The sequence below is a fragment of the Ruminiclostridium papyrosolvens DSM 2782 genome (genome assembly GCF_029318685.1).
In the GTDB taxonomy this organism is placed as follows: Bacteria; Bacillota; Clostridia; order Acetivibrionales; family DSM-1351; genus Ruminiclostridium; species Ruminiclostridium papyrosolvens.
In genome coordinates, this window is the sequence record NZ_CP119677.1 from 4,130,487 (window position 1) to 4,188,157 (window position 57,671).

Here is a 57,671-nt window from a genome sequence, read left to right on the forward strand (position 1 = left end):
TTTATTTTATTAACCATACCTTCATTTATCATTTTCTTTATCATATAGTCTGATGGAATGGCAACATCATAATCGCTTCCACCTGCTTTAAGCTTTACATACATTTCTTCATTCGTAGGAAATGTATCATAAACAACGTTTATGTTGAATTTATCTTCAAATTTCTTAATTACATCTTCTCCGATGTAATCTCCCCAATTGTATACCTTTAGTGTTGTTTTATCGCTTGAAGCTCCTCCGCAGCCTGTTAAAGCTGCACTGCCAGCAATCACAGCTGCTGCCAAAATACCTGCTAATATTCTCTTCATATTAAACCTCCATGCCACCAGTTTTAATTGACTTCCTTTTCTTTGTCTCTCTGTCTGAACGTATATTTATTATAAAAAGAAGAAGCAATACGCCGCCAAACATAAGAGTGGATAATGCGTTAATTGTTGGTTTTACCCCTGTTCTTGCCATCGAATATATGGTGATGGACAAGTTTGAAACTCCCGAACCGGTAGTAAAGTAGCTTATAACAAAATCATCTATTGAAAGAGTTATTGCCATAAGAAATCCTGAAATAATACCAGGCATTATTTCAGGTATTATTACTTTTCTAAGTGCATACGACGAACCTGCACCTAAATCCAAAGCCGCCTCATATAAATTTGTATTCATTTGTTTTAGCTTTGGCAAAACAGATAAAATAACGTATGGTATATTAAATGTCACATGAGCAAGAAGCATTGTAAAAAAGCCCATTTGCATTTTGACAAAAGTACCTATGAATACAAACATCAGCATAAGGGAAACCCCCGTAACTATGTCTGGATTCAGAACAGGCAGATAAGTCAGATTCATTACAGCGGTCCTTTTTGCTTTCTTCATGCTATGTATTCCTATTGCTGCCAATGTACCTATTACAACAGCAATTACAGAAGAAAGCAGAGCTATTATAATAGTGTTGTAAAAAGCATCCTTAATCTGGGAATTTCTGAACAATTCCTCATACCATTTGAAGGTAAACCCCGTCCAGTTACCACGGGACTTGGACTTGTTAAACGAGAAGGCAATCAGAACTACTATGGGTAGATACATAAAAAGCAGTATCAGCCCAAGATATGTCTTCATAATAATCTTTTTTACCATAGTGCTGCCCCTCCTCCCTTATCTTCGTCAAATCTGGACATAATTGCTATACTAATTAATATGAATATCATCATTATGATAGATATCGCTGCGCCAAAGTTCCAATCGTACACCGTCAGGAACTGTCTCTCGATGAGATTTCCTATCAGGGTATATTGTGCCCCTCCCAGTAGCTTTGATATTACAAAAGTAGTAACTGCAGGCATAAATACCATGGTAAGCCCTGACATAACTCCGGGCAGACTCAAAGGCAAAATTACTTTTTTGAACACAGTAACCCAGTTCCCCCCCAAATCCTGTGCAGCCTCTACCAACTTGTTATCCACTTTCATTAATACTGAATATATGGGAAGTATCATAAATGGAAGGAAGTTATACACCATTCCTAAAACAACAGCCCCATTTGTGTACAAAATATTAATTGTCGGGAGATGAAAAAATGATAGTATGGAGTTTATTATCCCATGTTTTTCCAGCAGTGTCAGCCAAGCATATGTACGAAGCAGGAAGTTCATCCACATGGGTATAATAAAAAGCATTGACATAGTAGTCTTCTTACTATACTCCTTACTGGCAAGTATAAGTGCAACCGGATAACCTATAATAAGACACACAAAGGTACTTAAAAGAGCCAGCCAGAGTGACTTGAACAAAACACTAAAAAATATGGGGTCGCAAAATCTGTAAAAATTTTGCAGTGAAAATCTGAAACCTTGCTCATCCTTTATGGTGAAAGCATAGAAAAGGATGAGCAAGGAAGGTATAATTATAAAAATAGCCATCCATACAAGGTATGGATAAGACAACCACTTCTTTTTCATTATCAGCCCATCCTTTTCATAATATGAATATCATTAGGGTTCATTACCATACCTACTCTTGAGCCGTTCTCTACCATCTGAGTACTGTGGATTGTCCAGACATAATCCTGTGCTTCCACCAGCATTTCATAATGAACTCCTTTAAAGGTAACTGACTTTACCTCCCCCGATATCATACCTTTGTCTTCACTTACAATCCCAATATCTTCAGGCCGTACCACAGCATCTATTTCTTCATTCTCTGAAAAGCCTTTGTCAAGACATTCAAAGACCCTGTTTGCAAATTCAACTGTAAAATCCTTTATCATCTTGCCTTTAATAATATTGCTCTCACCTATAAAATCAGCTACAAATGCATTCTTAGGCTCGTTGTAAATCATTTGAGGCGTGCCTATCTGCTGTATACTGCCTGCATTCATAACTACTATGGTATCAGACATTGTAAGGGCTTCTTCCTGATCATGAGTAACATATACAAAGGTTATACCTGTTTGCTTATGTATATTTTTCAGCTCTATCTGCATCTCTTTGCGAAGTTTTAAATCCAGCGCTCCAAGAGGTTCGTCAAGTAATAAAACCTCCGGTTGGTTAACAAGAGCTCTTGCAATTGCAACTCTCTGCTGCTGTCCTCCTGACAAAGAATCCACCGACCTCTTATGAAAGCCTTTAAGATTTACAAGTTCCAGCATCTCGTCTACTTTTTTACTTATAGTCGCTTTGTCCATTTTTTTAATTTTCAGTCCAAATGCTATATTCTCATATACATTCATGTGAGGAAAAAGCGCATACTTCTGAAAAACAGTATTGACCTTCCTTTGATATGGAGGTAAGTCATTTATCCTTTTGCCTTCAAAAAAAACATCTCCGCTGTCAGGCTTTTCAAAACCGCCTATTATTCTAAGAGTAGTTGTCTTTCCACAGCCGCTAGGTCCTAAAAAGGTAATGAACTCATTTTTTAGTATGTATAAATTTATATTGTTTAGTACGTGACTATCATCGAAACTTTTATTAACATCCTTTAGTAATATAATTGGTTGATTTTCGCTCATTCTTTTCCTCCAACAATTGTTCCTCATTAACTTACTTTTAAAAACTAGGCGGTGATGATACCCATAAAACAACGGACTGGCTCTTGGCTGAATTAACTATTTTATGGGTTGTGACAGGTTTAAAGTAGAAACATTCTCCTTTTTTTACCTTGTACTTCTGTGTACCCAGATAAACAGTCACACCTCCGCTGACAACATATCCGAATTCCTCACCATCGTGGGGGTTATCAAGCTCTGAACTCCCTCCCGGGTCCAACTTTATAAGAATAGGCTCCATGGCATTCTTCTGAGCATTTGAAACAAGCCAGTGTATCACGTAACCAGAATCCTTGTCTTCTTTAGTAAAAACATCATCTTTTTTAAAAACAACCTTTTCATTTACAGACTCGTTGAAGAAGTCCTTTATGTTGGTTCCCAGTGATTCCAGAATATCAATCAGGGTTGCAATCGACGGAGAAGTCAAATCCCTCTCTAGCTGGGATATAAAGCCTTTTGACAATTCACACCTTCCGGCAAGTTCTTCTTGCGTAAGACCATTTTTTACTCTTAGCTGTTTTATTTTTTCACCGATATTCATTGACATTCCTCATTTAGCATAAGTAAACTTTTTGTTTACTTCAATTAAACAACAAATAAATGTATATCACATTCTATTAACAGTGTCAATAAAATCTAACATTTTTTTGCATAAATATACACTCTACACTAAAATGATAGCTTTTTAACCGCTAAAAAAGCAGTTACACGTATTTTAAACGCGCAACTGCTTTACATAAATTTACATTTACTACCCGATGAAACCTCTTATAAATGCCCTTGTTCTTTCCTTCTTAGGATTAGTAAATATGTCCTCCGGCTTACCTTCTTCTACAATAATGCCACCATCCATAAAAATAACTCTGTCTGCAACTTCCCTTGCAAAATTCATTTCATGGGTTACAACCACCATTGTCATATGTTCTTCAGCAAGCTGTCTGATAACTTTAAGCACCTCGTTTGTAAGCTGTGGGTCAAGCGCAGATGTTGGCTCATCAAAAAACAGAACATCAGGTTTGAGTGCAAGTGCCCTTGCTATAGCAACTCTCTGGCACTGACCTCCTGACAGATTACATGGATATGCATTTGCTTTGTCTTCAAGACCCATCTTTACAAGGAGCTCCATGGCTGTTTTTTGGGCTTCTTCCTTGCTCACCCCTGCAACGCTTACAGGTGCCGCCATAATGTTGTCCAAAACGCTATAATGAGGAAAAAGATTGAAGCTCTGAAATACAAGACCTAATTTCAAGCGTATGTTTCTTAGCTTCTTTTTATCTGCATAGACTGCTCTGCCTTGTGCATTGGTAGAAACCATTACGTCATCCTCTACGGTAATTAAACCCATATCTACTTTTTCCAAAAGATTAATACATCTGAGCAGTGTACTCTTCCCGGAACCTGACGGGCCTATTACTGCAACGACCTCACCTTTATTAACCTCAAATGAGATTCCTGAAAGCACCACATTTCCATCGAAGCTTTTATATATATCTGTTGCTTTTATCATTTCCATATATTACCTCCGGATAAATCCCTTTTTACCTATCTATAATAATTAAGCTTTTTCTCTGCAAATGAAAACGCCTGAGCCACAATAAGATTCATAATAAAATAGAAGACTCCTGCAACAAACAAGGGCTGTACCGAGGACACCCTGCTGGAAGCGTTTTGGGCAACTCTGAACATTTCTTCCACAGCGATTGCTGAAACAAGTGCAGTATCCTTAACAAGGGTGATTACTTCGTTGCTGATAGGCGGCAATACTCTCTTGATGACCTGAGGTAAAACAATCTTAAAAAACACCTGCAGTTTAGTAAAGCCAAGAACTTCTCCAGCTTCATACTGCCCTTTAGGAATAGACTCGATTCCGCCTCTGAATATCTCAGCAAAGTAAGCCGCATAATTAAGTACAAATGCAATAACGGCAGCAGTAAATCTTCCCACTTTAGCATCAAAAAGATAGGACGGTGCAAAATAAACCACCAGTAGCTGCAGTATTAATGGCGTTCCTCTCATTATTGAGATATAAATACTTGTAATCCATCTAATAAATATATTTTTTGTTCTTCTACCAAAGGATATAATAAGTCCTAAAGGTATTGAAAAAATAAGTGTTAATGCAAATATTTGTAAAGAAACTACCATTCCATCCAATAACAATAATACCAGCTTCACTGATAAATCCCCTCTCCGTCATTAACTAAGCCGGGTTTTACACCCATGCCTATCTATTTTATATTACAATAGAGTAATTTTCTACATTTATATTGCATTATTTACTGCCATATCACAATTTATCACCTAAAAACAGGGCCGATATATATTATATCAGCCCTTTTTTGAAGTCTACGAATATGATCAATTTTCTTATAAGCATTTAAATTACTTTCCTATAATGGATATATCCTTACCAAACCATACGTTTGATATTTCAGCTATTTTGCCCTCTTTTGCCATTGTCTTTAAGGTATCATTTACTTTTGTCATCAATTGAACGTCAGCTTTTCTGAAACCAACTCCATACTCCTCGGCAGCCAGTGATTCATCCAATATTCTGTATTTTTCACTATTCATCTTAATCTGATATCTCGCTACTATCTCATCCATAACAACACCATCGGTATTGCCGGTTTTAAGATCCATAAGACATAGTGTGTTGTCCTTGAGTTCTACTACATCTTTTAGTGATTTTTTGAAATCTGTATTTTTATCTATTGCATCAGCAGCACTTGATTGTGCCTGAAGGGAAACTGACTTTCCTTTCAGATCCGCCAGAGTTTTGAACTTTGAATCTGCTGCTACAACAACTACCTGATTGTTTTTCATGTAAGGGTCTGAAAACAGTATATTTGCCTTTCTTTCTTCGTTAATGGAAAAACCGTTCCATATGCAATCGATGTTTCCGGTATTCAATTCCTGATCCTTTGAATCCCAATTAATTGGCTGAATTTTAAGCTTAACACCTAAACGTGCTGCAACTTCCTTTGCAAGGTCTATATCATATCCTACTATATTATTATTTCCGTCTCTGAATCCCATTGGAGGAAAATTCTCGTCCAAACCCAGTACAAGTTCGCCCTTGTCCTTTACCTTATCCCATGACTTCTCCCCAGTGGAAGTGTTTGAAACAGCTGTATTTTCAGCAACTTTACTTTCACTGGCTGTACTTGAACTGCTTGAAGAATCTCCGGGAGTCCCGCAACCTGCAATTAAAAACGTCAACGCCATGGCGCTGGCTAAAACCTTGATTAATTTACCTTTTTTCACAAATACCAATCCCTTCAAATAAAATAATGTTTTTCTTTTTTTCTCTATCTCTCTATTTTCGTCTTTCTTCTACACATTATTTTACTTCATAACTTTATTAAAGTAAAGTAATAAGTTAATAAATTTACTGGGATTTATTAACTTAAAACAATTTGCTAGGATATGTTGAGTTTGTACTGCATAGATTTAATTAGTAGATACTTGTCTTTGATTAAACGGTTAAGAGGTGACTTTATTTGGCTAAAACCAAGTTCTTTAAAATAATAATGTGTTTCGGTTTAATAGTTTGTATCCTTGCCGGATCAACTGCAATACTATTAAGGGATAATACAGGTCAGGTGTTATCAGTAAATAAAGAGGGCTATATTAAATGGGTGGAATATAATGTCCCCTATGAAGCAATGGAAAGGGCACTAAGTATAGATGTAAAATCCCATGAGAAGCCTATTCAACTTCATTGGGTTGAAATGCTGGCATATATCGCTACTAAATACGGCGGTAACTTTAAGAAATATAAAGCAAAGGATTTGGATGAGCTTGCCGATAAGCTGAATCAGGGTCAGACCATGGAGCAACTTACTGCAAATATGAAGCATTATAACTATTTTTATCAGGCTTATGACGCCATCCTTGGTAACTTCGTAGGTGAATACGACATTCAGGTAAAAGACCCCGATAATAATGAAAAGACAATCTGGCAAAAAAAATATGGTCTGAAAGTCTTTTCTCCTATAGCCAGAGGCTACAGCTTCAGTCATTATGATGATTTTGGCAGCAGCCGTTCTTTCGGCTTCTCCAGAAAGCACTTGGGGAACGACCTAATGGGCTCTATCGGAACTCCTATTATGGCAGTAGAATCCGGTGTTGTGGAGGTTATGGGCTGGAATATGTATGGTGGCTGGAGAATAGGCATACGCAGCTTTGACAAGAAAAGATACTACTATTACGCTCATTTAAGAAAAGACAGACCCTTCCATGCAGACCTTTATGAAGGAAAGACCGTAAAAGCCGGAGATGTTATAGGTTACCTTGGAATGACAGGCTACAGCACGCGTGAAAATGTTAACAATATTACCACACCCCATCTTCACTTTGGTATGCAGCTTATTTTCGATGAATCACAAAAGGAAAGCAATAATGAAATCTGGATTGATGTATATAATATTGTAAACCTTCTTCAAAAGAATCGTTCAGCAGTTACAAAGGACGAAGAAACCCGTGATTTTTACCGCACTTATGACATTATGGAATCAAATGTAAAATAACACTTTTAAAAAGTTTTATATAAAATGGAGGTATTTTTATGTATGAATTGTTTAATAAAAAAATCATTAAATACATTTTAATTGTTTTTGCCGTTTTTTTAATCCTGATACTGCCTTTGGCTCTTATCCTGTCCTCTACAACCAGCGTTTTTGAGGACGCACTTGAAAGCTTGGGTAAAGATAATGGAATTAAAGTACCAATAGTAATGTATCATGGCACGATCCCCAAATCCAAGGATTTAGGCAAATTTGTTATTACTCCCGCAGAACTGGAAAGTGATATTAAGTATCTGAAGAATCACGGGTATACCTCAATTACAATGACGGACCTTATAAACTATGTGCATAATGACGGTGAACTACCGACTAAGCCTGTTATGCTTACCTTTGATGACGGATATTACAATAACTACATATATGCAACACCTATTCTCAAAAACTACGATATGAAAGGAGTTATATCCGTTGTTGGGGAATTTACCGAAGCCTCTACAAGAATACCTGAAAACAATGTACAGTATTCCTATGTAACCTGGGAACAAATAAAAAATATGAATGACTCAGGTATATATGAAATACAAAATCATACATTTAATCTTCACAAATACGGAAAAAACAGATCTGGAGCAAAAAAGAACAAGGGTGAATCCATTGAAGCCTACAAAAACCTTTTGAACTCTGACGTTGGACTACTTCAGCAAAGGCTAAAGGAAACTATGGGTATTGAGCCAAATACCTTTACATACCCCTTTGGTTATATGTGCAGTGATTCAGTACCTATTTTAAAGGATATGGGCTTTAAGGCAACTTTGTCCTGCTCTGAAGGTGTTAATATCATCAATAAAAATAAAAAAGATGTTCTTTACGGCTTAAAGAGAAAAAACCGTCCTCACGGAGTTTCGACAGAAAGTTTCTTTAAAAAATTCTGTCCATAGATACCCATTTTTCTTCCAGTGGTGTATAATTATCAAGGCAGAAGACACATTTTTTAGAGAATCAGGAGAATAATCACATATGAGTATTTTTGAAGCACTAATGCTCTTAAGTTTCGGTGCGGCATGGCCTGCGCAGATTTATAGGTCTTATAAATCCAGAAAGACAGCAGGAAAAAGCATTGCCTTCCTTTACATTCTGATATTCGGCTACCTGTGCGGTATAACAAACAAAATTTTGTATCAGAGAGATATTGTTTTGGCACTTTACATAATCAACCTTTTTATGGTGTCTACAGATATTTGTCTATACTATAGGAATAAAAAAATTGAAAAAACAGAAAATCAATAGAGATTTTCTGTTTTTTTAGGCATATTTCACTCCTAATTATGTAACCTTTTGTAGTTTTTCTTAATATTATATATTATAAATGATTATGTAAATCACAAAATATTTAAAGGAGTGAATTTTATGCCACATGGTGACAACTATTTCCATTCTAGTGGGTCAGCAGGAACTGATAGTTCGTCCGGCTCCTGGTCGAGAAATAATGTCGTATTAAGTTCAAATACAGGAGGACTTGGCCCTCTACCCGTAATCACCACCCTTTTTGCCGATCCGATTAATGTAGTATCTACTACCATTGACACAAACGGCCTGAGAAGAACTACTAATTTACTTCATTTTACAAGTATTATAAACCTTCCCTTGGGGGTTTCAGTAACCTTCAACTTTGAGATTTTGCGTTCATCTGAAGATGGTTCAGCTGTTAAAGTCGGCCCTACCTATACGTTCTCAACTATTGTTGACGTATTGGAGGCAGAATCCTTCAGTTTCCAATTTGTTGATACAATGTTGACTCCCGGCAATTACACTTATTCTGTACAACTCTCTACTAATTCCATAATTGATATAACTCCCGGAGCCTCAATTATGAATGCAACGTTAAGTGTATTAGCAGTCGAGAGCTAACCACCATCCACTTCTCCTTCTGGCTGCTGCAAAATAAATTGCAGCGGCCTCTTTTTAATGCACATATATAACAAAAATTATTAAAATTTACTTGTTATAATTTGCCATTTGTGATATTAATAGTAAAAGCGGTTAAAGCGTGACCAGTAAAAAAACTCAATTTGCTACAAACTAACAACTACATACATTTAAGGAGAATACAATTAATGAAAATAGTATGCCCTATATGTAAGCAAAAACAGGAATTTAATTTTAAGCTATTATTTAGAGAGAGATGTAATTCCTGTAATGAAAAATATTATCTCCATTATAGCAAACCAATTAAATTATTCCGTTTTTTAATGCAATCTTTTATTATCTCTATTGGAATTTATATTTCTACTACTAATTACCAAAAACTACTACTCATCCCTCTTTTTTTTATTTCTTTTATGTTAATCGAAATTTTATGCCTATTATCTTTAAAAGAACAATGTAAATAAAGCCTTTGGTGTACCTAAATTACATGGTGTAGACAACACCATGCTCCAGTCTATTTGTTATACCCATGCCTACCAGCGTTAACTGTCCACTATTACACATACAGTAACACCACTTTCGTTAATATCTGCAAACCAGTTATGGCTTTTTGTTAAAAAAGTCTTCATGGTATTCATCCGAATAATCTCTTTCATTGCTTTAATTACATAATTCTTTAACCATTTCTGTATTATGTCAATATACTGTATTAAGAGTTTGTATATAAATTTATACAAATGACGGGAGGTGTCTAAATGTCATACATAGTTGAAATAAAAAATATTGGAATGAATTATCAATCACCAAATGGCGAAATCCCTGCCATAGCTGACATCAGTATGAATATATCCAAAGGCGAATTTATTTGTATTGTAGGTCCCAGCGGCTGCGGTAAGTCAACGCTGTTATCTATTATCGCAGGGCTGGTCAAACCTTCTTGCGGCAGTATTTTCATAAATGGCGGTGGTAACGATGAATGCTTGCAGAAGGTGGGTTATATGCTTCAAAAGGATTTTCTCTTTGAGTGGAGTACCATACTGGAGAATGTCATGCTGGGGCTTGATATAAAGAAAGCTCTTACCCCTGAAAACAAGGATTATGTTTATAATCTTCTTGATACATATGGACTCAGTGAATTTAAAGATAAATATCCTTCCCAGTTGTCAGGGGGAATGAGGCAGCGTGCCGCTCTGATTCGAACACTGGCTTTAAGACCTGAAATACTTCTTTTGGATGAAGCATTTTCTGCCTTGGATTACCAGACCAGACTGGCAGTTACAGAGGATATATATTATATTATCAAAAAAGAAAACAAAACTGCAATTATGGTTACTCATGACATAGCTGAAAGCATAAGTATGGCTGACAGAATTATTGTTCTCACAGGCAGGCCATCCTCTATCAAAAGTGAGCATAACATTTTGTTATCCTGCAATGACGTAAGAACTCCATTCAACAGCCGTGAAGCTCCCGAATTCAGACAATACTTTAATTTGATTTGGAAGGAGCTGGATGTACATGTTTAAGCATAAACAAGCAACAATTTTGTCTAAAGAAAGGTTTGAGTATCTTAAAGCAAAAAAGCGACGGAAAGTATCAGTACTTGTAACACAACTAGTTATTCTTGTGGTTTTTTTTGCACAGTGGGAGCTTCTTGCAAGGCTGAATATTGTAGACTCCTTTATTACAAGTCAGCCTTCCCGTATTGTTAATACCATAATCAATCTTTACCGAGAAGGACAATTGTTTCATCACATTGGCATTACATGCTGGGAAACCTTTGTAGGCTTTGTAGCCGGTACAGTGTTGGGTACCTTGATAGCCGTTGTACTTTGGTGGTCGGAGTTTTTGTCAAAGGTTCTGGAGCCCTACCTAGTTATACTAAACAGTCTTCCTAAAATAGCTCTTGGACCTATTTTTATCGTTTGGTTCGGAGCAGGGACTACTTCCATTATTATTATTGCCCTTGCCATATCTATTGTTGTGTCTATTCTGGAAGTTCTCAACGGCTTCACGGCAACCGACGAAGAGCAGATAAAGCTGGTTAAAACCTTCGGTGCCAGCAAATTTCAGGTTTTTACCAAAGTGGTTTTTCCTGCGAATCTTCCGGTAATAATTAACTCATTAAAAATAAATGTGGGGCTTTCATGGGTAGGAGTAATTGTTGGTGAATTTCTTGTATCCAAATCAGGACTTGGCTATCTCATAGTATATGGTGGGCAGGTCTTCAAGCTTGATTTAGTTATGGCAAGCGTTATTATACTATGTATTGCCGCAGGTATCATGTATCAGGCAGTTGTTCTGCTTCAAAAGCTTCTTATAAAAAAGCATATCTGATACTGCTTTAAGTTTTATAAAAGAAGGGGGAGTTGTTTATGAAGAAATCAATTATTTTATTAGCTATATTAACATGTACCATTTTTGTACTGCCATCTTGCGGCAGTAAGGATAATTTAACTAAAGTTAGGTTAAGTGAAGTAACACATTCCGTTTTTTATGCTCCGCAGTATGTCGCATTAAATAAAGGCTTTTTTAAGGATGCAGGACTGAATATCGAGCTTCAGAACGGTCAGGGAGCCGACAAGGTTATGACAGCAGTTTTGTCGGGACAATGTGACATAGGCTTGGCAGGCCCCGAAGCAAGTATATACGTATATAACGAGGGTAAAGCTGACTACGCACAGGTTTTTGCACAGGTTACAAAAAGAGACGGTTCTTTTCTTGTAGGCAGGAAGCCTGAACCCGGTTTCAAGTGGAGTGACTTAAAAGGCAAGAATATCGTGGGCGGAAGAAAAGGCGGAGTTCCCGAAATGACACTTGAGTATGTTCTCAATAAAAACGGCCTTGCTCCCGGAGCTGATGTAAATGTTGACACAAGTATACAGTTTGCACTTATGGCAGGCGCCTTTACCGGAGGCAAGGGCGATTATGTAACTTTATTCGAACCAGTTGCATCCTCTCTTGAAAAAGAAGGAAAAGGCTATATATTGGCTTCAGTAGGTCAAGAAAGCGGAGAGATACCGTACACGGCATATTTTGCTAAAAAGAGTTTTATAGATAAAAATAAAGATGTTATTCAGAAGTTTACCGATGCATGTTAATGCTATTCTAAAATTGTACCACTTACCGGTAAAAAAATAGGCCACCTTAATCAAATTTTCCTGTATGATTTTGTTATCCAGACACTATCGTACAGGAGGAAAGGTATGATTAAGATGGCACAATTAGAAGATATCAGAAAAATGTACTTTATGGAAGACCTAAGTATCAGAGAAATAAGCCGCAGAACCGGAATTCACAGGGATACAATTTCAAAGTATTTATCTCTGGAGGAGACAAAACCTCCTAAATATAAGCTAACCAAAGAACGCAACCATCCTGTTTTAGGACCATATATACCAATGATTCGGCAAATTATCGAAGATGATAAGCAAAGGCATCGTAAACAACGGCATACCGGAACAAAAATATTTGGAATTTTAAGGCAAGAAGGCTTTAGCGGTGGTTACAACACTGTTTCTGACTTTCTCAGGCAGGAATACAGAAAACAAAAAGAAGCATTTCTTCCGTTGGAATTTGAGCTCGGAACTTATGCGGAAGTAGATTGGACAGAGGCATATTTCTATCTGAACGGTAAGGAAACAAAGGCTCATATTTTTGTTATGAAATTGAGAGGCTCTGGAGGCTTCTATGTAAGGGCATATCCCTTTGAGAAGCAGGAGGCATTCTTTGACGGACATATTAAATGTTTTGAGTTTATGAAGGGTGTACCCTACAAGATAGCCTATGACAATTTAAAAACAGCAGTTAAGAAGGTACTTCAGGGCAGTAATCGGGAAGAACAGGAGCAATTCATATCTCTTCGCACTCATTACCTTTATGAATCTACATTCTGCAGACCTGCTAGGGGTAATGAAAAAGGCGGAGTAGAAAATGCAGGTAAAGAAGTAGTCAGAAGATTCTTTGTACCTTATCCGGATGTAAATTCCTTTGAGGAATTAAATCATTACTTACATAATGAATGTATTAAGCTATTAGAGAAAAACTCAAAATGGGAAGCTGAAAAATCCGCATTAAGGCCATTGCCCACAGTAAGGTTTGATGGAGCAAGGTATAAAGAGGCTAAAGTTAACCGATATTCAATGATACAATTTGAAACCAACCGCTACTCCGTCCCTACTTCATATGTTGGAGAAAAGGTGACAGTTAGGGCAACTGCTGAAGAGATTAAAATTATCTCAAAAGGCTCTACAATCGCAGAACATTTCAGAATACATGGCCGCAATAAGGATAGTATCATACTGGATCACTATCTGGAACTTTTGCTTTTCAAATCTCGAGCATTAGGAAATACAAAAGTATACAACCCTCAGACACTTCCCCCTATCTATGAACAATATCGCCGCTGCCTGTTAGCAAGGAATCCCAGAGGTAACCGGGAATTTGTAAAAATACTTATGCTCCATAGAGATTACCATCCTTCACAGGTAACTGAAGCTATTGAAATAGCAATGGAATACAATGTTTACGGATATGACGGGGTACTTAACATACTGGGGCAGACATTGGTTTTAAGCCATAAAGCAGATCCCATTAACAAGGACAAGCTTCAGAGCATTCCGGAAGTTATTGTAACACCTCCTAATCTTGATAAATATAGCATACTGATGACAGGGGGTGATCATTAATGGCCGTTAACAAAATGCTTCTAGAAGCATATTTTAAAAAACTAAAAATGCCTCAGGCTGCCAAGATCTACGAGTCTTTAGCGAGAGAAGCCGCAGATAACAATCTTGATTATGAGGGTTACTTGTTAGGAGTATTGGAACAGGAAGTTCACCAGAGAGAAAACAACCGTATTCAAAGAGGCATACGTCAGGCATGCTTTCCAGTAATTAAAACACTTGAAAGTTTTGATTTTAAAGTAATCCCGTCCCTACGCAAGCCCAAAATATTGAAGTTAATGCAGGGGGAGTATATTGGGAACAGGGAAAACATAATACTTGTAGGTAGCTCTGGTGTAGGTAAAACACATATTGCAACGGCTCTAGGTTATGAAGCCTGCCGTCAGGGTATGAGAGTAAAATTCTATACGGCAGCAGGATTGATAAACGAATTACTTGCAGCACAACAGGAATATCGTTTAAACAAGCTTGAAAAACAGTGGTTGGGGCCACATTTAGTTATTCTGGATGAATTGGGATATGTACCATTCAGTAAGGTAGGTGCGGAATTGCTGTTTCAGTTTTGTTCTTCCCGATATGAAAGAGGTAGTCTAATCATAACTACAAATTTGGAATTTCCAAAATGGACGGAGGTGTTGGGAGATGAACAAATGACTGCGGCTTTATTGGATCGGATAACCCATAATGCCCATATATTAAATATTAATGGTGACAGTTATCGGTTTAAACAGGCCCTTGCCAAACAGACTGAGAATGTTTAAATTTTTATGTATAGGTGGCCTAAAATTTGACCAGCAAGTGGCCTAAATTTCGATTGACATTAACAGATGCACTTTACAAAGGTCAAGTATGGGTAGACACCCATTCTCCCAAAGAAATTGCAGAAGTATTAAAACCGTCCTTTCCTGACACTGATACAGAGCTTCTGACAGTTGTTGCCGAAAGGTACAAAAAAATTGATGCCTGGTGTAAGGAACCTGATATGAAAAAGGAAGCCTTTGAACTGCTCCAGACTGTAATGAATAAGGCAGGTGAACTAAAACAGAAAGTGCCCTATGACAAGGTGGTTGTTAACACCTACGCCCATAAGGCAATTAAGTAAGTTATAAATTTCTGTTTCAGCATCTGTACTCCCGTATAAAATTGTATCAATGATTGCTTATAAGATATTTGCAAGAGTTTATAACGGCTCATCTTAGGATTTTTTACCGTCGCTCACATTCATCGTCCATGATTCATTGTGTCGCTAAAACCTTCATCGTAAAGGTTTTCCGGTAAAATATCCTTGCTTCGCCGATAAACATCTGCAAATATCTTTAACCAAGCTTCCATTGATACAATTTATACTCTTAGTACAGGCTGAAAACATATAAGTTTAGAATAGTGGAACAACTGCTCCCTTGTACTTTTCTTCTATAAACTTCTTGACCTTTTCGCTTTTAAGAGCGTCCACCAAAGCTTTTATATCCTCTCTGTTCTCGTCACCCTTACGAATGGCAAGAATATTGATATATGTCTTTGCAGCTACTGAATTGGCTTCTTCTTTTGCAAGAGCGTCCTTTTCAACATTGAAGCCCGCCTGCAAGGCAAAGTTTCCGTTTATAACTGCCACATCCACATCAGGCAGAGTTCTTGCCAACTGAGCGGCTTCAAGTTCTTTGATTTTAATATTCTTTGGGTTTTGTGTTATATCCTTTACTGTTGCCTTGAATCCGGCAGTAGGATTTACTTTTATAAGTCCGGCAGTTTCCAGAAGTAAAAGAGCTCTTGCTTCATTTGTAGTGTCGTTTGGAACGGCAATAGTTGCCCCATCAGCAATAGCATCAAGTGACTTTACCTTCCCGGGATATATTCCTAATGGCTCGTAATGGATTCCCGCTGCAGATACTAATTGTGTATTGTTTTCAACATTGAAATTATCCATGTACGGCTTATGCTGGAAATAGTTTGCATCCAGTGTTTTGTCTTGTAATGCAAGATTTGGCTGAACATAGTCCGTAAATTCTTTTATTTCAAGCTCATATCCTTTGTCTTTTAGTGCGCTCTGAACCTCTTTGAGTATCTCTGCATGAGGTGAAGGTGATGCTCCAACAACAAGCTTCTTAGATTGTGAACCGCAGCCTGATAATATGCCTGAGACTGCAAATACCGTTGTTAGTAATAATGCAAGTAATTTTTTCTTCATTTTGTTACCTCCTTGTTTATATTAAATGTATTAACTTTGTTTTCTCTTATCACGTTTTCTGGCTATTCCTGTTCCCAATTCCTGCGCTATCTGTACAACAATAACAAGTAATGCAACAGTGACAAACATCATGTCATTCTGATACCTGTAAAGGCCATAGCGTATTGCAATGTCACCAAGTCCTCCTCCGCCTACTATTCCTGCCATTGCGGAGTAGCCGAGTATTGTTGTGGTTGCTATTGCAGCCCCTGTAATAAGGGATGGTACAGATTCAGGCAGCATTACCTTACGGATTATCTGAAAGGGGCTGCACCCCATTGAAACAGCTGCCTCTATAACACCCTTGTCAACCTCCTGAAGCGAGGATTCTACAAGTCTTGCAATAAAGGGTGCTGCCGCTATTACAAGAGGTACCACGGTAGCAGTTGACCCGATGGTTGTTCCGATTAATGCTCTGGTAACTGGCATTACAGCAATTAATAGTATAAGAAAAGGAATCGAACGAAGCAGGTTTACTATTACGTTGAGAATCTTGTTTAACTTGGGCTTAGGGAGAATTCCGTTGTTTTCGCTTGTAACAAGCAGTACTCCTAACGGAAGGCCTATCACATATGCTGCAAGTGTAGATAACAATGTCATATAAACTGTTTCAAGAAGACCTTTGCCTATCATCATCCAGGTTGAACTATCCCACATGGTCAAGAACCTCCTCTACCGCAAGATTTCTTTCTTTCAGGTAATGAATTATCTTTTGAGATATCAATTCGTCATCAGGAAGTTGTATAACCATCTGTCCGTATGCTTTTCCATCTATATCACGCATATCTGCAAACATTATGTTAACAGGTGCACCGCAGTCCAGTATCATTGTGGCAACAACAGGCTCATATGAGGAACTACCGTCAAATACTATCCTGCAACACCGGCTTCCGATATTTTTTTCATTTCTATTTCCATTTGGAAATACCAATCTTTGAGCTGCATTTGTCTTAGGGTGTGCAAAAACTTCAGACACCTTCCCCTGCTCCGCAATCCCGCTTTTATCTATGATTGCAACGTGGGAACATATCTGTTCCACTACGCTCATTTCATGAGTAATTATTACGATGGTAATTCCAAGTCTGCTATTTATGTCTTTCAGCAATGAAAGAATTGCTTTTGTGGTATTAGGGTCAAGGGCAGACGTAGCCTCATCACATAGCAAAACTTTTGGATTTGTGGCTAAAGCTCTGGCAATGGCAATCCTCTGCTTTTGTCCTCCGGACAGCTGTGAAGGATAGGCTTCTGCCTTGTCAGCCAAATCAACCAGCTCCAGTAGCTCCTTCGCACGCTTATGGGCATCCTTTTTATCTATTCCTGATACTTCAAGGGGAAATGTTATGTTCTCTATTGCAGTACGCTGCATGAGAAGATTAAACTGCTGAAATATCATTCCCATGGACTGGCGGACTTTTCGCAATTCCTTTTCACTAAGGCCTGCCAAATCTACTCCGTCTATTACTACCCTTCCTCCTGTTGGCTTTTCAAGATAGTTAATACACCTGACCAGAGTACTCTTTCCTGCTCCGCTCATACCGATTATTCCGAAAATGTCCCCCTGGTTGATTGTAAGATTTACATTTTCAAGAGCTTTTACTACATTTGTTTTTCCTGAGAATATTTTTGTTAATCCCTCTATGTTAATTACAGGCTTGCTGTCCATAATATATTTCACCTACCTGTTAGAATATATTCATACTATTCATATAATTCATATATGTATTCTATTGTTTTCTTTAGTATAATAGGTGATTTCAATATTGTCAATGTTATTTTTTAGAATTCCCATGTAATTACATGGGAATAAATCTGAATAAAAACTAATAATATTGACACATTATAAAGTATGTGGTTCAATAAAACATATATAATTAGTATGAAATTGGAGGCAATTATGCGAATTTCGTCAAAGGGCAGATACGGGATAGCATCTATGATATGTGTTGCTCAATTGGGCAGAAACGGTGATTTTGTTACTGTGATAAGTATTTCAGAAAAACTTGGAATATCAAAAATTTACCTTGAACAGGTTTTCTCACTTTTGAAAAGGTCAAAGCTTGTTTCTTCCATCAAGGGGTCTCAGGGGGGATACCAACTGACTAAATCACCAGAAAAAATTACTGCTTATGATATTTTGCAAGCAGTTGAAATAAGTTTGTTTGAAGTAACAGAGCGTTCCGTTTCCCGGCAGGCAGAAGGAATTGAGAAATCAATAACTTCCTTGGTCTGGAGCAAGATGGACAAATCAATTTCCGAAGTTCTGAAGAACGTTACTCTCACCGACCTTGTTGATGAAGCTGAAAGAAACCCGGAAGATGATTCCTTTATGTTTTATATATAGACGAAAACATTTTACATTGCCGAAGCCAAAGAATATCAAGTCTTCAGATCTGACCATAAAACAATAGGCTGTCACAAAACCAAATACAATATATAAGAAAACTTTCAAGGTTATGTTTAATTAGTACTTCTGTACAAACTTATAACAATGGATTGCTCCAATTGTTATAAGTTGTACTCACATACTATAAACAGCTTTAATATATTGTATCTATATAGTTTTGCACAGCCTTTAAATAATTTGTTTATTATTTTATATTTAGGCCTTCATTCATACTGCCTGTTCTGTAACCCTTTAAATCCAAAGCAGTATACATAAATCCAATCTTTTTAAATTCAGAATAAACTTTTTCTCTTATTTCGCTGTCAATAAATTTCAGGAACTGTTCCTGTCCCACTTCGATTCTTGCTATATCACCGTGAAACCTTACTCTCACCTGTTTAAAGCCCAAATCCATAAGCAGTTGTTCAGCCCTGTCTATCATTCTAAGCCTTTGCTGGGTAATTTTTTCTCCGTACGGAAATCTGGAGGAAAGACACGCAAATGCGGGTTTATCCCAGCTTTTAAGACCCATTTCCTTTGACAGAAAACGTATTTCGTCTTTTGTAAGAAGAGCATCTTTCAGTGGGCTAAGTACACCGTGCTCGCTTACAGCCTGCAGTCCGGGTCTGTAGTCTCCAAGGTCGTCATGGTTGGAGCCTTCTAAAATATGCTTTACGTTTTCCTCTTTTGCAACCGTCTGAATTTTATCATATAACTCATTTTTACATAAATAACAGCGGTTAACAGGATTATCTGAAAATCCTTCAACATCCAGTTCTTCAGAATCAATTATCCTATGTCTTATACCAAAGCTTGCAGTAAATTCCTTTGCTTCATTCATCTCTCTCTCAGGGTATGTGGAAGAATGTGCTGTCACTGCTACAACGTCTTTTCCAAGTACATCATATGCTACTTTCAATAAAAAGGAAGAGTCAACCCCGCCGGAAAAAGCTACTGCAGCACTTCCTAATGATTTTATATTATTTTTAAGAAAATCAAGTTTGTCAAATACGCTCATCATAATATCCTCCCGAAAATCTTATCCCTAGTTATCCTATATAAATTATAATGATAATACAATAATCAGATATCCGTGTCAATTATTTCTTCCACTTGGCCAATGCCTCGGCAAGTGCTGAATTTATACTTTCGTCCTTATCCTGTTGTCTCATAAATTTAGCAACATCCTTTTTGTCTACCTGTTCCCCTTTTCTCTTTTTAAAGGCATCCAGCTTCTCTCTGTAACCGCAGGAACAGTAGAAGGATTTATTGTCCCCTTCTCCTCTGATTTCCATCTTCTTGTGACATTCGGGGCATCTGGCATTTGATATTACAGTTACCGATTTTCTGTATCCGCATTCTCTGTCAGGGCATACATGCATTTTCCCTTTCTTGCCGTTTACCTCCAAAAGGTATTTCCCGCATTCGGGACATTTTTCTCTGGTTAAATTATCGTGCTTGAACTGCTCCGAGCTTGCTATAACTGCTCCCACCAATTTTTTAGCATAATTTTTCATATCTCCTACAAAGGCATTTGAGTTGGCCTTACCTTTACTAATCAATGAAAGCTGTTGTTCCCATTTTGCTGTAAGTTCAGGCGATTTCAGGTCCGCCGGAACCAGTGAAATAAGTTGTGTTCCTTTTGAGGTTGGATGGATTTCCTTGCCTCTTCTCTCCACGTAGAAGGTATTAAATAACTTTTCTATTATATCTGCTCTTGTTGCAGGGGTACCAAGTCCGCTGGTGTTTTCTAAGGCTTCCTTTAATGCTTTATTGTCTACAAATTTTCCCGGATGCTCCATTGCCGAAAGCAACGTTGCTTCGGTATACCTTGCAGGTGGCTTGGTTTTTCCGTTTATTGCTTTAGGTGCAACAACTTTTGCCTTTTGGCCTTTTTGAATATCCGGCAAAGACTGGTCATTGTCATCTTCCTCATTGTCTTCGTCAAGCTTTCCGAAACCGTCATATACTGTTTTCCAACCCGCTGACCTGACTATTTTTCCCTTTGCATAGAAGTTTTCTCCTGCAACTGCGAGCTTTACAGTTGTCTGCTCATATTCAAAAGGCTGGCTTAGCACTGCTATAAATCTCTTGACAATTAAATCATATATATTCCGCTCTTCTGCATTCAATGAGGACAAATCAACAAATTGCTCTGTTGGTATGATTGCATGATGGTCTGTAACCTTGCTGTTATCCACAAACCTTTTTGTAACACTTATTTTGTTTCTCATAACTCCCTGAACAAGCTTTGCATAAGGGCCTACGGCTACGCTTTTCAAGCGTTCATTCAAGGTTGGCACAATATCATCTGTTATGTACCTTGAATCTGTTCTTGGATACGTAACCAGCTTGTGCGACTCATAAAGACGCTGCATTATGTTGAGGGTTTGTTTTGCTGAATATGAAAACTTTTTGTTTGCATCTCTTTGAAGCTCTGTCAGGTCATAAGCCAATGGAGGCAATTCCTTCTTGGTTTCTTTTTTTACCTCAACTACTTCGCCCGTCTGGCCTGTTATTTTTGCTACTATACCGTCTGCTTCTTCTTTGTTGAAGGTTCTGGTCTGATTTGTTTTGCTGTCCTGCCACTGTACCGTAAATCCGTTAAACTGTGCAGAAATTGTCCAATAGTCTTTTGGCCTGAATTTGCGAATTTCTTCTTCTCTTTCTACTATCATTGCAAGAGTAGGTGTCTGTACTCTTCCTGCCGACAACTGTGCGTTGTATTTGCAGGTCAATGCTCTGGTGACATTAAGCCCAACTAACCAGTCAGCTTCCGCCCTGCTCTGTGCAGAGTAATACAGGTTGTCGTACTCCTTGGAAGGTCTTAATTTTGCGAAACCCTCCTTTATGGCTTTGTCTGTCTGAGAAGATATCCATAGACGCTTTATGGGCTTTTTAAACCCTGCTTTCATTATAATCCATCTGGCAACAAGTTCTCCTTCTCGCCCCGAATCAGTGGCTATTACAAGTTCGTCCACATCTGCTCTGTTCAAAAGTCCTCTGACTACCCCGTACTGTTTTGCAGTCTGCTTTATTACTACCAGTTCCATTTTGTTTGGGACCATTGGCAGGTCTTCAAGGTTCCATGTCTTGTACTTGTTGCCATAGGCCTCAGGGTCTGCAAGGGTAACAAGATGCCCTAAAGCCCATGTTACTATATATTTTTTTCCCATTATATAGCCATTGGCGTTCTGTCCACAGTTCAGAACTTTTGCCAGGTCTCTGGCTACCGAAGGTTTTTCTGCTAGTACTATTGTAAAACCCATTTAAGAAACCAAAAATTTTTTATCGTCTGATAACGTCGATTTTTCATTTTGTACGATATCAAATTTTGGTTATTCACCTCTCTTTTCATTTATTATTTTCGACGATTTTTCGCACACTTTGGGCAACCTGTTCCTAAGCTAGTTCTAGTGTTGATTGCTGTTCTCCATTCGTGCCCAAATTCACATTTCCACCAAACTTTTCTATTTGATGATTTGGTAAACATATTAGGAGTCTTTCCTCTATTTCTTTCATAGTTCCATTCGACAGTTATTTCAGGCATTACTGTTTCCAAATCTGTTTCTCCTACTACCGACCTTTTCCCAATGCAATACGGGCATCCAGAACCGCTTGCACGAGTATAAATGTATGCCTGCCATTCATGATCATTCTCGCAAAGCCACCAATGCTTCTTATGAGAATTCAAAGAAACAGTATCAGGTGTTACCCCATTATTCTTTGTGGGATGCCATTCCGCAGCCAATTTGGGTTTTAGTGTTTCTAAATCCGTTTCGCCTTTTATTGCGAACCTTCCACTACAGTAAGGACACTCACTTCCATAATTTCTATTATGAGGACATATTTCCCACTCATGTCCTTTATCACATTTCCACCAAAATTTCTTATGTGAATTTAAAGAAATCGTATTAGAGTTTACATCCCCGTTCTTTGTTGGATGCCATTCTGATGCAAGTTTCGGATTTAAAGTCGCTAAATCATTGTATCCCAGTAATATAGCTTTACCTGCGCAATATGGGCATCCCCTATTTTTTCGGCTATAAACCACAGCCTGCCAAGAATGCCCTTTATCACAACTCCACCAGATTTTCCTATGTGAGCCATTTGTAATTTCAGTTGGCTTTATAATATTCTTTTCAAAGTCCCATTCCCTTATAAGTTCTGGATTCGTAGTCTCTAAATCATTGTATCCAGTTAATACCCTCTTTCCTATACAATATGGACAATCTGAAACTATGACCTCTCCTGTCTTTATATTTACATCTATTCTATTGTTGAGATTTGTTTGAAAAGAATGTCCATTTTTACACTTCCACCATATTTTTTTGTTTGATCTCCAAGCAACATTTTCGGGATATAAGTCCCCATTCTTTTTATAATCCCATTCATCAATTAAATACGGGAGTTTTTCAGATATGGAGTTTTTAATGTTTTTATTCATAGTTCTTCGTAGCCACTCTTTTATATGCTGATATAGGAGATTGTCCAAAAATGCTTGCTATACAGATACTTCAAAGATTTAAATAACAATCTTTCCATCAACCTCTTTAACTCTTCCGCACTCCAACAAATGTAAGCAAGCTAATTGCATTGCCACTGATATGTTCCCTCCAGAGCGGTTAAACCCAAAAGTTCTTGATGTTATTGCTATAAGATCATTAGTTGTGATTCCAAAACTTTTACTGACTATGGTATACATTGCTTCGGCTATCTCTTCTGTACTTATATAGTTTATTGGCCTTACATTCCCATATGGTTCAGGTATTTTCACCTGAATATCTTTGACATCCTTATGCCATAAAAAGTTATCCTTTTTTATAATTGTGTCTTTTATCTTTTTATCTAAAACATAATCTATAGAATTTCTTACCTTAACCGTTGCTTTCTGATTTCCAAATAAAGTTGCAACTCTCTTGCATAACAATTCATAGTGAATAGGACATTCCTGTTTCACTACATGTTTTATTGCATTTGCAAGATATTGAGAATCATCATGTACTCGTTCAACCTCGTATACATCAGTTTCCTTATAGTAGGTAAAATTATACGGATTACTCTTATCAGTATCAATTTCGTCTTCTGTACATTCAACTCTTATAAAATCATTTTCTGAGTAGGCTTTGGTTTCAGTATAAGTAATTGAACCTGAAGAAGTGCTGTCAAATTTAAAACCCTCAATAGCTTGTTTAACAGCTTCTATAAGTTTTGCCCCTTCAGTTTTTGGGTCCTTAATCCAGTCGGTAGACCATATTCTATAAATTTTCCACCCAATATCCTCAAGCACCGTTTGGCGTAAACGATCTCGCTCTCGTGCTGTTCTCGCACTATGATAGGTTGCTCCGTCACACTCTATACCAATTACAAAGATTCCGCTTAAAGTTGGATGTTTTACAGCCATATCAATACGATAACCAGAACACCCTACCTGTGTCGCTACTTGGTATCCGTTTTTTACTAAGAAATCATAAACTGATTCTTCAAATGGGGATTCAACATTAACAATATCTGAAAAATGCAGTTCATTTTGCAACGTGGACGGTCCATGAATTGCGAATTCAATATATTGCCGCAGCATCTTAACACCTTCAGAATTTGTACTTTCTATTCTGATATCCGTTGGATGTATTGAACCAACTAATTTCACATTAAATTTTGCACGAGTAATTGCAACATTCAAACGCCTATGCCCTCCATTTTTGCTTAGAGGGCCAAAATTCATATACATTACGCCGCTTTGATCCTTTGCATATCCGATACTAAAAATTATAGTATCACGCTCATCCCCTTGAACATTTTCAAGATTCTTAATAAAAAATGCCTGCTCTGCATCTTCTGAAAAATATTTCTCAAACTGACTATTTTGCAACCTTATTTGTCTGATGGCACTATCTACTGCCTGTTGCTGAGCTTCACTAAAAGTAACAATTCCTAACGATCTGTCGGGATGTAATCTAAAATGTTCAAACACGAGTTCAGCAACTCTTTTTGCCTCATTTATATTGTGTTTTTTACCCCCTCTATCATATACACCATTTTCAACAAAGATATATTCAACCCCATTATGCTCAATTTGATCTATGTTGGAGGGGAAAGTAACAAGTTCATGATTATAGATTTTTGCATTAGAAAATGCAATTAAATGTTCATGTCTACTTCTATAGTGCCATTTTAACGTCCTTTCAGGAATTGCGTTTGTTGCTTCCTCCAAAATAGATTCATATGCTCCTGTATCATCATATTCATCATCGTCAGTTTCAACATCAAATTCGCCATCTGAAACTGCCGCTGCAAAGAAGTTTGTTGGGGGTAATTGTTTACTATCTCCAGCAATTATGACTTGCTTTCCTCTCATAATTGCGCCAACAGCATCTTCTGTACATACCTGTGATGCTTCATCAAATATTATTGTGTCAAAATTGTATCCGTCCGCTTGTAAATATAAGCTTACTGACAAAGGTGACATCATTAAGCAAGGTTTAAGTGCGGTTAATAAATTAGGTATTTCTTTAAATAATCTTCTTAATGGTTTTATCTTTTTTTGCTTAGAAAGTTCCCTTTTTAAGATTCCTACTTCATCAACTGAGGATGTAGCAAAGTTAGTGTTCGGTAATTTCATAATCAATCGCTCTAAAATTCTTAGTCGTGATATATCAAATTGGATTTTGTCTAAATCATTAAATTCCTTAATAATAGATTGATGAGATCTGCTTCTAAATGCATAAACTGCTGGATATTTAGGAAGCATTGCATCAAGCCAGAGCCTGTAAAAACGCTTTAAGAATGTGTTTTGAATAATATCAGGTTCCATACCTATCCGTTCCACGTTTTCAACAAATTCAGATAAGCCAACCTCTCTGCATTGTTGCCTTATGCTTCTATAATCAATCCATTCTTCAAGTAAAGATAAATTATCCAAACTTCTCATTATTCTATCAAGTAAGCTGTATAAGTTTTGTGAATAAATCACATCGTAATTATCGAATAAATTAGCATACCATTCAAACGTATTACTAATATTTTCATACATTTGGGTTAATGATTTTAAAGTATCTTTTAACCATGTAGCAAAAGCTTTATTAGAAGCAACATCCTCAATGAACTTATTTGAAAATGCATAGTCTTTACAAAGCAAATAAAACTTTTCTGCAAATTCCAATGATGAAATTATTTCCACCCAATCAGTATCAATACCTTTAAATTTGTATTGATATTTGTTATATAAATCATTCTTATTGTTTTCTAACGTTTCCTCTGTTTTTTGAATTCTTTCTAATATTACTAAATCAGACATTGTTGATTCATATACAATTTCTTGCTTTGAACAGTTTTTAAAATTAACATATTTATCACTTAAGGTGTTAATATCTTCAAAAATTACCCCTAAAATACTTTCTATATCATTCAGCTGCATTGTTTCAATTTCTTCTACACTTAATAAACTCAATACTCTTCCAGAAATATTACTAGTTTCTATGTCGTTTATATGGTTTTTTAACTGAATAAACTTATCCATTTTCCTATCATGAGCAATTAATAATGAAATAAGCCTTTGAGGTACCCTATTACCCTTGAAATACTCTATTATCCTTTCAGCTATTCTGATTTTATTTTCAAGATTGTCCCAATCTGTATCTTCTAGTAAATAGTGCATACCTATAGATTCTTTAAAATTCGGACTGTTTTTAACAAACCATTTTTTTGTTTCATCAACAATCTTTATAGAATTAAAGTATGAGAGTAGCTCATTAACTGTAACATTTCTGAGATTTTTGTCTTTCAACAAGTATCTACTTAAATCATCAATATCATTTATTAATCCTTCTGAGTTTTCAATTGTCTGATTAATGGTTTGTAAGAGTATATCATTTTCTATCACAGAAGACTTACTACCAAAAATGTCCTGTATTTGATCTGGAATGTTATTATTAGCTATTTCATTAATTATAGAACTATATTCAGAAAGCCAATAGGTATTGCCTTCTACTAAATCTTTTTTTAATGCTTCTGGTATCTTACTCCCTCCAAAATACATTCTAATACTCTTGAAATTTTCTCTGTTTTTCTCAATTAAGGTCCAATCAGTATAATGGTTCATATATAAATCACCAAGTGTTTCGCTTAAAAGTGACTTATTATCAAAAAGCCATTGTTCTTTGTCTTTTATTTCAGATACAATATTCAATGCTGAAATAATATCATTATCAGATAATTTGATGCCTTGCTCCCTGCATAAACCTTTTATAGTATTTTTATCTGATTTATAGCTACCTTTTAGAAATTTGAGCAAACTTCCATACTCAGTTTTAAACCTTTTTAAAATACCTTTATAATCAACATCTAAAATATCTTTATCAAACTTTTCTAAAATTTTGCTTTTGTTTTTCTCAATTTCAGCATGCGTTTCTTTAATTTGACTTATGACTTTTTCAACTGCTATGTCTTTATTTTCATCGAACCAGACTTGTGTAGGCTTTGGATTCTGAACAATAATTGCTAGTAACCTACCTAAAGACACTATCTCTTGAAGATTACCTACTTTATCAATATCCAATTTTTCTCTAACTTTAACCGCAGCATTTATCCCATTAAACAAAAATGTTCGGAATATTTTTAGGTTTTCAACCTCTTTGTTTGAAAAATCATATAGATGAGAAATTTTCATTTCCAAAGCATCTGGCAACTTATTGTAAGCACTTACAACACTAATGAGTTTTGAATAATTTCTTTCAAATTTATTAATAAGAGATTCATACTCTATGCTTAATATTTCCCTTTCAAATTGTTCTCCTACACTATTTAAGTTCTTCCTTAATTTCATTTGAAAACTTTTAGCAATTTCAATTGAATTGTATAATTTAGCAATTTCAGCTTGTTCGAACCATTTTGGGTGTGGGTTTGGGCATAATAATATTAAATCAATAATTTCTTTTAATTGGTTTATAGTGTTAAAATTATTATGTTTATAAATACCTGTCATTTCAATAATTTCAGTACTTAAAGCACATATACTATTAAGCACTCCTCTTATTTCCATACACTCAGACAAAATATAGTCAGCTTTCAAAACTATATCTTTGCTACTTGAAAAACTTTCTTGCTTCAAATATTTTTTTACATCAATTATTTTTTCTTCAATCGTTGAAATTATAATCTTTGCAGATAAATCAAAGATTTCTGGCGTATATTTTTCACTTAAGCTTTCTCGATCTTTCTTATATTCATTAAGCAACGAATGATTCTCTTCTGCTAGTCTTTTCAATTCTGTAAAATCCTCAGAAAGCCATTTTTCTGGAAACAAAGGTGACTCAGAGCAAAAATCTATAGCAGCAAATAAATGAGGTAAATTTCGCATACTCAGCATTTTGGGGCTGCCGATATTTTTATTCGCAGATTCATATGACGAGATTATCTCTTTAATTGCAAGTGAAATTTTATTCAAATTTACTTCAATATTATGTCTTAATTCATGTGTAACAACTGGGACATTGCAACCACACCAAGGATTATCTGCATAATCTTCCGTTAATTTTCCAATAGTTTTTGAAAACTCAGATAAAAGGTATTTATATTTATTTAGTAAATTTGTATCCGTACTTTCAATATTGGGGATATCAAATATAATATCCTGCGTCGTGAATAGTTTTGATAATCTGCCATTTGCTTCAAATATAGAAATATTAAGCGGTGGACATTTAGTATGTAGCTCTTCAGAATATTCATTAAGTCTTCTTCTTTTTTCTTCCAAGCTGGAGAGTTTGTATAAAGCATCGTCACGAAGGCTTATTCTTTGCATATTTAGTGTTTTGGCAAGTTGTGATAGAACTTCTTTTTTATTGGCTTTATAACTATGTAATGTAAGGCAGAAATCATCAAGTCCGACCGCCGTAAGCCTTTTTTTTACCACTTCAAGAGCTGCCATTTTTTCAGATACAAATAGCACCTTTTTCCCATCAGCTAATGCCTCGGCTATAATATTTGTTATCGTTTGGCTCTTGCCTGTACCCGGAGGTCCTTGTAAAACAAAACTTATTCCCTTCTTTGATAATAAGATTGCATCTTGCTGACTTGAGTCCGCATCAACGACTTGATACGTGTCTACTGGTCTGATATTCCTGTCATGGTTAAAATTATTAAGTTCTTCAGGAATAATTGATATTTCACTTTTATCTCCACTTATAGCCTTAAATATTGGATTGGATACTATTTTATCTTTATTGTCCTTTAAATCTTTATACATATTTATTTTCAAAAAAGATAGAAGTGTTAGATGGACATCTGATGTAACCGACCAATCATTCTTGTTTGCCAGCTGACTGATTTTATGCAAATAATCGGAAATTTCTTCTTCATTACCATCAAATTCTGGCAGAATAATTCCAAAATCATTTTCAAACTTAAATACTAGACTTGGATTCACAACTATTTCATCTTCATGAAGTTGTAATCTGTAAGGGTCGGTTATTGATTGAATAGTCAATGAAACCGGAACTAATACTATGGGAGAAGAAAGAATAACATCTGAAGTTACATTTTCCTTCCATTTAATAATTCCAAAAGTTAAATAAAGTGAATTAATGCCCTGCTCTTCAATATAGGTTTTTGCTTTGCCTCGTAAAACTTTCAAAGTTTTCTGTTGTTCGTTAATTGTTTTATTAGTCTTTAAGTCCCCTTCTTGAATAGTTATATTATTCTCTTCACCATTTTCATCATATATAGTTTTTAATGGATATGGAAAACTAAGTGCTTCCTCATCAAAAACTATTCTCTTGTATAAAACTTCAAAACTTGGATACGTAATTGAAACACTAGACCTTTTTGTTTCTTTGAAATTAATTAATCTATTTCTTTTACTTAAATCTAAGAGTCTCTTTTTCCACTGTTCAATTTTCACATCCAATTCTTTCATGAAAACACCTCTATATCAAAATCGTTTAGCTTGAATTTTTTATAAAAAACTATTCTTGCTTGTCATCAATCATCTCAACTATGTCCCCGATATCACAATCCAAAACTTTGCATATCCTCATCAAAACATCCATACTTACAGGCTTTTCTTGACCCAACTTTGCAAGAGTAGATGTACTTAGTTTTGCATCTTTTGCAAGTTGCATTTTCTTTATTTTTTTATCTATCATTAATTTCCAAAGCCTATTATAGGAAATTTGCATTTACATCTTCCTCCAAAGTTATCATTTACATCATTTTACCATCTGATCGGTAGCCTTACAATAACATTATTTGACTATTTAAACAAAAACTTTACATAGGCGAAAATATTTATGCATAAAAGCATCCATAATCTTCTGAAAATTTTTCGGTTTTTTCCAATCAGATATTGAACTGCTTTATGAAATACTTAATATAACAAAAAATTAGTTCTAATATTAGGACAATCATAATGTGTTTGACATAGTAAACTATATGCTCATTTCTTTTACTCTTTTTAATTTTTTTTAACTGATGAAAGAAAGCCAGCTTAAGGGTAAAAAATTCTAAGTAAAATATTGCTTTAATTTACTATATAAGCATCAACTTATATGGGGGCAATGATTTTCACGAATCTTGCCCCCATATACGCACTCTTAAAAATCTAATCCAGACATAATTTTATCATTTAATGAGGTTGCATTTATATCAACATTTTCATCGAGATTTGAAGTATTTGTCACGATGTAATTTTTTAGCACTTTATTTATATCCATAACGTCATCTATGTTCTGCTGTAAGCTTTGAGTATACACATCCAAATCTATAGAAGCATCCTCAATCCCCATTTCAGAAAGCATTTTCTTACGAGCCTCTTCATCTGTTTTCTTCATGAGGTACGTTACCTGTTTTATTAACTTCTCCTGTGTTTTCTTCAATATATCAACCTTATCTGAAACGGATAAAATATCTTTCTTAAGAGACTTATTTTCGGTTCTCAAAGCTTCATTCTCTCGTGTAAGATTTGTATTCTTTGTAAGTAGCTTGTCTACAGTCTCTCTGGTTTCTACAATCATCTTCCTCTGCGATGATGTAGGTTGTTCCATAAAAGTGTCTATATTCGATGCTCTGAGCAATAAGTTCGTATTGACACTTACTGTAAGGCTGCGGGATTTATTTATTTCATCCATTCTCACAGTACAAAGCTTGGGGCATTCTACTATCTTTCCAGTCTTCTCATCTTTTTCCTTAACAGGTCGTGTAAAATGATAGTCTCTAACTTCTTCAAGACCTTCAATATTATCTCTGCACCATTTAGCAAGCTCTGTTGCTTTTATCTTTTTCTTTTCGATTTCAGCAAAACGTATAACAGCTTCTAACAGCTGGTCTTCTGAGTATTTCTGAGTCTTTGCCATTCGTTATATTTCTCCTCTGCCTTAATGTTACATCCCATACGAAATCGTGTAGCATCTGTCTGAACTGATAAGAATACTTCTTCAAGAGACACATCTTTATTCTTTATACTCATGGTATTATTCATAAACTCTATAACACGCCTTGCACTATCATCAGCTTTTTTCTGCTGAAATTGCATAAAGCTTTCAAGTTCAGCCTTGGAAGGTCTGTAATACTCACATCCCATACAATCGGCGAGATGCCTCTGCTCGATACAGTCACTTAAATCGTTTTCATCCGCAAGTCTCTTACTAGAGGTACATACTGAATTACTTGTATCAACAGCAGTTTTATTGACCTGCTCATACTGTTCCTTTGAATATCGCCACTCATAATCAAGCTTTTTCTGAAGCTGTACCACAGATGAAGCCCATATGGTCTCTGATATATTTGTGTAATAGCCAGAGCTTGTATTGATGTTTATATGATCTGCAAGCTGTCTACATATATCTTCACCTAACTTCTGAAAATACAGATTTGCCATAGCGATTGGTCTGCTATCACCTGCTGTAACAGGCTCAAACTCTGTAATCCCTGTAGCGTATTTAGCAAAGTCATAACGACTGTTTCCAATAATATGTTCCTCTACGAATGCAGCCACAAGATGATTAAATGACTGTAATGAAAGCATGTTGTTTATCATTAGCTCGTTATATTCAAAGAGAAAACGCCTGTCCTGTTCCTTTGTAAGCTCTATGTATTTTTCAACGTTCCTTACAACCTCTGTAGCAGGGATTTCAAAAGTGAATTCTTTGTAATCCTTATTTATATCGTAATATACTGTTCTTGTACCTTTTTTGAGCCTTGTACGCCTTATTATGAGGTAAGTCTTGCCATTCTCTTTGTAAATACATTCCTTTGGTGTAAGGAGCATTTCCGTAGCTCTCAGAGGCAGAATAAATGTGATGTTCACCCAGAAGAAAATAGGAAACCACTTCTTAAACGTATTGTCGTCAGGGTTGTTCCTGTAAATACTGTTAACCTCGTTTTCAATCACCAGATAATTTATTATTGGTGAAAGAAGTCTCTGCGATGACTCCTTACTTTTAATCAGCTTTATGTTGGACGTTATCCTCTCAATCTGTGAATCAGGTGTATTTATGAAGCCAAGGAAATCTTCCAAGGTAGTAATACCAGTCGTTGTCAGTCTAAAATCTTTATCTTTGTACTTCTGAAGGAATTCCTTGATGGTACTTATCTTGTCCCTGGCAATGGTCTGATAAACATAGACTCCGTTGCAATAAATAGCATAACATCTAAGCATGTTTTTCATTGTTTCTTCTGCAATTCCGAATTCCTTACCAATGTGCTTTTTGTAAGCTTCTGAATGAAGTGAGAAATCAAGACCATACTTTTTAACGTCTGAATTGCCTATCCATTTATCAGCCTCAAATATGCCTTCAAGCTTTCCACTATTTACAAGTGATTTATGTATCTCACGGCATTTGTTCAACACTTCGACACTGTAGACTTGGTCCGTGTAGAGTATTACTTCTTCAGACTCTATTTTTCTTAAAAGGTTATCCATTCAGAGCCTCCCTAATAAGTTTTCGTGTTCCTGCTATATCTTCTTCAGACATTTCCTTTATAATTGCGTTTATTATTTCCTGAAAGGCAGGTATTATCTGCGTTCTAAGTGCTATGCCGTACTTCCTATTACCTGTAATAAGCTCTTTTTCCATGTAATCCTTTATCACTTTTACAAGTGAAGGTATTCCATCACTCGTGAACACATGATATGGGCAGAGATTTGCAAGACATGACTCGTATATAGGATTCTCACAGCAAAAACCTAATGCTTTCTTTTTACAGTAAATACCTACATCCTTTGCCTTACCTTTTCCCTGTGCAAGAGCAAACATGGCTTTCAATATCTCAGTTGGTTCTTCTGATTTGCCATGAGATAAAATCTCAGTCATTCTGTTTGAAGCTACCAATGAAGTTCCTAATGTCTCCAGTTCATAAGCCGAGAGTGGAATCTTTTCCATTATCAGAGTCTGCTCTTTTGCGGAAAGCTTTTCAAAAGCATCTGGAAATGCGGCTATAAGTGCGTTGTACAATGAAACGCTGAATACACCTCTCTGCATCATCATGTATAAAACAACTTCTGCGCTCTCGCCTGTCAGACCGTGGTCTTTAAGATAAATAGCTGTAGTATCTACATTTGCATGATTGCGGGCAAATGATGCTATCACATGAGCAACCAAAGTGGTATTCCCGTTATTCCTTGCCGACTGCTCAATCCCCTGCAAATATGATTTGTTTAACCTTCTTGAAGAAACGGAATGTTTTCCTGTTATATTAAATATATCGTCTCCAAAGAAGTCCCTACAGATAATCCAACTTCTATAACGACTTGCTCTATGAGCATTCATGTATCCCTCTTCTGAAGTTATGTGATGATACTCTGCTATAAGAACAAGTTTTCCAAAAAATGCCCTGAGTTCTGGCACGATCTCAGAACGGAGCTTTCCAAGTCCTGTCTTTTGCGGAACATTGTATGCCATTTCAATTTTTCTTATAGTGTATAGAGCAACACTGTCATATGTTTCATTAGGAATATTTCCATTCAGTATATCTTCCTTTAATGTATCTATGTTGATTTTAAATGGATTATCATTACTCATAAAGTTTGGATAAACCCATCTGTCGCAGATATCTGAAGAACGCCAACCGCACACATAGTGACATGATAAGAACATCCACATCTCTGCATAATTACTGTTTTCTAATGCCTTAAGAGTCAAGTTATGCTCTTTGTCGTAATCACTGTTAAATAATATCTTTGATAGTCTGACAAAGTCTTCATAAGGATACGCAGGCTCAGCATCACTTTCTCTCTTCTTTAGGTCGATGTTATGATATTTGACGTTTTCATATTTTGCTACAAACTTAATGAATTCAACGAGAAGTTCCTTTGTTCGTACTGTATCAGCTTCTTCTATTGCAGATATGACGTCCTCATCAGTAAGCTGCTTTATATCAGACATATCAAATATGGTTCGTACAAAAGCTGTGAGTGAAGGAGTATAGATATTTTCTTCATCCTCAATGTATGTCAGATACTTCTTCATATATTCAAGAGCTACTGGATGTCCTTTGGAATGATTGATAATCCATCTAGTCTTTTCTTCCTCTGTAAATCCGAACTCCTGAAAGAATCTCTCACTCTTATAGTCAAGGAATAGTGCATCTTCACGGCTTATGTAGAATTCTTCTCTTTCAGGAATCTCAAACAGTATTTCTGCCGGTTCGTGAATCGATACGCCAAAGTAATCATTCTCCTCCAAAAAATCAATGTATTTATTTCTGTTCTTAGCATACCTTGACTCAAATCTGTCGCTGTCATGCTGTTTAAGGAATGCCTTGATACCAACGTAGGTATCCTTTTGCTCTGCGATCTTATCACATACCGATTTAAGAATTGCATCATCATGAACCTCGATATCACCATTATCTATGTGATACTGCAAGATATCTGCCTTTATGCCAAGAGCTCGTGAAGCTTTGGCAATTGTTATAATATTATCGTTTGACCATATATTTGCCAAAACCCCACCTCCTACCACATGATGGTTTTGATAAGCTCTAACCACAGTGTCTTTGTTACTTTGTTAATCAGTTAGATACCACATGACGGTTTATTTAGAACGAGGTTACAATCGCAGAGAGTAGTCTAATAGATGTCCTCCAGTATCTGCGACTGGAATGTATACGAGCTTTCTCTATATTTCTCTATAAGGTCTGCGTTTTCATGTATGTAGTCATTCATGGATTCCTGACTCGAATCGCCACGCCACTTCATTATTTCTCCGCCTGTGAGTTTTGCCTTTGTAATCAGATACATTGTGAACCAGTGTCTAAACATATGCGCTCCTGGATACTCGACCTCATAAGTTTCTATAAATGCCGCATTCTCTACATATTTTCCTTGCTTTTCGCAGGCTATCTTTAGTGATGGCAAAAATCTTTCATAAAACAATGTCTTTACTCTATCAGAGTACGTCTGCACTGTCATAGGATTGCCCTGCTTATTAACAAACAGTGGTGCATCAGGACTTGTATCAAATCCTCTGCTTTCCATTATTTTAATGTGAGTGTCATGCAGTTCGCTTATATCAGCAACAAAGTCGTTATAAACCTTCTGCACTCTGTTTTTCTTAATTGTGCCGGGATCTATTTTTCCTTTCCAGTTTTCAAAATATTTAGCTTTGTCTGTGAGGTCTATTTCAATTCCTGACAACATGCCAAAGCTTTTCCTTATAGTTTTAAGACTTCCACAGCATATATTTACTATTTCACCCTCTCTGATTCCTGCATAAGCTCCCAGAGCGATACCAAGTGTGATATCCGGCTCGTATTTCTTAGCTTCGTAAAGGAGCAATTCCAAGTACCCTTCTATCAGAATTCTGTTTTTCTTATGAGTAGTCTTAGGAGCTGACACATGCATTGAAGAATTGTGTGATATAACTGCCTTCTTATGATGTTTTTTATCCTTTACAATAGTCAACGTCCTCAATTCTTCACCTTTATACTTAAATGGAAGAGCATCTCTGTTTGAGGTATAGTAATGTATCAGAAAATCTACCACATAGTCCCTGTATCTCAGCCATGTATCTCTGTTGTATTGTTTTTCGTCGTTCTGCATCTTTAAATGCTTCAAAAAGTCTCTTATGGTTTTAAGGCTGCACTCATGTATAAAGTTGATATCAGTCTCTTTAAGCAAGTAATTCAGAAAATGACATACCGCATAGGCTTTGTAAGATAATGTCTTTCCATTCAGCAATTCACCCTTTACCAAGTGGCACAGATATCTTTCCAACCCTGTATAAAAAATAGGAATATTTATATTTTTTTCATAAAGGACTATGCATGGATAGTTACGTTTCTCCTCATCTTCTCCTTCTACGGATACCATCCTGTTTATAAACACACACTTGCTTCTATACTCTTTTACATCACTGTTAGCGAATTGAATAACGTTGGTCATCCTATACCTATCTCCATAAAAATAAACTTTATCTATCGTCTATCTTTGCAATAACATCTATTTTATGTTATTGAAACTTTATTCTGTAATTCCTTAATATTCAATACTTTCCTAATAAATCTATAAAGTATATTTATTTTTAATTACATATTTTATGTCAATCCTCCTAAAACTCGAATATTTCTAATGGTGACTCTCTTATTTATTATAAGGTTTATTGTCTTAACATTCTATATCATTAACTCAATCTTAGCATCATTTCCGGCTCTCTGTTATTTATATGTCTGTATATAATCCCGAGGGCCCCTATTACTCCATTAATATCAGCTAACGCAGACTTTTCTATTTTAACTTCTCTGTTAAAGTACTTTAGTTGGTGAGCAGCTGTTTCTCTTACAGAATCCAGAAGAATATTTCCTGCTTCGGCAACGCCTCCGCCAATAACAAAAGCAGAAATATCAAGTAACATAACAATGTTCGCTATTATTTTGCCAATATGCATACCTGCCCGAGAAAAAACCTCAATTGCGTCAGCATCTCCTTTCTCAGCCAAAACAGCCACCTCCGGCAGCTGTATCAGCTCAGTATCTCCGCAACCCTTTTTTAACTCTTTAAATCTTTTCAAGAGTGCCGGACCCGATACTAATGCCTGAAGACATCCTTTATTGCCGCAATTGCATTCCGGCCCCTCTTCAACCACCTTTATATGACCTATTTCACCTGCCCACCCATTTGCACCGGTAATAAGTGTATTATTAAGAATCAGCCCGCATCCAACGCCTGTACTAATTGTAATGTATGCCAGATTATCATGCCCTTTTCCTGCTCCCTCAAGTTTTTCGCCAAGTGCGGCCGAATTAGCATCGTCCTCCAGAATAACAGGTACATTAAATTTCGACTGCAAATACTTTTTTAACTCAAAACCATTCCAAGTCATATTGTTGGGCCATTTGACAATATTTCCGGTGGTTCTTTCAAAGAGTGCAGCCAAGGAAATCCCTATTCCTTTTAATACTTTATTTTCCTGCTTCATTTCATTTATAGCAGATGTTATCAAATCACAAATATTCTCCGAAATTTCAAGCTCGCAAATCCCGGATTTTTTAAACTTTACTTTTTTAATGTCAGAAATATATCCCAAAGTCTCATCATAAGTTGCAATGCGGACATGGGTCCCTCCAATGTCAATTCCAATGAAAAAAGTATTCACAAATAATTCCCCCCAACCGAAACAATACTACTAAAATGAAATATATAGTACATATACATAATTTACCTCATACTAAGATATATTTCAAATGTTTGTACAAGTTAGTACCTTTTTCCATGCAAGCTAAAAAACCAATCCTCTAATTGGAATAATATTCCGATTAGAGGATTGGTTTTTGTGAACTCAGCAAAAGAGTTATCGTCTCATTTTTATTCCAGTGTGAAAGAAGCCAAACTTGCACTACCTGCCCCTGCATAGGATAAATACAACGCATGAACACCGTCCGGTATTACGATATCCGCTGAATACTCCTGCCATATATTTGAAAATCCAACAGGTATCTTACCAAGAACCGTTCCATTCCAGGCTGTTTTTATATGGAATTCGCCCCTGCAATATCCACGAACCTTGATTTTGACTTTCTTGATGCCCTTACAGTCAAAGTACTTGAATCCGGCTGTAGCAGAATCCTTCATATTAGCAATATAGCCTATTTCTTCGTCCCCATCTCTTCCATCCTGAGTAATCTTAGGGAACTGATGATCCATCCATGCGCCTGTCCAATCAGTATATAAGGATTCCTCTTTGTAGAACAGGTTACATGCCAGATATGTGGGGTATTCCCCGTGTCCTTCCAGCGGGCCTCCATTTGCGCCACAGGAAGTCATTTCTACCTGAGGAATTGTGCCATCCTCTAAGATTGTAATAGGCTCAATACAGCCTTGTCTGCTGAAATTTGTTCCATTGGTGTGTCTATGGTAAAAAATGTACCATTTGTCATTGATTTCACACATGCCGCCATGGTTGTTTGCACCATAAAACATTGGTTTTTCCGCAGGCTTGTAAGTGTCAATATGAAGATCACTATTGCTCACAATCACTCCGCCGTAAACAAAGCCCTTTGTGGGGAATTTGCTGGTAGCGTAACACAATTCATGGAAAACAATTGAGGAATAAACAAAATAATAGGTATCACCCTTTTTACGAATGGACGGAGCTTCAAAGAACTCATGTCCTTCATATCCGCTGCCTTCGCTGTAAGGTTCGCTTGGAGCTATAAACACCGGATTTTCCACGATTGTAAGCATATCCGCTCCAAGTACTGTTGCCATTGGGCCTTTTCTTGATTTATCACCTTTTGCGCAAAAACCTGTATACAGATAGGTTTTATCTCCTTCTGTCAACACACCGGGATCGAATTGAGGCTGGTCTCCCTCTTTTTCACCAAGGCGTAATCCATCGGCGTAATGTACAAATCCATAAAATTCATATTTACCTGCCGGAGTATCACAAACTGCTACTGAAACAACGGAAACTTTATCAAGTACATAGTACAGATAATAACGTCCATCAGGGCCCTGAGTAACATCAGGTGCATAGAGACACGCACTGCCGTCAGGATTCTGAGGATCATCTGTCTTTTTATAAATTACTCCTTCGTACCGCCAATCAGACAAATCCTCCACAGGTGCTGACCAGCATACATAGTCATTCATGCAGTATACATAACCGTTAAAACGATCATGAGAGCCGTAAGCATATACTCTGCCATTAAAAACATGCGGTTCTGCGTCAGGAACATATTCCCATGATGGGAGATATGGATTTAAACCTTGCTTTTTTGCCATAATTATATCTACCTTCCTTTGATATGATTTTTAACACTTATAATCTTTGCATTTTGTCATAACTTTATATAACCAGTGTTACTCCAGTTGATAATTTAAAATAATTGTAAAAATAAAAAAGAAACCAATATTGCTATACAGTATGCTTCAACTGCATTGCTATATCAATAAAATTGTAAGATATTGAACCGATTAAAACAATGATATATACTAAGATATAATTGATTTATTCTAAGATTGGAGAAAAAAATGGCTAATATATATTATGTAGAATACGATGCTACACATCCTGCAAGTTTTGTTTTTGATATGCCGGGAGGGCATGATTGTTGGCTGTTGGTACTCACACAGACTCCCGCACAGTTCTGGGTAGACGGACATATGACAGAATACCCTGCAAACAGTGCTGTTTTATACCCTCCCCATCATAAAATACTCTATCGTGCCTGCTCAGACAGATATGTTAATGATTGGGTTCGCTTTGATTCCGCCGAGCCATATATTATTGATACTGCAATCCCTCTGGGCACTCCATTCCCATTGTCTGATCCGGAGTATTGCCACAAACTGTTTCAACTGCTTGTAGCGGAAAATACTTTAAGCAACAGTCATAAGGAGCTTACCATTGATTATTTGCTTAAAGTATTATTTATAAAACTTCATGAAGCCTCCGAGCACACAAAAAACTTCAGTCAAATTCAGTCAATATTGGAATTGCGAAGAAACATTCATAACAACCCGGGCCACAGCTGGAGTGTACCTGCCATGGCAGACAGCCTGCATTTAAGCCCGGGCTATCTGCAAGCATTATACAAAGAAACTTTTGGGGTTTCCTGCATGAAGGACGTGATAAATTGTCGTATCCGTTTTGCAAAAGATCAGCTAAGCCACAGTCCGCACACCATAGCAGATATATCGATACTATGCGGATATAACAATGTAGAACATTTTGTCAGGCAGTTTCATCAAATTACCGGCTGTACGCCCAGTGCCTTCCGCAATTCGGTAAAAAGCTGACACTATATTTTTTAAACTATTTTGTACTTTCGTAAAAAGTAATTGTAACACCGCCTGCTCCACCACCCGGATCTGAGCTCAGATATAACTTTTGGTTCAGGTAGGAGTATTTACTGTCTGCCCGAACTTCGAACGTAGGTACAAGAGATCCGAATTGACCTCCATTTCGAACAATAATGATTTCTCCATCATCGGTTTGCCAAAGATATCTGGCATCTATTGTCATAGGATTTGATAGATTCTGATAATCCGCACCCGCCGATAGTATTTTGGCCGTTAAATTTCCGGTCACAGTTCCGCCTGTTATAGGGATAATGTTTCTGCTCCCTCTCTTGCTTGCTCCTACCGATTGACTTGCCCCAAGGCTGACAGACTCTGTTATGAATTTGTTACCATTTCTTTCGGAATATGCCTTTCTGAAATCCCAGGGCTGATCAGGAACATCGTCAGGTTCAGTTACTATTAATGAATTCGTGGCATCCGGCGTAAAACTAATACCTGATATATCATAAACACTAATCTTCATTGTTCCGGCAGCCTGATCTATAATACGCCTGCCTGCATATTTACCGGAGTTAAGCCAATTGTATGAGCTTGAGTTTGGAGCCTCAAAATCCCATACCATTCTCATATCATTCTGCTTTATGGCTGTTCCGGCACTTCTTAAATAAATATAACTCCCGTCATTGGCTTTTAACATCAGTAATTGTTCTATTTCCATTACACCATTTGAAAGAGTCAACTGAAAGTCAAGTCCTCCCGACATCACAGTACCTTGTATTTTAGTACCGGTTATACTTCCATTTTGAATTACAAAAACTTTTCTCTGTCCATATTGTGTTTTTCCTAAATCATAACTGTTTTGCAGCTTCATGGTAGTTTCAAAAACAAGTACTCCTTTTTCAGGCTGAGGTATTCCGGCAGCCATTCCACACGTCCATGATTCATGGGGAACAAGTATCTTACCACTGTCATCAGCAGCATCAGCAGGCAATGTGGCAATTAAGCCCAAAAGATACTTTTTAAGTATAGCGTAATCAAGTGCATCAAGGGTACCGTCACCTGTAACATCCCCAGCTACTAGATTTGGCAAAGTACTCGATTTAGCTAAGAGATAGGCTTTGAGTAATGCCAGATCCACCGAATCAACCGCCCCGTCCATATTAACATCACCGTATTTAACAGTATTAGCAGTGGCTGTTACCGTAGGTTTTACCACTTCTGCAGCAACCGCAGTTCCCATTGCCATTGCCCCAACAACTATATTGCTAATTACAAGAGTTAACAATAATGCCTTTTTAAACATGTAAATCCCCCTCTACTTATTTGTACTAAAATATTATCCTATTATTTGTAAATAGTAAATATTTTTGGAAATGCATTTAAATAATGGATTAAAAGGGGGGGATAAAAATAGCATCTACCTATTGATAGATGCTATAAGAATACACTTTGTTTATTTGCCTTTGATTTCTTCAAAGGCTGCTCTAACTTTTGCAAACTCAGGAATTGAAGGTATCGCACCTTTTTTCTCAGTACTCATTGCAGCGGCTATATTTGCCGTTAATACAATTTCAGAAAGCTTTTCTTCCGAAATTTCCAGAAAATTTGCATTGCTATTTATAAATCCAAATATCAAGGTTCCCCAAAAGGTATCTCCTGCACCTGTTGTATCCACCACATTAACAGGATACTCCGGAAAAGCACCTATATACTTATCTGTCGCATAAACACAGCCTCTTGGGCCCATAGTTATTGCTACAAAACCAAGCTTGTATTTAAGAAGTTCCTTCAAGCAATCCTCAGGTAATGTTTTTCCTGTTACCATTTGTGCTTCTTCAAGAGACAGCTTTGCTATATCAGCATACATTAAACCTAATTTCATTGCTGATATTGCACTGTCCTCATTTTCCCATAAAAGTGCTCTGTAATTTGGGTCAAAGGATATTATTTTTCCGCAGGATTTAGCATATTCAACGGCTTTTATTGTTGCTGAAAGTGAAGGCTCATGAGTCATTGACAATGTTCCAAAATGGAATACTTTGCATTCCCTGATAAGCTCTAAATCAATTTCCTCTGCTGAAAGACGTGTGTCAGCACCATGATTTCTGTAAAAACTAAAGCTTCTGTCTCCCTTATCATCTAAGGTAACAAAGGCTAAGGTTGTATTATAATCTGAATCAGAAACAAGATTGCGACAATCTATTGAAAGGTCTAAAAGCTGGTTCCTTAAAAACTCTCCAAATACATCGTTTCCTACCTTGCCAATAAAGGCACACTTTACTCCAAACTTAGATAATACAGCCAATACGTTAGCCGGAGCTCCACCCGGATTCTGTTCAAAGCGTCTGACCGAATCATCGTTGGAACGACTCTGTGTAAAATCTATAAGAAGCTCCCCAAGAGCTACAACATCTATCATAACTCACCCAACTTTCAATAATTATTAGTTTACCATATAATATATAATATCCTCCTTTAGATGATATTTCAATTCAATTGGGGCAAAAAATAGTTTGCTTTAAATTGTAGTAAAAAACGTATCCACAAAGTAACCTATTTGCTTATCGGCGAACAAGTCTTGCTTATTATAACTCTCTCCAATCAAACCCGCCACAACAACTAAAATAAAAACTGCAAGCGGGTATCGGCATATTGAAAATAATGCCGGTACTCTCTTGCAGTTTTATTCTGTAAATTCTATTCGTTTGACTTTAAAGATGTTACCATGTTGATTTTGCCTATCTTTACACTTAACAAAAGATTAATTAAAAGCGCTCCTCCTGCTACCAGTACCGAAGCAAGGATATAACTGCTGAAATTAATGTGTGAAAGACAGACTATGGTATCATTTGAAAGAATCTTCATAAAAACGTCAACAAATATTTTTCCAAAAGGTATGCCTACTACCCACCCGACAAATGAAAGTACGAGGCTTTCTTTAAATGCTAATACCCTTATTTCTACCGGGTATAATCCTATTACTTTTAGTGTTGCATATTCCCTCTCCATCTCAGTATAGTTAAGCAGCCCAAGGCTTGATAAAACAACTACTACAAGCAATATTGCAGCAAATAAAAGCACATATATTATTGAATTGGTACTATCAAAGACTTTTTGCATTGAATCCCGTTGACTCTCTTTGGTAATAATTTTGGACTCAATATTATCTTTTTTATGGAAATATGAAGCTAAGTTTTTTTCGTTATTATCAGAAAATAACGCATTTGGTTGAAAATCTTGGTTTAAGTCGCTCCAAGTATTCTTTGAAACAAATAAAACCTTAGGAAGTGAGTTGATAACTACTTTACCTATTTTTACATCCCCCCACTTTCCACCTAAAAATCTCCAATTAACGTTATCCCCTTCTTTAACTCCAAGGGTACTTGCAAATTTATCTGAAATTACTAACCCTTTTACCTCAGAAATTTTCACTTCATTTCCACTCACGTCTTTCATACGAATAAAGGTTCCATCATCAACAACCGAAAACATTGCAGTATATTTCTTGCCCTCTTTGTCAGTTCTTATTTCCAGAGTTCCTTCTTGAATATACTGATTAGTACCGCCTATGTCCAAATCCTTTACTTGAGTATACGATTTTGTAACTTCTATTTTGTTATTGTATTGATATAAATTATTATAGGTATAGTCTATTGTGTAGTTAAGAGAATCTTTCATGCCTAAGCCCGCCAGAATAAGCACCATACTGCCAAGTACACCGACTATGCCCATTATTGAACGAACTTTATTCCTGCTGATATTTCTTATAGTGGATTTGATATTGAGGGACATTCTATTCCATAAGAACGGTATCCTCTCCATAAAAGTGTGTTTTCCGATTTTCTGTGCATTTCCTCTCAGAACAAGTGCCGGCATTACTTTGAGCTTACTTCCGCAAGACATAAGAACAGCAAGTAAACAGCACAAAACCATAACAGCAACTGATACAAAACTGCCAATGGTTAACGGCTTGTCCCAATAGGGAACAATTGCCAAATGTCTGAAGGACTGAATCAATACTTCGGGAATGGCTTTATAACCTATTACAACTCCCAGGCCTCCTCCAACCAGCCCCATCCATAAACCGTAGCTTAAATAATGCAGTCTGATTCTCCTGTTGCTATAACCAATAGACATCAATGTTCCTATCTGTGTCCTCTGATTATCTATTAATCTTGTCATTGTTGTAAGCATTGTTAATACTGCCAATAAGAAGAATAAAGCCGGAAAAACATATGTAAACTGAGTAAGTTGTCTGATTCTCTCATTGATATGATTTGTACTTGACTGCTCATCACGCATCAAATAAGTAACGAATTTATCACCAAGTACGTTTTCAATTTTTTTACTTATCTCACCTTCATTCACTGAATCCCCGTAAGTAACTAAAACCTGATTAGCCATATAAAAGCCATATGTATTCGTAAATGTCCTTTTTGACATATACGCGTAACCATTATCTTTGTAATCAGGAATGGCATTTCCTGCAGGTGGGTCGTAAATCTCTTCAGCACTTAAAATAATACCCTTTATCTTCAGCTCTTTATTGTTTATGGTAACAGAATCTCCAACTTTATAATTATTTGCTTTTGCAAATTCATCATCCAGCCATATACCCTCTGCATTAACATCATACTTGGCTCCTGAAACTATATAAGGTTTTGAGATTTCATTGTCATCCGAGACAAATAGTTTTATTTGGTTCTTTCCGCTGGTAGCATTATATGTCAGTCTGGCTTGAACATCTGTTATACCTTCCATTTTTGAAATCTTGTTCAGCTCCTGAGTCGGGTCATCTTTTGTGTAAACCCACATATTGGCCAGATTAACAGTTTTATAGTACTCATCACTGCTCTGAATCAATCCCTGACGTACGCTATCCAAACCTGAAAAAGTTAACACTCCAAATGTTGCAATAAAGACAATTGTCAAAAACTGAGCTTTATTCTTGATAATGTCCCGCAGCATTTTTTTAGTTAATTCCATTTACCACTCCACTCCTTCCATTGGGATAGGCGTACTATTACATTCAATGCTCGATACCTCTCCATTTCTTAAGTGTACAACCCTGTCCGCCGCCTCTGCAATTACGGAATTATGTGTAACAACTATAGCTGTCTGGTTATTTTCTTTACACATTTTATGTAGTGTTACTAAAACCAGCTTACCTGTTTCACTGTCTAAGGCTCCGGTAGGTTCATCACACAAAAGTATTTTTGGCCTTTTAGCCAAAGCTCTTGCTATGGAAACCCTTTGCTGTTCTCCGCCTGAAAGTTCTGCGGGAAAATGTTTAGCTCTGTGTGACAGACCAACTAACTCCAATGCATTGCTTTCCAGAGGGTTATCACTAATTCTTCTGGCTATTTCAATATTTTCACTGGCTGTCAGGTTAGGCAGAAGGTTGTAAAATTGAAACACAAACCCTACTTCTTTCCTGCGATAATCGTTTAATTGTCTGTCGGAGAAGCTTGTAACGTTAGTATTATTAATGACTAATGTCCCGGAAGTTGCACGGTCCATACCTCCAAAAAGATTCAATAATGTGCTCTTTCCTGAACCCGAAGGCCCAAGAATAACAGCAAATTCCCCTTTGTTAATCTCAAAGCTTATATTTTTTATAGCATAAATCTCTTCATCACCTACATTAAACTTCCTTGATAAATTTTCCACTTTTATAAATGGCTCCATCTTTTCATGCACCCCTAAATATATTATTTATTTTCACTGACATGAATAAATCCCTGATCAAAAATATGCTTTACATGTTCATCATCCAGTGAATAAAAAACCGTTTTGCCTTCTTTTCTATACTTAACTAGTTTGGATTGCTTCAATACTCTTAGTTGATGTGATATTGCCGATTGGTTCATATTAAGGAGAACTGCTATATCACATACACACATTTCTGAAGCAAACAAAGCATATAAAATCTTAATTCTTGTGGTATCACCAAAGACTTTGAAAACCTCTGCCAAATCATACAATTTTTCTTCATCAGGCATACTGGCTTTGACTTTATTTACAATATCCTGGTGTATTGCAATACAATCACACTTAATCATCTCGCCTTTCCCGTTCAAATACATCCCTCCTAAATACATATTAACATTTGTTCATATATTCACATTTAATTATATATTACCATATTTATCAAATCAAGCCTTTTAAAGGATTTAAAATAAGTTGTTAAAAAATCCATCATAAAATTCCGGCGGCAGCCCTTCAACTATGTATTTTTCTGCTACAGTTTTACTAAGCTGGGTGTCCAGCGGAATTTTGCCTGTGTCAATTCCCATATCCTGAATTATTCTTCCTATTTTTCTGCCATAGCAAGTTCTGCCTGCACATTTAAAAAATTGGGACATATCCTCCAGAACATCTTTTACTGTATCTTGGGTAATGTCTCCAAATGATAAAGGAACAGCAACACAAGGCGTATATGCTCCGTCATTATTTAAAGTCAAGTAATAGATTCCTGCCGAACATCCCATACATTTTGCACTTTCAAACTCACTGAATAAGACAACATTGGGATAATCGGGATTGTTAATATATTTTTCCTTGATATCCATTATCATTCTCTTGGCTACTTTATAATTCATCTTGCAATCCATTCCTTCAATTTTCCCCTGTGGAATAGGTAAGACAATCCTTATCTCCTGAATGCCTAATTCCGATACAAACTTAAAATACTCTTCTATCTCATCAGTTGTAAAACTGTCAATAATACATATTGTTACTACAGTATAAATATTGTTTGCCTGCAGTACTTTAATAGCCTCTAAGGACTCTTGAAAAGCATTCTTACTATCTCTGGTTTTAACCACTACTTCCTCTTTGTAATGATCCAGACTTATAATAACCCTGCTGACATTGCTGTTACTTAAAAACTTGCAAAACTCATCATCAATCTTATGCCCCGTAGTATACAACTGGGCTTGCATACCCTCCGGAATAAAACTGATAATATCCTTGATATCATTTCTAAGCATAGGCTCTCCCCCGGTAATGCCAATATTGGCAACGCCAAGTTCATAGGTCTGTTCAATAAAGGATTTAACTGATTCAAGACTTAAATCATATCTACTGCTTTTATTTCTATAGCAGTGCCAGCAATTACAGTGGCACCGCCCCGTAACAACAACATCACTTTGAAACAACTTTCTTTCCCCTTTTTTTATACTGTCCAGAGTATCCATTGCTTTATCCCAAGCTTTAGATGGAATAGCAGGTAAAAAGCTATTAATAAAATACTGTTTTTTTGCTGAATCATAGGTAAGTTTAAAACCCTTTTTCTTTAAAAACTTTGCAAAATACTGTCCTGCTTCTGTGTTATTTGCTTCCGAAACAATCCTGTATATTTCATCTTCATTGATAATTTTCTTGAAATTACTCATGCTATAAGCCTCCTTTTATTTATTAATCTCTCATTAAGCATCGGGAATGGTTTTTGCTATTCTATTTACAATCCGTAACATGTCAGCACTCCTTTTTGAATCCATCTTTCCCCATTCAAATCCGTAATTTCTTAATACAGTCTCAGTCCTTTTACAGGTTGGCAGAATCAGCATGGTTGGGTCAAAAGACTTTTCAAGAAGACCCAGATTAATTATCTCAGCTACCAAATGATTGTACTTTTTGCCACCGTTGACTAAGTGCTTCTCAAAGTCGTCGATTGATTGAATCTTAACCTCATCTGAAAGTTCATTAAATAACTGTGCAAAATCAACCAGGCTAATTTTATTGGGATTAAATATGTGATAAATATTACTTTCTTCTTTTACACCTAATAACAATGCTATAGCCTCTGCCGCCTGATCAACAAAAGTTAAATCAAATATTTTTGCATCAAGATCAGGGACTGAGCCCAGCTTCATCATCATACTCAAAACAGAGAATATTGAACTTTCTCCTTCATTTGTTTGAAATATTCCCTCTTGATAACTTTGAACCAAAAATCCCAAACGGTAGATTTTTACGTTGATACCTTCATTTTGAGCTGATAAAGTTATATCCTCTGCGTAAATTTTAGATTGAGCGTATGCTATTTCGGACCTATCCCCATGCGTTATGTCATACTCGGTAAACAAATTCTTATTTTCATACCTGCTGACAGAGAAGCCTGTAGATATGGTAGATATGTAATGAAGCTCCTTCTTATTCTTGTACTTGGAGAACTCTGTTATTCTGCGTGTTCCGTCAATATTGATTCTTTGATAATCCTCCCATAAGCCATAATGATTTATGATAGCTGCCGAATGAATTACACAGTCTGTCTTTTCTGCCAGAGAATCAAATTCTGCCTGACTAAGTCCAAAATTAACTTGACTTATATCGCCGACTATAATTGAAACTCTGTCAGAGTATTCATGAATATAATCCTTTTCTTTAAAGTAATGACTCCATGTTCTTTTTAATCTGTCTTTTGCACTATTTTCATTTTCGCCTCGTACAAGTATGTAAACTTTTGATTGGGTTTTTAACAATAGCTCTCTTATGAGATGACTTCCAAGAAAGCCTGTCCCTCCCGTTATAAAAATATTGTTATAGGCTACCCCCTCTTGTAGCTGTATTTCTTTAAAGCCTTCTGCATATTCCTTATAATCTTTTTCATAGTTTATATCAGGTCTATAATTTGCCAGTGAATCCATGGTCTTTCTCAGTTTGGCAATATTATCTTCGGCGATACTGGATGAACGGCTTACATATGGAGCCAAACTAAGTATCGTTGTATACTTATACATATCCTCTAAAGAAATTCTGATTCCAAGCTCACTGGCCTTGGTAATTACCTTAATTACATTTAGTGAATCTCCTCCCAAATCAAAGAAATCTTCATTAATTCCTACCTTGTCAAGGTTAAGTACTTCCTGCCAAAGTCGAACCAGTTCCATTTCAATGTCATTCCCGGGAGCCATGTAGTTAGTTTCACATTGCTTAATTTCAGGCTTGGGGAGAATTTTCTTATTTACTTTTCCATTTGAGGTTAAAGGAATTTCTTCAACTTCTACATATTGTCTTGGAACCATATAATCGGGTAAATATGTTGCAGCCCAGTCAGACAATACATCGCAGGTAAATGTACTGTTTGAAACAATATATGCGCATAAAAATACTTTTCCGTTTTCATCTTTATAGTCAATTACTGCTGCATTTTCAACAGCTTCATGTCTTATAAGAACGCTTTCTATTTCTCCAAGCTCAATTCTATGGCCTCTGATTTTTACCTGCTGGTCTTTACGACCCTTAAATTCTATATACCCATTTCTATTCATTACTCCAAAGTCGCCTGTCCTGTATACCCTTCCAAAGCTTTTATGCTCAATAAACGCAGCTTTGGTTTTATCTATATCCTTCTGATAGCCTATGGCAACTCCAATGCCCCCTATGTATAATTCACCCATAACTCCAACGGGACATAGCTCAAGATTATTGTCCAGAACATAGAACATCTGATTTGCTAAAGGATACCCGTAAGGAATACTTGTCCAATTCTCATCCACCCTATCAATCGGATAATGAATTGACCAAATGGATGCCTCGGTAGCACCGCCTAAGCTATATATTTTCACCTGAGAATTTTTACCTCTGATTTTGTCAGGAAGAGACACAGGTATCCAATCTCCGCTTAGCATGACAACCCGCAATGTCCCACTGGCACTATGGCATTTATTCTCTTCAATTCTATGTAATTCATCAATATATAGCTCCATAATTGCAGGCACAGTATTCCATACAGTGATTTTTTCATTTGTAACAATATCTATAAGTTCGGGTATATTTCTTGCATTGCCTGCAATATACAACTCTGCTCCTGCCAATATGCTTCCAAATATATCGTATACGGATAAGTCAAAACAAAAAGAGGATATTCCAATCACTTTATCATTTTCTGTTATGCTGTATCTGGAATTAATATCCATGATTGTATTGCAGACAGCTTCATTTGAGATAACAACTCCTTTAGGCTCTCCGGTACTGCCAGAGGTATAAATAACATATGCAATATCAGTTGTCCGTGCTTTTTTATCCGAATCAAACCTCTTGCAGGTATCTTCTGTAATGCTGTGAACGTAAGCAGGCTCCAGCATCTTTTTGCACCCGCTATGTTGGTAAATATAGTTTTGTCTTTCTTTTGGATGCTCAGGATTTATTGGAACGTATGCCGCCCCCGATTTAATTACTCCAAGAATATTTATCACTGTTTCAGCACATCTTGCTGCACTGACACCAACAAAATCTCCCGGGCCTATACCTTCGGATTGTAAAGATATCGCTATACGGTCTGTCAGCAAGTCCAACTCTTTATATGTAAATGACGAATTTCCATCTTTAACAGCAACCTTATGGGTGTGGGTTTCAAAGGCTTTGGACACAATATTCTGAAGCGTTGTTTTTTGAGTGTTGCAAATTGTATCATTGTACTTTTGAATTAGTTTTTTATCTTTGTCACTTAACTCAAATATCTCTTTTGAATAAGAGCCGTCAGGTTTAATGCTTAGCACCAGTTCTTCATATTGCCTGAACATGGTTTCTATCAATTCTTCCTCAAATGCCTCCTCCACATAGTCCCATGTCATGAGCAACTTGCCGCTTATGTCCATAACCTGACAATCTAAAAGAACTTGGGGAGTTTGGCTTATTCCATATTTCAACTCTCCAAACTTGTCCAAAAGGCTGAATTTTTCATCATTAAAAATCATACTGGTAAAAACAATTGGCATAACAGCAGATGTTCCAAGTCCTCTGGCCTTGGATAACTCTTTTAGAAACTCCATTCCGTCAAAGGAGCTATGCCTATAGGAAGCTGCAAACAAATCCCTGATGGCTGTTGCATTCTCCCAAAAATCGTCTTTTGAAATATCCCTTCTATATATGGGCAACAGCAATGCCTTCGTAAAATCTCCTATAACTCTGCTTATACTCTTATCATGCTTGGAACGACCTGTTATTGCCGAATTCAAAGTAAAGGAATCCTGATTACACCAACGCTCAAGTACCATAGCATAGGCTGTACAAAGAAGGATTGTGGGGGGTATTTTCTTTTCCTCTGCCATCTCTTTTATCTTTCCCCATGAACTGCTGTCAACAGTTGTTCCCAACCTTTTAAATTTAGGCAGTAATATTTTTTTATTTGATTTCAAAGGTAATTGAGGAGCTGACGGAAACTCTGTTAATTGCTCCATCCAAAAGTTTCTGTCTGTTTCATACCTTTTAGTCTTTTTTATATCCGTTAATTTATAAACATAATCTCTAAACGATGAATCTAAAGGTATTGGTTCAGTTTCTAAATCATAGCAATCCATTACTTCATTTATTAAAACAATTAAACTCCCTGCATCAGCAATAAGCATATCAAAGTCACAAAACATGTATACTTTATCGCATTCTAATTGTGCCATTTTTATGTCAAATAAGGGCCAAGTATCAATCTTAAATACATGATGGGACATTTCTTCTCTTTTATATAATATGAATTCCTGCTTTTTCTCATTTGATAAATTAGTCAGGTCAAATCGTTCTACAATATAATCATTGACTTCTTCCAGTATTCTTTGCTGCCCTGTTTCTTCAATTACAGCTCTTAACATAGGCTGATTTTTAATAAGCTTATTAAGTGCCTTGTTAAATTTACCTATATCAAGATTATTTTCAAATTCATAATAAATGTGAGTTGACCGGCCTCCAAGCTCAAATACGGGATTTCGTCCCATTAAATAAGCAGTCTGAACATTTGTTAGTGGAAAAACATTATTATCTTTACTCTTTTCATCTATACCCACGACAAATTCCCCCATTACTCTTTATTAATCCTTTTGAGTTCTTTCAGACAAATAGGTCTTAATATCACTAAAGGTTTGTATGTTCCATAAATCTCTATCATTAATTTCAACCCCAAATTCATCTTCTAAATCAATAACCAAATCCACCAAATCCATTGAATCAAGACCTAAGTCCCCCACCAGCCTGGATTCGTCATTAATTTTATCAATGCCCACCTCCGCGTACCTTGCCAATATTTCTTTGATTTTCTCAATCATGTTTCTTCTCCCCTTATCTTTTTATTTTATTAGTAGTAGTTTTTTCGAACTCATTAGCTCGAAGCTTTATTTTTTGTATTTGTTTAAACATAGGCAGTAGTGAATTAATTTCTTTTATTTCTTTTGAAATTACAGCTTCAATTTCTTCAATATCCCTGCCCTCAAAAAGGTCATAATTCGGATAAATTTCAGCTTTAATAACGTCATCTTCACCGAATACAATAACCTCATTTATACAATCCAGTGCCAGTAGTTTGCCTTCAAGTTCTTCAGGGCTTACATTTTCCCCATTACTAAGCACTAAAAGGTTTTTTTTCCTACCTGTAATATACAGGTATCCATTTTTGCCGATATATCCAAGGTCACCTGTCTTAAACCAGCCATTTTCCATACAAGCTTCCGTAACTTCAGGATTTTTATAATACCCTTTCATTACATTCTTACCTTTGACCCAAATCTCATTGTCAACAATTTTTACACTACAGCCCCCACCAATCTTGCCAACGGAGCCACGCTCCCCATTCCTATCAGTATTTGCCGAAACCAGAGGAGAACACTCTGTAATACCATATCCTTGTATTAGTTTTATCCCCATTGTTGTATAAAAATCAATTATCTCAACGGGCAGAAATGCACCTCCACAGACAAAAGTTCTAATATTTCCTCCAAGTACTTCAAGAATCTCTCCAAATAATTTTCGGCTGACATTAATATGGACCTTTTTTAGTATTTTAGTGATTTTCATTGCAGAACTGAACTTCTCATTTTTGTTTTGATTTGCAACCGCCTTTAATATCTCTTTCCTCAGCATCTCCAAAACTGCCGGTACCACAATCATTATTGTAGGTTTATACGTCTTTAAATTTCTCTTCATCATTTTTAAGCTATCATTCAAGCAAATTGTTGCCCCGAAATAAATAGGTGTTAATATTCCAGCTGTTAATTCATATGTATGATTGTTTGGCAAAATAGACAGGAGAATGTCCGTAACAGATACATCAATAACCTGGCTGCAATATGCAATATTGCTTGCAAGGTTCTCATGTGTTAATACAATTGCCTTACTGTTTGAAGTTGTTCCTGATGAGAATACGATTTCAGCAGCAGTATCAGGTGATATCTCTGATTTAATATCTTTATGAGGAGTTTTCAGCATGTCATACAAACAATGCATGTTATCGGATTTTTCATTGAAGTTCACGAAGTACTTTATGCTTCCTACAAATTCCTTTATTTTTAATGCAACGTCATGATAATCATTATCAAATAGTAAGCAGTCCGCATCAACAAATTGAAGCTGCTCAATTATGGCCTCAACAGGTAATAATTTATCTATGGGAATAGCTACATACCCGGCATTCATAACGCCTAAGTACGACACCATCCATTCATAAGATGTTTTCCCTAAGATTGCAATATGCTTTTTCTCAAAATGCCATTCACTAAGTGCAGCTTCAAGAGATAAAATATCATCGAATACTTCCTTATATCTCTTCCCGTATGAAGTTCCATTTTTATTAAACTTAAATAGAATATTATCAGCATGATTGCTTAAACAAGTGTTCAGATATTCATGTATATTTTTAAATTGTTTCCGCTCAGTATAAAAAAAATTTCTTTTTTCCATTATTAAATACTCTTCCTTATTAAAAAATTATAAATTCCTGTAATACATTTATTTGAAGTGCGACCTTAAACATACTATCCATGGACATCATTTTCATTTTATAGATTTTATGTAAATATAATAATTATTTTCCATATTTGTTATAATAATAATTTATATTATTTGTAGACTGCTGTCAATTTATTTTGAATGATAGACTTAAATGGTAATTTTTGTAACATATGATTATTTTTAATTTAATTGACATTCGCAAATAACGCATGTTACTATTAACCTATGTTATTAGTAAATGAGGTGTAGTTAATGTCAATTCAATTAGCAATATTAGGAATACTGAGTTGGAGACCATCAACAGGCTATGAGCTTAAAAAGATTTTTGAGGATTCTTCTTTCATGTATTGGTCAGGTAACAATAATCAAATATACAAAGCTCTAACCAATCTTGAAGACGAGGGTTTTGTTACAAATGAATTAATCCATCAGGACAACTCTCCTTCAAAAAAAATATATACCATAACGGAAGACGGACTCAAAGAACTTAAAAATTGGCTTTTGTCATCGCCGGAGGCTCCTGAGATAAAGAAGACATTTTTAGTACAGTTTGCATGGTCGGATATATTGAGTAATGAAGAACTAAGTGAGCTGCTCTCAAAATATGAAAATGAAATAAAGCTGCAATTAATTATGGAAAAAGAAAAATACAGACGCGCTCTTCATTCACCTAACCGAAGCGCCAGAGAAGGCTTAATATGGGAAATGATTTCGGAAAATATTATTTCAACCTACAAAAATGAACTTAATTGGGTGCAAGCAACACGTCAGAAATTGCTTGCAAATAAAGCAGAGGAGGAAAAAGACAAAATGAATTATGAAATAAGAGAAATAGGAAACAAAAAATATATTGAAGTGGTTTCTGCCACTGAACCTTTAAGTTCAGAAAATACCGCACTTGATTTGATTGCTCTATGCTGGGAACACGAGTGTAATGCACTAATGATACACTACGAAGCCTTATCGGAAGACTTCTTTAAACTTAAAACAAAAGTAGCCGGCAGTATTATTCAAAAATTTGTAAACTATGGCATTAAAGCTGCTGCTATTGTTCCTCAAGAGCCACTTCAAAAAGGCCGTTTTAAAGAAATGGCCTCGGAAACCAACAAAGGTAATCACTTCAGACTGTATGAAAGTAAAGAAGAAGCTGAAAAATGGCTGTTGGAGCTTTACTAAATAACGGCATTTCGTTGCAATAAAAAAACAACCTCTCAGAGGTGAAAGGTTGTTTTTTGTAATTGCAGCTTTATTGAGTTGTTTAATTTATGAGGGTTTCTATTTTTTCAGTTTTTAAATTATAGTATCCTTGCTGAAACAGCCTCTGCTGCTTGTTTAGGTGATATTTTACTGACATCAATTTTCTCTGTATTTAGGCAATCATACTTTTTAATTCTGCCGATACTTCTTTGAATTATGTCTTTAATTCTTATTCCGTTCTCTACATCTTTATTCAACCTATTTTTAAAAGATTTTTGCGAAAGAAGCTCATCAATTATCCACTGCTTTTGTTTCCTCATTAACCGTAAACGGAGTCATATCCCAACACCAGTCACCATCGAGAAAAACATTTTGCTTCGGTTTGGTATTGGCGGAAATAAATCCAAAAATAATTGGTATCTCCCGGCTTTATCCCAAATACTTTTTTAAAGTTGCCCGAACAGCTCCAGGACCTGTTAACATTTCACCAAACATGTTCTGGATGCGCTCACCCATACCGATGGCATATAGGTCCGAGCCGAAAATATTCACGTTAGACAGTATGCTTGACAGGCTGGGTATAGGTCCACCAAGGGTTGCACCGCCCAATTTCGCTTGAAGTTCCTCCAGCATTGGGTCCGGGCTCAAATTCATAGACTTTCCTACATCATCCACAGCAAGAAGATACCTACACCAGGCTGCAATGGCCAGAGAAATACCCGTTAGTTTTTCAATCTTCAATGTTTCGTTTTCCACATAAGATTTTATCGTTTCCCCAAAACGGATTCCCACTTTTTGTGAGGTATCTGTTGCAATTCTCATGGTAGTATCAGGAATATAAGGGTTTGTAAACCTTTTGTAGAATACTTCATCCAGAAATTCCTTCGGACTGATTATTTCAGGATCTACCACTACCGGCAGTCCTTCTACATAGCCGATCCGCTCAACCAAGCGTGATATATCTTTATCCTTTACAGCTTCAAATACCATGGTATATCCTAAAAGCCAGCCAACAATGGCAATAGCGGTATGTAAAGGATTCAAACAAGTAGTCACTTTCATGGTTTCAATCTTATTTACAGTTACACGGTCTGTAAGCCAAATGCCCTTGGCCTTTTCAAGAGGGAAGCGGCCATTGGGAAAATCGTCCTCAATAAAGAGGTACTGGCTGACTTCAGAGTTAACAAAGGGCGCAATATAGGTGTTCTTGCTGGTAACAACAACTCCCATATTCTCGACGCCTTTAGCTTCAATGGCTTTCTGGATGTCTTCTGAAGGTCTGGGAGTAATTCTGTCGATCATTGACCATGGGAAGGATACGGTTTTTCCGTCCTTCAAGTAAGCTACAAAGCCTTCCTCTACATAGCCCTTGGCTAGCCAGGCCTCTGCAATGGTAAGCACTGCGGCACAAAGCTTTTCTCCATTTTTTGCACAATTGTCAGTGCTGACCAATGCAACAGGATACTTGCCTGCCAGATACCTTTTGTGCATTAGTGCCACCAATCTGCTCATGACATGAATGGGTGCCTCTAAACCGTTTTCGATATCGCTTTGAATGACTCCCAGGAAATTTCTTGCACTGTCGCGAACCGCATAGCCTTTTTCCGTAATGGTAAATGTAACCATTTTGAGAGAAGGCTGCTGGAATACCCAGACCAACCGGTTCCATTCCTCTGTGCGGGACGGATTTCCCACGATTGCTTCGCCGATGCTTGCAATAACCTTCATGTCGAGACTTCCATCAGCATCCGCAAGAACATTGAGTGTCAACATATCATATTTTCTATAAACATTGTCAATTATTTCTTCGTCAAAGGTTTCTACTGCTATTATTCCTGTTTCTGCAGTACCTGCTTCCAGTAATTCCTGATGGCAGGCCGACATGAAGCCTCGGAATATATTTCCTGCACCGAAATGTACCCATTCCGGAAAACTTGCGGTCTTTTTCAGCATTGCATCCACATCAAATTTTGGTATCTCAATGCCTGATTTCTGCCATGCTACTGTATTTTTTAGACTTTCCCTGCTCAGTTTCATACCTTTTTTCTCCTTTCCAGTTCATAGGCATCCCATAGACCTAGAAGATACATTACTCCCAAAGCACGGTCGTACATGCCGTAACCGGGACGGCAGAATTTTTCTTCTCCCCAGATATGACGGCCATGATCGGGGCGTGTATATCCTTTAAATCCAATCTCATGATATGCCTTTACAATCTTATCTACAGGAACGCTTCCGTCACTGGTACGGTGGGAGGTTTCAATAAAATCCCCGTTATCAAAACACTTGACGTTTCTGATATGGGCAAAGTGAATCCTATCACCGAATTCGCGGATCATTGCCGGAATATCATTAGCCGGGCTTGCACCCAACGAACCTGAGCACAATGTGAGACCATTGTAAGGGCTGTCTACCAACTTCAAGAAACGGCGGATATGTTCACTGCTGCGGATAATACGCGGTAATCCATAAATAGGCTGAGGTGGATCATCCGGATGGATAGCCATCTTCACATCACATTCTTCACATACGGGTATTATGCGTTCCAGAAAATACTTACAGTTCTCTGTAAGCTTTTCTTCGTCAATACCCTTATATGCATCAAAAAGTTCTTCGATTTTCGCCAAACGCTCAGGTTCCCAACCAGGCATGGTAAAATCCGATCCCTTTTCAAGAACTCTGTCTATCAGTTCCTTTGGAGGCAGTTCTGCCTTTTTCTTATCATAAAAGAGTGCA

The 57,671-nt window shown here is 36.5% G+C and carries 46 protein-coding genes and 1 pseudogene (2 of these 47 cut by a window edge); 13 read left to right on the forward strand and 34 right to left on the reverse strand.

What is annotated here, in order from left to right; all coding sequences use genetic code 11:
* The 8 genes from P0092_RS18240 to P0092_RS18275 form a co-directional block, all read right to left on the reverse strand.
* A protein-coding gene (locus tag P0092_RS18240) for an ABC transporter substrate-binding protein (RefSeq protein ID WP_004622161.1) crosses the window boundary here: on the reverse strand, positions 1–308 show its beginning. Its footprint begins 742 nt before the window's first position; only the first 308 of its 1,050 coding nucleotides appear in the window; it begins with the start codon at positions 306–308; the stop codon falls past the left edge of the window.
* Between the two features lies 1 nt (position 309).
* Entirely contained in the window at positions 310–1,131 is an 822-nt protein-coding gene (locus tag P0092_RS18245) for an ABC transporter permease (protein WP_004622158.1), read from the reverse strand.
* Entirely contained in the window at positions 1,125–1,952 is an 828-nt protein-coding gene (locus P0092_RS18250; protein WP_004622157.1) for an ABC transporter permease, read from the reverse strand. Before P0092_RS18250 ends, P0092_RS18245 begins: the two co-directional genes overlap by 7 nt.
* Positions 1,953–1,954: 2 nt before the next feature.
* Positions 1,955–3,001, reverse strand: coding sequence for a spermidine/putrescine ABC transporter ATP-binding protein (gene potA, locus P0092_RS18255; RefSeq protein ID WP_004622155.1), 1,047 nt, complete (start codon positions 2,999–3,001; stop codon positions 1,955–1,957).
* A 37-nt stretch (positions 3,002–3,038) separates the two neighbouring features.
* Positions 3,039–3,578: a helix-turn-helix domain-containing protein gene (locus P0092_RS18260; protein ID WP_004622154.1), complete on the reverse strand. Its 540-nt coding sequence runs from the start codon at positions 3,576–3,578 to the stop codon at positions 3,039–3,041.
* A gap of 210 nt (positions 3,579–3,788) precedes the next feature.
* Positions 3,789–4,550, reverse strand: a complete 762-nt coding sequence (locus P0092_RS18265; RefSeq protein WP_004622151.1) for an amino acid ABC transporter ATP-binding protein — start codon at positions 4,548–4,550, stop codon at positions 3,789–3,791.
* 29 nt (positions 4,551–4,579) lie between these two features.
* Positions 4,580–5,212 (reverse strand): amino acid ABC transporter permease, encoded by a 633-nt coding sequence (locus P0092_RS18270; protein ID WP_004622149.1) that lies wholly within the window; start codon positions 5,210–5,212, stop codon positions 4,580–4,582.
* A gap of 207 nt (positions 5,213–5,419) precedes the next feature.
* Positions 5,420–6,304 carry an amino acid ABC transporter substrate-binding protein gene (locus P0092_RS18275; protein WP_004622146.1) on the reverse strand — a complete coding sequence of 295 codons (885 nt, stop codon included), beginning with the start codon at positions 6,302–6,304 and terminating at the stop codon, positions 5,420–5,422.
* 236 nt (positions 6,305–6,540) lie between these two features.
* Between P0092_RS18275 and P0092_RS18280 the strand changes: the two genes are divergently transcribed.
* From P0092_RS18280 to P0092_RS18325, 10 genes and pseudogenes are all read left to right on the forward strand, one after another.
* Positions 6,541–7,569: a M23 family metallopeptidase gene (locus P0092_RS18280; RefSeq protein ID WP_004622144.1), complete on the forward strand. Its 1,029-nt coding sequence runs from the start codon at positions 6,541–6,543 to the stop codon at positions 7,567–7,569.
* Between the two features lie 38 nt (positions 7,570–7,607).
* The gene (locus P0092_RS18285; protein WP_004622142.1) at positions 7,608–8,504 is read left to right on the forward strand and encodes a polysaccharide deacetylase family protein; all 897 of its coding nucleotides are present in this window, start codon (positions 7,608–7,610) and stop codon (positions 8,502–8,504) included.
* Positions 8,505–8,583: 79 nt separating this feature from the next.
* Complete coding sequence (locus P0092_RS18290) at positions 8,584–8,853, forward strand: PQ-loop domain-containing transporter (RefSeq protein ID WP_004622140.1); 270 nt, start codon at positions 8,584–8,586, stop codon at positions 8,851–8,853.
* Between the two features lie 120 nt (positions 8,854–8,973).
* Positions 8,974–9,474, forward strand: coding sequence for a DUF4489 domain-containing protein (locus P0092_RS18295; protein ID WP_004622138.1), 501 nt, complete (start codon positions 8,974–8,976; stop codon positions 9,472–9,474).
* 773 nt (positions 9,475–10,247) lie between these two features.
* On the forward strand, positions 10,248–11,018 hold the full coding sequence (locus tag P0092_RS18300; protein ID WP_004622136.1) for an ABC transporter ATP-binding protein: 771 nt from the start codon (positions 10,248–10,250) through the stop codon (positions 11,016–11,018).
* The gene (locus P0092_RS18305) at positions 11,011–11,829 is read left to right on the forward strand and encodes an ABC transporter permease (protein WP_004622133.1); all 819 of its coding nucleotides are present in this window, start codon (positions 11,011–11,013) and stop codon (positions 11,827–11,829) included. Before P0092_RS18300 ends, P0092_RS18305 begins: the two co-directional genes overlap by 8 nt.
* A gap of 38 nt (positions 11,830–11,867) precedes the next feature.
* Positions 11,868–12,587 (forward strand): annotated as a pseudogene (locus tag P0092_RS18310) (ABC transporter substrate-binding protein); the annotation flags it as partial.
* Positions 12,588–12,698: 111 nt separating this feature from the next.
* The gene (gene istA / locus P0092_RS18315; protein ID WP_004616428.1) at positions 12,699–14,180 is read left to right on the forward strand and encodes an IS21 family transposase; all 1,482 of its coding nucleotides are present in this window, start codon (positions 12,699–12,701) and stop codon (positions 14,178–14,180) included.
* Entirely contained in the window at positions 14,180–14,938 is a 759-nt protein-coding gene (gene istB, locus P0092_RS18320; protein WP_004616432.1) for an IS21-like element helper ATPase IstB, read from the forward strand. The genes istA and istB overlap by 1 nt, the downstream gene beginning before the upstream one ends.
* Before the next feature lie 26 nt (positions 14,939–14,964).
* Entirely contained in the window at positions 14,965–15,279 is a 315-nt protein-coding gene (locus tag P0092_RS18325) for a hypothetical protein (RefSeq protein WP_040759126.1), read from the forward strand.
* A 273-nt stretch (positions 15,280–15,552) separates the two neighbouring features.
* On the opposite strand, the gene P0092_RS18330 is transcribed toward P0092_RS18325, so the two are convergent.
* The 3 genes from P0092_RS18330 to P0092_RS18340 are packed head-to-tail and all read right to left on the reverse strand — an operon-like array spanning position 15,553 to position 18,064.
* Positions 15,553–16,362, reverse strand: a complete 810-nt coding sequence (locus P0092_RS18330) for a MetQ/NlpA family ABC transporter substrate-binding protein (RefSeq protein ID WP_004620656.1) — start codon at positions 16,360–16,362, stop codon at positions 15,553–15,555.
* Positions 16,363–16,392: 30 nt separating this feature from the next.
* The gene (locus P0092_RS18335) at positions 16,393–17,058 is read right to left on the reverse strand and encodes a methionine ABC transporter permease (RefSeq protein WP_004620654.1); all 666 of its coding nucleotides are present in this window, start codon (positions 17,056–17,058) and stop codon (positions 16,393–16,395) included.
* Positions 17,048–18,064, reverse strand: a complete 1,017-nt coding sequence (locus P0092_RS18340; protein WP_004620653.1) for a methionine ABC transporter ATP-binding protein — start codon at positions 18,062–18,064, stop codon at positions 17,048–17,050. The genes P0092_RS18335 and P0092_RS18340 overlap by 11 nt, the downstream gene beginning before the upstream one ends.
* Before the next feature lie 231 nt (positions 18,065–18,295).
* On the opposite strand from P0092_RS18340, the gene P0092_RS18345 reads away from it, so the two are divergent.
* Positions 18,296–18,742 carry an RrF2 family transcriptional regulator gene (locus P0092_RS18345; RefSeq protein WP_004620651.1) on the forward strand — a complete coding sequence of 149 codons (447 nt, stop codon included), beginning with the start codon at positions 18,296–18,298 and terminating at the stop codon, positions 18,740–18,742.
* Positions 18,743–18,989: 247 nt separating this feature from the next.
* Here P0092_RS18345 and larE read toward each other — a convergent pair whose 3' ends face one another.
* The 11 genes from larE to P0092_RS18400 all read right to left on the reverse strand — a co-directional run bounded on the left by larE (position 18,990) and on the right by P0092_RS18400 (position 38,999).
* Positions 18,990–19,802, reverse strand: a complete 813-nt coding sequence (gene larE / locus P0092_RS18350; RefSeq protein WP_040759124.1) for an ATP-dependent sacrificial sulfur transferase LarE — start codon at positions 19,800–19,802, stop codon at positions 18,990–18,992.
* An 82-nt stretch (positions 19,803–19,884) separates the two neighbouring features.
* Positions 19,885–22,053 (reverse strand): DNA topoisomerase III, encoded by a 2,169-nt coding sequence (locus tag P0092_RS18355; RefSeq protein ID WP_004620647.1) that lies wholly within the window; start codon positions 22,051–22,053, stop codon positions 19,885–19,887.
* 92 nt (positions 22,054–22,145) lie between these two features.
* Positions 22,146–23,231, reverse strand: coding sequence for a zinc-ribbon domain-containing protein (locus P0092_RS18360; RefSeq protein ID WP_004620644.1), 1,086 nt, complete (start codon positions 23,229–23,231; stop codon positions 22,146–22,148).
* Positions 23,232–23,309: 78 nt separating this feature from the next.
* Positions 23,310–29,696 carry a DUF3320 domain-containing protein gene (locus tag P0092_RS18365; RefSeq protein WP_004620641.1) on the reverse strand — a complete coding sequence of 2,129 codons (6,387 nt, stop codon included), beginning with the start codon at positions 29,694–29,696 and terminating at the stop codon, positions 23,310–23,312.
* A 49-nt stretch (positions 29,697–29,745) separates the two neighbouring features.
* Entirely contained in the window at positions 29,746–29,958 is a 213-nt protein-coding gene (locus P0092_RS18370; protein ID WP_004620638.1) for a helix-turn-helix domain-containing protein, read from the reverse strand.
* 414 nt (positions 29,959–30,372) lie between these two features.
* On the reverse strand, positions 30,373–31,131 hold the full coding sequence (locus P0092_RS18375; RefSeq protein ID WP_004620637.1) for a hypothetical protein: 759 nt from the start codon (positions 31,129–31,131) through the stop codon (positions 30,373–30,375).
* Positions 31,092–32,699 carry a hypothetical protein gene (locus P0092_RS18380; RefSeq protein ID WP_004620635.1) on the reverse strand — a complete coding sequence of 536 codons (1,608 nt, stop codon included), beginning with the start codon at positions 32,697–32,699 and terminating at the stop codon, positions 31,092–31,094. Before P0092_RS18380 ends, P0092_RS18375 begins: the two co-directional genes overlap by 40 nt.
* Positions 32,692–34,722 carry a hypothetical protein gene (locus P0092_RS18385; protein ID WP_004620633.1) on the reverse strand — a complete coding sequence of 677 codons (2,031 nt, stop codon included), beginning with the start codon at positions 34,720–34,722 and terminating at the stop codon, positions 32,692–32,694. The genes P0092_RS18380 and P0092_RS18385 overlap by 8 nt, the downstream gene beginning before the upstream one ends.
* Before the next feature lie 125 nt (positions 34,723–34,847).
* Complete coding sequence (locus P0092_RS18390) at positions 34,848–36,161, reverse strand: hypothetical protein (RefSeq protein WP_276186987.1); 1,314 nt, start codon at positions 36,159–36,161, stop codon at positions 34,848–34,850.
* A 238-nt stretch (positions 36,162–36,399) separates the two neighbouring features.
* Positions 36,400–37,371, reverse strand: coding sequence for an ROK family protein (locus P0092_RS18395; RefSeq protein WP_004620626.1), 972 nt, complete (start codon positions 37,369–37,371; stop codon positions 36,400–36,402).
* A 209-nt stretch (positions 37,372–37,580) separates the two neighbouring features.
* Positions 37,581–38,999 (reverse strand): family 43 glycosylhydrolase, encoded by a 1,419-nt coding sequence (locus P0092_RS18400; RefSeq protein ID WP_004620624.1) that lies wholly within the window; start codon positions 38,997–38,999, stop codon positions 37,581–37,583.
* Between the two features lie 249 nt (positions 39,000–39,248).
* Between P0092_RS18400 and P0092_RS18405 the strand changes: the two genes are divergently transcribed.
* The gene (locus P0092_RS18405; RefSeq protein ID WP_004620622.1) at positions 39,249–40,016 is read left to right on the forward strand and encodes a helix-turn-helix transcriptional regulator; all 768 of its coding nucleotides are present in this window, start codon (positions 39,249–39,251) and stop codon (positions 40,014–40,016) included.
* Positions 40,017–40,032: 16 nt separating this feature from the next.
* Here the strand turns inward: P0092_RS18405 and P0092_RS18410 are convergent, their stop codons facing one another.
* The 9 genes from P0092_RS18410 to P0092_RS18450 form a co-directional block, all read right to left on the reverse strand.
* Positions 40,033–41,322: a DUF3237 family protein gene (locus tag P0092_RS18410; protein ID WP_004620620.1), complete on the reverse strand. Its 1,290-nt coding sequence runs from the start codon at positions 41,320–41,322 to the stop codon at positions 40,033–40,035.
* Positions 41,323–41,472: 150 nt separating this feature from the next.
* Positions 41,473–42,438: a carbohydrate kinase family protein gene (locus P0092_RS18415; protein WP_004620618.1), complete on the reverse strand. Its 966-nt coding sequence runs from the start codon at positions 42,436–42,438 to the stop codon at positions 41,473–41,475.
* A gap of 278 nt (positions 42,439–42,716) precedes the next feature.
* Positions 42,717–45,005: an ABC transporter permease gene (locus P0092_RS18420; RefSeq protein WP_004620616.1), complete on the reverse strand. Its 2,289-nt coding sequence runs from the start codon at positions 45,003–45,005 to the stop codon at positions 42,717–42,719.
* Positions 45,006–45,707, reverse strand: coding sequence for an ABC transporter ATP-binding protein (locus tag P0092_RS18425; RefSeq protein WP_004620614.1), 702 nt, complete (start codon positions 45,705–45,707; stop codon positions 45,006–45,008).
* A gap of 23 nt (positions 45,708–45,730) precedes the next feature.
* Entirely contained in the window at positions 45,731–46,099 is a 369-nt protein-coding gene (locus tag P0092_RS18430) for an ArsR/SmtB family transcription factor (protein ID WP_004620612.1), read from the reverse strand.
* 93 nt (positions 46,100–46,192) lie between these two features.
* Positions 46,193–47,416, reverse strand: coding sequence for a radical SAM/SPASM domain-containing protein (locus P0092_RS18435; protein WP_004620610.1), 1,224 nt, complete (start codon positions 47,414–47,416; stop codon positions 46,193–46,195).
* 33 nt (positions 47,417–47,449) lie between these two features.
* A complete protein-coding gene (locus P0092_RS18440; protein WP_004620609.1) occupies positions 47,450–51,802 on the reverse strand; it encodes a non-ribosomal peptide synthetase in 4,353 nt (1,450 codons plus the stop codon).
* A gap of 24 nt (positions 51,803–51,826) precedes the next feature.
* Positions 51,827–52,060 (reverse strand): acyl carrier protein, encoded by a 234-nt coding sequence (locus P0092_RS18445; RefSeq protein WP_004620608.1) that lies wholly within the window; start codon positions 52,058–52,060, stop codon positions 51,827–51,829.
* 13 nt (positions 52,061–52,073) lie between these two features.
* A complete protein-coding gene (locus P0092_RS18450) occupies positions 52,074–53,687 on the reverse strand; it encodes an AMP-binding protein (protein WP_004620607.1) in 1,614 nt (537 codons plus the stop codon).
* A 303-nt stretch (positions 53,688–53,990) separates the two neighbouring features.
* Here P0092_RS18450 and P0092_RS18455 point away from each other — a divergent pair, with 303 nt between their 5' ends.
* On the forward strand, positions 53,991–54,914 hold the full coding sequence (locus tag P0092_RS18455; protein WP_004620606.1) for a PadR family transcriptional regulator: 924 nt from the start codon (positions 53,991–53,993) through the stop codon (positions 54,912–54,914).
* 119 nt (positions 54,915–55,033) lie between these two features.
* Here the strand turns inward: P0092_RS18455 and P0092_RS18460 are convergent, their stop codons facing one another.
* From P0092_RS18460 to uxuA, 3 genes are all read right to left on the reverse strand, one after another.
* A complete protein-coding gene (locus P0092_RS18460; RefSeq protein WP_040759120.1) occupies positions 55,034–55,255 on the reverse strand; it encodes a hypothetical protein in 222 nt (73 codons plus the stop codon).
* 109 nt (positions 55,256–55,364) lie between these two features.
* Positions 55,365–56,972 (reverse strand): mannitol dehydrogenase family protein, encoded by a 1,608-nt coding sequence (locus P0092_RS18465; RefSeq protein ID WP_004620605.1) that lies wholly within the window; start codon positions 56,970–56,972, stop codon positions 55,365–55,367.
* Positions 56,969–57,671, reverse strand: the 3' portion of a protein-coding gene (gene uxuA / locus P0092_RS18470; protein ID WP_004620604.1) for a mannonate dehydratase. 377 nt of this gene lie beyond the right edge of the window; the window shows 703 of its 1,080 coding nt (coding positions 378–1,080); its start codon lies beyond the right edge, outside the window; its stop codon occupies positions 56,969–56,971. Before uxuA ends, P0092_RS18465 begins: the two co-directional genes overlap by 4 nt.

Bases quoted from the DNA above. Each gene is read 5' to 3' on its own strand.
- P0092_RS18245 (WP_004622158.1), bottom strand. From the start codon at position 1,131: ATGGTAAAAAAGATTATTATGAAGACATATCTTGGGCTGATACTGCTT.
- P0092_RS18250 (WP_004622157.1), bottom strand. From the start codon at position 1,952: ATGAAAAAGAAGTGGTTGTCTTATCCATACCTTGTATGGATGGCTATT.
- potA (WP_004622155.1), bottom strand. From the start codon at position 3,001: ATGAGCGAAAATCAACCAATTATATTACTAAAGGATGTTAATAAAAGT.
- P0092_RS18260 (WP_004622154.1), bottom strand. From the start codon at position 3,578: ATGAATATCGGTGAAAAAATAAAACAGCTAAGAGTAAAAAATGGTCTT.
- P0092_RS18265 (WP_004622151.1), bottom strand. From the start codon at position 4,550: ATGGAAATGATAAAAGCAACAGATATATATAAAAGCTTCGATGGAAAT.
- P0092_RS18285 (WP_004622142.1), top strand. From the start codon at position 7,608: ATGTATGAATTGTTTAATAAAAAAATCATTAAATACATTTTAATTGTT.
- P0092_RS18290 (WP_004622140.1), top strand. From the start codon at position 8,584: ATGAGTATTTTTGAAGCACTAATGCTCTTAAGTTTCGGTGCGGCATGG.
- P0092_RS18295 (WP_004622138.1), top strand. From the start codon at position 8,974: ATGCCACATGGTGACAACTATTTCCATTCTAGTGGGTCAGCAGGAACT.
- P0092_RS18300 (WP_004622136.1), top strand. From the start codon at position 10,248: ATGTCATACATAGTTGAAATAAAAAATATTGGAATGAATTATCAATCA.
- P0092_RS18305 (WP_004622133.1), top strand. From the start codon at position 11,011: ATGTTTAAGCATAAACAAGCAACAATTTTGTCTAAAGAAAGGTTTGAG.
- istA (WP_004616428.1), top strand. From the start codon at position 12,699: ATGATTAAGATGGCACAATTAGAAGATATCAGAAAAATGTACTTTATG.
- istB (WP_004616432.1), top strand. From the start codon at position 14,180: ATGGCCGTTAACAAAATGCTTCTAGAAGCATATTTTAAAAAACTAAAA.
- P0092_RS18330 (WP_004620656.1), bottom strand. From the start codon at position 16,362: ATGAAGAAAAAATTACTTGCATTATTACTAACAACGGTATTTGCAGTC.
- P0092_RS18335 (WP_004620654.1), bottom strand. From the start codon at position 17,058: ATGTGGGATAGTTCAACCTGGATGATGATAGGCAAAGGTCTTCTTGAA.
- P0092_RS18340 (WP_004620653.1), bottom strand. From the start codon at position 18,064: ATGGACAGCAAGCCTGTAATTAACATAGAGGGATTAACAAAAATATTC.
- P0092_RS18345 (WP_004620651.1), top strand. From the start codon at position 18,296: ATGCGAATTTCGTCAAAGGGCAGATACGGGATAGCATCTATGATATGT.
- larE (WP_040759124.1), bottom strand. From the start codon at position 19,802: ATGAGCGTATTTGACAAACTTGATTTTCTTAAAAATAATATAAAATCA.
- P0092_RS18355 (WP_004620647.1), bottom strand. From the start codon at position 22,053: ATGGGTTTTACAATAGTACTAGCAGAAAAACCTTCGGTAGCCAGAGAC.
- P0092_RS18360 (WP_004620644.1), bottom strand. From the start codon at position 23,231: ATGAATAAAAACATTAAAAACTCCATATCTGAAAAACTCCCGTATTTA.
- P0092_RS18365 (WP_004620641.1), bottom strand. From the start codon at position 29,696: ATGAAAGAATTGGATGTGAAAATTGAACAGTGGAAAAAGAGACTCTTA.
- P0092_RS18370 (WP_004620638.1), bottom strand. From the start codon at position 29,958: ATGCAAATTTCCTATAATAGGCTTTGGAAATTAATGATAGATAAAAAA.
- P0092_RS18375 (WP_004620637.1), bottom strand. From the start codon at position 31,131: ATGGCAAAGACTCAGAAATACTCAGAAGACCAGCTGTTAGAAGCTGTT.
- P0092_RS18380 (WP_004620635.1), bottom strand. From the start codon at position 32,699: ATGGATAACCTTTTAAGAAAAATAGAGTCTGAAGAAGTAATACTCTAC.
- P0092_RS18390 (WP_276186987.1), bottom strand. From the start codon at position 36,161: ATGACCAACGTTATTCAATTCGCTAACAGTGATGTAAAAGAGTATAGA.
- P0092_RS18400 (WP_004620624.1), bottom strand. From the start codon at position 38,999: ATGGCAAAAAAGCAAGGTTTAAATCCATATCTCCCATCATGGGAATAT.
- P0092_RS18405 (WP_004620622.1), top strand. From the start codon at position 39,249: ATGGCTAATATATATTATGTAGAATACGATGCTACACATCCTGCAAGT.
- P0092_RS18410 (WP_004620620.1), bottom strand. From the start codon at position 41,322: ATGTTTAAAAAGGCATTATTGTTAACTCTTGTAATTAGCAATATAGTT.
- P0092_RS18415 (WP_004620618.1), bottom strand. From the start codon at position 42,438: ATGATAGATGTTGTAGCTCTTGGGGAGCTTCTTATAGATTTTACACAG.
- P0092_RS18420 (WP_004620616.1), bottom strand. From the start codon at position 45,005: ATGGAATTAACTAAAAAAATGCTGCGGGACATTATCAAGAATAAAGCT.
- P0092_RS18425 (WP_004620614.1), bottom strand. From the start codon at position 45,707: ATGGAGCCATTTATAAAAGTGGAAAATTTATCAAGGAAGTTTAATGTA.
- P0092_RS18435 (WP_004620610.1), bottom strand. From the start codon at position 47,416: ATGAGTAATTTCAAGAAAATTATCAATGAAGATGAAATATACAGGATT.
- P0092_RS18445 (WP_004620608.1), bottom strand. From the start codon at position 52,060: ATGATTGAGAAAATCAAAGAAATATTGGCAAGGTACGCGGAGGTGGGC.
- P0092_RS18450 (WP_004620607.1), bottom strand. From the start codon at position 53,687: ATGGAAAAAAGAAATTTTTTTTATACTGAGCGGAAACAATTTAAAAAT.
- P0092_RS18455 (WP_004620606.1), top strand. From the start codon at position 53,991: ATGTCAATTCAATTAGCAATATTAGGAATACTGAGTTGGAGACCATCA.
- P0092_RS18460 (WP_040759120.1), bottom strand. From the start codon at position 55,255: ATGAGGAAACAAAAGCAGTGGATAATTGATGAGCTTCTTTCGCAAAAA.
- P0092_RS18465 (WP_004620605.1), bottom strand. From the start codon at position 56,972: ATGAAACTGAGCAGGGAAAGTCTAAAAAATACAGTAGCATGGCAGAAA.